49 protein-coding genes and 1 tRNA gene (2 of these 50 only partly in view) are annotated in these 57,671 nt (G+C 41.8%); 15 read left to right on the top strand and 35 right to left on the bottom strand.

Features of this window, described 5'->3' with window-relative positions; genetic code table 11:
* Positions 1-1,148 carry the start of an FtsK/SpoIIIE family DNA translocase gene (locus HDC92_RS16100; protein WP_183875956.1) on the bottom strand. The gene continues 1,399 nt to the left of window position 1, outside the view, so 1,148 of the gene's 2,547 nt are visible here — the first part of the coding sequence; its start codon is at positions 1,146-1,148; its stop codon lies beyond the left edge, outside the window.
* Between the two features lie 204 nt (positions 1,149-1,352).
* On the opposite strand from HDC92_RS16100, the gene HDC92_RS16095 reads away from it, so the two are divergent.
* Positions 1,353-1,997, top strand: a complete 645-nt coding sequence (locus HDC92_RS16095; protein ID WP_183875954.1) for an ankyrin repeat domain-containing protein — start codon at positions 1,353-1,355, stop codon at positions 1,995-1,997.
* Here the strand turns inward: HDC92_RS16095 and HDC92_RS16090 are convergent, their stop codons facing one another.
* Genes HDC92_RS16090 through pyrF form a run of 3 tightly spaced genes read right to left on the bottom strand, consistent with a single transcriptional unit; the run spans position 1,998 to position 4,385 of the window.
* Complete coding sequence (locus HDC92_RS16090) at positions 1,998-2,219, bottom strand: PspC domain-containing protein (protein ID WP_015808873.1); 222 nt, start codon at positions 2,217-2,219, stop codon at positions 1,998-2,000.
* A gap of 1 nt (position 2,220) precedes the next feature.
* A complete protein-coding gene (locus HDC92_RS16085; protein WP_015808874.1) occupies positions 2,221-3,501 on the bottom strand; it encodes a DUF2851 family protein in 1,281 nt (426 codons plus the stop codon).
* A gap of 53 nt (positions 3,502-3,554) precedes the next feature.
* The gene (gene pyrF / locus HDC92_RS16080) at positions 3,555-4,385 is read right to left on the bottom strand and encodes an orotidine-5'-phosphate decarboxylase (protein WP_015808875.1); all 831 of its coding nucleotides are present in this window, start codon (positions 4,383-4,385) and stop codon (positions 3,555-3,557) included.
* Between the two features lie 303 nt (positions 4,386-4,688).
* On the opposite strand from pyrF, the gene rho reads away from it, so the two are divergent.
* A complete protein-coding gene (gene rho, locus HDC92_RS16075) occupies positions 4,689-6,536 on the top strand; it encodes a transcription termination factor Rho (protein ID WP_183875952.1) in 1,848 nt (615 codons plus the stop codon).
* A 19-nt stretch (positions 6,537-6,555) separates the two neighbouring features.
* Positions 6,556-7,239: a CDP-diacylglycerol--serine O-phosphatidyltransferase gene (pssA, locus tag HDC92_RS16070; RefSeq protein ID WP_015808877.1), complete on the top strand. Its 684-nt coding sequence runs from the start codon at positions 6,556-6,558 to the stop codon at positions 7,237-7,239.
* 26 nt (positions 7,240-7,265) lie between these two features.
* Here pssA and HDC92_RS16065 read toward each other — a convergent pair whose 3' ends face one another.
* Positions 7,266-7,646, bottom strand: coding sequence for an Hpt domain-containing protein (locus tag HDC92_RS16065; RefSeq protein WP_015808878.1), 381 nt, complete (start codon positions 7,644-7,646; stop codon positions 7,266-7,268).
* A gap of 17 nt (positions 7,647-7,663) precedes the next feature.
* Positions 7,664-8,158, bottom strand: coding sequence for a 2-amino-4-hydroxy-6-hydroxymethyldihydropteridine diphosphokinase (gene folK / locus HDC92_RS16060; RefSeq protein ID WP_183875950.1), 495 nt, complete (start codon positions 8,156-8,158; stop codon positions 7,664-7,666).
* 57 nt (positions 8,159-8,215) lie between these two features.
* Between folK and sppA the strand changes: the two genes are divergently transcribed.
* The 5 genes from sppA to HDC92_RS16035 are packed head-to-tail and all read left to right on the top strand — an operon-like array spanning position 8,216 to position 13,841.
* Entirely contained in the window at positions 8,216-9,988 is a 1,773-nt protein-coding gene (sppA, locus tag HDC92_RS16055; protein ID WP_183875948.1) for a signal peptide peptidase SppA, read from the top strand.
* Between the two features lie 15 nt (positions 9,989-10,003).
* Positions 10,004-11,680, top strand: coding sequence for a DNA polymerase/3'-5' exonuclease PolX (locus tag HDC92_RS16050; RefSeq protein WP_183875946.1), 1,677 nt, complete (start codon positions 10,004-10,006; stop codon positions 11,678-11,680).
* A 19-nt stretch (positions 11,681-11,699) separates the two neighbouring features.
* On the top strand, positions 11,700-12,308 hold the full coding sequence (locus tag HDC92_RS16045; RefSeq protein ID WP_015808882.1) for a DUF4254 domain-containing protein: 609 nt from the start codon (positions 11,700-11,702) through the stop codon (positions 12,306-12,308).
* Positions 12,305-13,372: a glycosyltransferase family 9 protein gene (locus HDC92_RS16040; RefSeq protein WP_183875944.1), complete on the top strand. Its 1,068-nt coding sequence runs from the start codon at positions 12,305-12,307 to the stop codon at positions 13,370-13,372. The genes HDC92_RS16045 and HDC92_RS16040 overlap by 4 nt, the downstream gene beginning before the upstream one ends.
* On the top strand, positions 13,338-13,841 hold the full coding sequence (locus tag HDC92_RS16035) for a SixA phosphatase family protein (RefSeq protein WP_183875942.1): 504 nt from the start codon (positions 13,338-13,340) through the stop codon (positions 13,839-13,841). Before HDC92_RS16040 ends, HDC92_RS16035 begins: the two co-directional genes overlap by 35 nt.
* On the opposite strand, the gene HDC92_RS16030 is transcribed toward HDC92_RS16035, so the two are convergent.
* The 5 genes from HDC92_RS16030 to HDC92_RS16010 all read right to left on the bottom strand — a co-directional run bounded on the left by HDC92_RS16030 (position 13,838) and on the right by HDC92_RS16010 (position 18,412).
* Entirely contained in the window at positions 13,838-14,701 is an 864-nt protein-coding gene (locus tag HDC92_RS16030; protein ID WP_183875940.1) for an AMP nucleosidase, read from the bottom strand. The two genes, HDC92_RS16035 and HDC92_RS16030, sit on opposite strands and share 4 nt — an antisense overlap.
* A 92-nt stretch (positions 14,702-14,793) precedes the next feature.
* The gene (gene clpX, locus HDC92_RS16025; protein ID WP_015808886.1) at positions 14,794-16,035 is read right to left on the bottom strand and encodes an ATP-dependent Clp protease ATP-binding subunit ClpX; all 1,242 of its coding nucleotides are present in this window, start codon (positions 16,033-16,035) and stop codon (positions 14,794-14,796) included.
* Positions 16,036-16,038: 3 nt separating this feature from the next.
* Positions 16,039-16,731 (bottom strand): ATP-dependent Clp endopeptidase proteolytic subunit ClpP, encoded by a 693-nt coding sequence (clpP, locus tag HDC92_RS16020; RefSeq protein ID WP_015808887.1) that lies wholly within the window; start codon positions 16,729-16,731, stop codon positions 16,039-16,041.
* A gap of 182 nt (positions 16,732-16,913) precedes the next feature.
* Positions 16,914-18,260: a trigger factor gene (tig, locus tag HDC92_RS16015; protein WP_015808888.1), complete on the bottom strand. Its 1,347-nt coding sequence runs from the start codon at positions 18,258-18,260 to the stop codon at positions 16,914-16,916.
* 70 nt (positions 18,261-18,330) lie between these two features.
* Positions 18,331-18,412 (bottom strand) — tRNA-Leu (locus tag HDC92_RS16010).
* A 394-nt stretch (positions 18,413-18,806) separates the two neighbouring features.
* Between HDC92_RS16010 and HDC92_RS16005 the strand changes: the two genes are divergently transcribed.
* Positions 18,807-19,016 (top strand): hypothetical protein, encoded by a 210-nt coding sequence (locus tag HDC92_RS16005; protein ID WP_183875938.1) that lies wholly within the window; start codon positions 18,807-18,809, stop codon positions 19,014-19,016.
* Positions 19,017-19,027: 11 nt separating this feature from the next.
* Here HDC92_RS16005 and HDC92_RS16000 read toward each other — a convergent pair whose 3' ends face one another.
* The 9 genes from HDC92_RS16000 to HDC92_RS15960 form a co-directional block, all read right to left on the bottom strand.
* Positions 19,028-19,858 (bottom strand): ABC transporter substrate-binding protein, encoded by an 831-nt coding sequence (locus tag HDC92_RS16000; RefSeq protein WP_183875936.1) that lies wholly within the window; start codon positions 19,856-19,858, stop codon positions 19,028-19,030.
* Positions 19,859-19,870: 12 nt separating this feature from the next.
* Complete coding sequence (locus HDC92_RS15995) at positions 19,871-21,142, bottom strand: glucose-1-phosphate adenylyltransferase (RefSeq protein WP_143715761.1); 1,272 nt, start codon at positions 21,140-21,142, stop codon at positions 19,871-19,873.
* Between the two features lie 12 nt (positions 21,143-21,154).
* Positions 21,155-22,561: a glycogen synthase gene (locus HDC92_RS15990; RefSeq protein WP_015808892.1), complete on the bottom strand. Its 1,407-nt coding sequence runs from the start codon at positions 22,559-22,561 to the stop codon at positions 21,155-21,157.
* A 95-nt stretch (positions 22,562-22,656) separates the two neighbouring features.
* Positions 22,657-23,907 (bottom strand): sulfate adenylyltransferase subunit 1, encoded by a 1,251-nt coding sequence (locus HDC92_RS15985; RefSeq protein WP_015808893.1) that lies wholly within the window; start codon positions 23,905-23,907, stop codon positions 22,657-22,659.
* Positions 23,907-24,812: a sulfate adenylyltransferase subunit CysD gene (cysD, locus tag HDC92_RS15980; protein WP_183875934.1), complete on the bottom strand. Its 906-nt coding sequence runs from the start codon at positions 24,810-24,812 to the stop codon at positions 23,907-23,909. Before cysD ends, HDC92_RS15985 begins: the two co-directional genes overlap by 1 nt.
* A gap of 12 nt (positions 24,813-24,824) precedes the next feature.
* Complete coding sequence (locus tag HDC92_RS15975; RefSeq protein WP_183875932.1) at positions 24,825-25,529, bottom strand: phosphoadenylyl-sulfate reductase; 705 nt, start codon at positions 25,527-25,529, stop codon at positions 24,825-24,827.
* A 2-nt stretch (positions 25,530-25,531) separates the two neighbouring features.
* Positions 25,532-27,028: a TSUP family transporter gene (locus HDC92_RS15970; RefSeq protein ID WP_183875930.1), complete on the bottom strand. Its 1,497-nt coding sequence runs from the start codon at positions 27,026-27,028 to the stop codon at positions 25,532-25,534.
* A gap of 5 nt (positions 27,029-27,033) precedes the next feature.
* A complete protein-coding gene (gene cobA / locus HDC92_RS15965) occupies positions 27,034-27,825 on the bottom strand; it encodes a uroporphyrinogen-III C-methyltransferase (protein ID WP_015808897.1) in 792 nt (263 codons plus the stop codon).
* Complete coding sequence (locus HDC92_RS15960; RefSeq protein ID WP_183875928.1) at positions 27,822-29,915, bottom strand: HEPN domain-containing protein; 2,094 nt, start codon at positions 29,913-29,915, stop codon at positions 27,822-27,824. The genes cobA and HDC92_RS15960 overlap by 4 nt, the downstream gene beginning before the upstream one ends.
* A gap of 697 nt (positions 29,916-30,612) precedes the next feature.
* On the opposite strand from HDC92_RS15960, the gene HDC92_RS15955 reads away from it, so the two are divergent.
* The 3 genes from HDC92_RS15955 to HDC92_RS15945 all read left to right on the top strand — a co-directional run bounded on the left by HDC92_RS15955 (position 30,613) and on the right by HDC92_RS15945 (position 33,090).
* Positions 30,613-31,803, top strand: a complete 1,191-nt coding sequence (locus HDC92_RS15955) for a metallophosphoesterase (RefSeq protein WP_183875925.1) — start codon at positions 30,613-30,615, stop codon at positions 31,801-31,803.
* 100 nt (positions 31,804-31,903) lie between these two features.
* Positions 31,904-32,629 carry a CDP-alcohol phosphatidyltransferase family protein gene (locus HDC92_RS15950; RefSeq protein ID WP_015808900.1) on the top strand — a complete coding sequence of 242 codons (726 nt, stop codon included), beginning with the start codon at positions 31,904-31,906 and terminating at the stop codon, positions 32,627-32,629.
* A complete protein-coding gene (locus tag HDC92_RS15945; protein WP_015808901.1) occupies positions 32,629-33,090 on the top strand; it encodes a GtrA family protein in 462 nt (153 codons plus the stop codon). The genes HDC92_RS15950 and HDC92_RS15945 overlap by 1 nt, the downstream gene beginning before the upstream one ends.
* Here the strand turns inward: HDC92_RS15945 and HDC92_RS15940 are convergent.
* The 6 genes from HDC92_RS15940 to HDC92_RS15915 all read right to left on the bottom strand — a co-directional run bounded on the left by HDC92_RS15940 (position 33,087) and on the right by HDC92_RS15915 (position 40,209).
* Entirely contained in the window at positions 33,087-35,738 is a 2,652-nt protein-coding gene (locus tag HDC92_RS15940) for an outer membrane beta-barrel family protein (protein ID WP_183875923.1), read from the bottom strand. The two genes, HDC92_RS15945 and HDC92_RS15940, sit on opposite strands and share 4 nt — an antisense overlap.
* Before the next feature lie 6 nt (positions 35,739-35,744).
* A complete protein-coding gene (locus HDC92_RS15935) occupies positions 35,745-36,779 on the bottom strand; it encodes a FecR family protein (RefSeq protein WP_183875921.1) in 1,035 nt (344 codons plus the stop codon).
* Between the two features lie 55 nt (positions 36,780-36,834).
* Entirely contained in the window at positions 36,835-37,461 is a 627-nt protein-coding gene (locus HDC92_RS15930) for an RNA polymerase sigma-70 factor (RefSeq protein ID WP_255484553.1), read from the bottom strand.
* 102 nt (positions 37,462-37,563) lie between these two features.
* On the bottom strand, positions 37,564-38,073 hold the full coding sequence (locus HDC92_RS15925; protein WP_183875919.1) for an ExbD/TolR family protein: 510 nt from the start codon (positions 38,071-38,073) through the stop codon (positions 37,564-37,566).
* An 87-nt stretch (positions 38,074-38,160) separates the two neighbouring features.
* Positions 38,161-39,033: a hypothetical protein gene (locus tag HDC92_RS15920; protein ID WP_183875917.1), complete on the bottom strand. Its 873-nt coding sequence runs from the start codon at positions 39,031-39,033 to the stop codon at positions 38,161-38,163.
* Positions 39,034-39,039: 6 nt separating this feature from the next.
* Entirely contained in the window at positions 39,040-40,209 is a 1,170-nt protein-coding gene (locus HDC92_RS15915) for a helix-turn-helix domain-containing protein (RefSeq protein WP_183875915.1), read from the bottom strand.
* Between the two features lie 97 nt (positions 40,210-40,306).
* On the opposite strand from HDC92_RS15915, the gene HDC92_RS15910 reads away from it, so the two are divergent.
* Positions 40,307-41,059, top strand: coding sequence for a hypothetical protein (locus tag HDC92_RS15910; protein ID WP_015808908.1), 753 nt, complete (start codon positions 40,307-40,309; stop codon positions 41,057-41,059).
* Positions 41,060-41,080: 21 nt separating this feature from the next.
* On the top strand, positions 41,081-41,614 hold the full coding sequence (locus HDC92_RS15905; protein WP_183875913.1) for an outer membrane beta-barrel protein: 534 nt from the start codon (positions 41,081-41,083) through the stop codon (positions 41,612-41,614).
* Between the two features lie 57 nt (positions 41,615-41,671).
* Here HDC92_RS15905 and HDC92_RS15900 read toward each other — a convergent pair whose 3' ends face one another.
* The gene (locus tag HDC92_RS15900) at positions 41,672-42,550 is read right to left on the bottom strand and encodes a serine hydrolase (RefSeq protein WP_015808910.1); all 879 of its coding nucleotides are present in this window, start codon (positions 42,548-42,550) and stop codon (positions 41,672-41,674) included.
* 131 nt (positions 42,551-42,681) lie between these two features.
* Between HDC92_RS15900 and HDC92_RS15895 the strand changes: the two genes are divergently transcribed.
* Positions 42,682-43,329 carry an NAD-dependent epimerase/dehydratase family protein gene (locus tag HDC92_RS15895; RefSeq protein ID WP_183875911.1) on the top strand — a complete coding sequence of 216 codons (648 nt, stop codon included), beginning with the start codon at positions 42,682-42,684 and terminating at the stop codon, positions 43,327-43,329.
* 16 nt (positions 43,330-43,345) lie between these two features.
* Here HDC92_RS15895 and HDC92_RS15890 read toward each other — a convergent pair whose 3' ends face one another.
* The 8 genes in view from HDC92_RS15890 to HDC92_RS15855 are tightly spaced (at most 48 nt apart) and all read right to left on the bottom strand, a layout consistent with a single transcriptional unit that may run on beyond the window.
* Entirely contained in the window at positions 43,346-45,232 is a 1,887-nt protein-coding gene (locus HDC92_RS15890) for a hypothetical protein (RefSeq protein ID WP_183875909.1), read from the bottom strand.
* 3 nt (positions 45,233-45,235) lie between these two features.
* Positions 45,236-48,004: a tetratricopeptide repeat protein gene (locus HDC92_RS15885; protein WP_183875907.1), complete on the bottom strand. Its 2,769-nt coding sequence runs from the start codon at positions 48,002-48,004 to the stop codon at positions 45,236-45,238.
* Positions 48,005-48,006: 2 nt separating this feature from the next.
* Positions 48,007-49,731 (bottom strand): glycoside hydrolase family 105 protein, encoded by a 1,725-nt coding sequence (locus HDC92_RS15880; protein ID WP_183875905.1) that lies wholly within the window; start codon positions 49,729-49,731, stop codon positions 48,007-48,009.
* A gap of 15 nt (positions 49,732-49,746) precedes the next feature.
* Complete coding sequence (locus HDC92_RS15875) at positions 49,747-50,511, bottom strand: 6-phosphogluconolactonase (RefSeq protein ID WP_183875903.1); 765 nt, start codon at positions 50,509-50,511, stop codon at positions 49,747-49,749.
* A gap of 7 nt (positions 50,512-50,518) precedes the next feature.
* Complete coding sequence (locus tag HDC92_RS15870; protein WP_183875901.1) at positions 50,519-53,350, bottom strand: TonB-dependent receptor; 2,832 nt, start codon at positions 53,348-53,350, stop codon at positions 50,519-50,521.
* 48 nt (positions 53,351-53,398) lie between these two features.
* Positions 53,399-54,646 carry a hypothetical protein gene (locus HDC92_RS15865; protein WP_015808917.1) on the bottom strand — a complete coding sequence of 416 codons (1,248 nt, stop codon included), beginning with the start codon at positions 54,644-54,646 and terminating at the stop codon, positions 53,399-53,401.
* Positions 54,633-57,164, bottom strand: a complete 2,532-nt coding sequence (locus tag HDC92_RS15860) for a beta-N-acetylhexosaminidase (protein WP_183875899.1) — start codon at positions 57,162-57,164, stop codon at positions 54,633-54,635. The genes HDC92_RS15865 and HDC92_RS15860 overlap by 14 nt, the downstream gene beginning before the upstream one ends.
* Positions 57,161-57,671, bottom strand: the 3' portion of a protein-coding gene (locus HDC92_RS15855) for a glycoside hydrolase family 28 protein (protein ID WP_183875897.1). It continues 1,064 nt past the right edge of the window; the window shows 511 of its 1,575 coding nt (coding positions 1,065-1,575); the start codon falls outside the window, past its right edge; the stop codon is at positions 57,161-57,163. The genes HDC92_RS15860 and HDC92_RS15855 overlap by 4 nt, the downstream gene beginning before the upstream one ends.

Raw genomic sequence — 57,671 nt, 5'->3', positions numbered from 1 at the left:
TTCTTGTTGGCTTCCAGTTCTTCAGCATTTACAGATATTTTATTAGAGCCGTAGTTCTCCAGCAGGTCCAGGTGCGGATATTTATAACTCGACAGATCAAGTGTAGGATCATAATTACCAAATTGTTCTACCAGTTCTTCTGATTTTTTATCTTCTTCTGTCTTTTCAATAGTCAGCTCCGGTTCCGGCTTGGGAACAGTAGTTTCCAGTGCTGGCGAGAGCACTACCGGTAGGGGTGTCATTACATTTACTGCGGGGGTAAGCACAGGAATATCTTCTTCCTCAATTTCATTCTCTTCAAACCGGGATGGTGTAATTACGATATTCTGTTCTTGTTTACGCTGTTTCCCAAGCTTATCATTTAAGGTAAATTCAACAGGTTCCGATCGCAACTCACTTTCCATCTCAATATTTTCAGGTACATCAGGTACAGCTGCTTCCTCTTTCTTTTTCCTTTCGGGAATTTTAAAATCTATGTTATAAGCAATGATCAGTACGGTTAAACCCAGAAAGGCAATCAGCCCACCTACCCCGGCAATACCTATTTGCGCCACCAGTAGTTTATTCGTCCAGTACCCAAATTCACCTTCTATGTAATGAGGCGTTTTAGAGAAAAATGCATGCGCAAAACCCAGTGTTAATGAAGTGAACAGTAAAAAGAAAAGACTGTAGCCCAATGTTTTTTCGATGGCAAATATTTTAACCTTAAACAGTAGGCGGTAACCAATTACAAAAAATACAAAAACAAACAGGAATGAAGCCAGGCCGAACCATTCGTAAATGAACTGGTGCGACAATAATGCACCTACCTTACCCAGCCAGTTTTGTACAACAGGAGGAATATTTACCTGCTGAAGTTCTTCATAAGTTTTAAACAGATTTTTCCAGCCTCCATTGGCATCTATAACATAACTGTAATCTTCCTGCCAGGTAAATAAATAGGACGTAAAGGCAATCAGAAAGTATAAGGACAGGACGATAAACAACAGCCCTATAATCTTAAATAACCTCCCATCCTGAAAATTAAGCCGGGGCAGGATTTCTGTTCTTTCCTTAAAGGGCCTCGTAGCAGATGATCTTGAGTTTTGCTTATCCCCTAGTTCATTTTTAAATGAATTGGACTTAAATTGGTTTCCCCTTACCGACATCTTTCGTTACTAATATTAATAATTAACAAACTTAGATAAATTTGTTTTATATACAATTTGCATACCGCATATAAAACAAATTAATCGATCTAAGTTATCATAAATTCAGTCCTGAAAAAACTTTTATAACGATTAACTTTCATTGCACTCATTTGCCATTATTAAATAATTTACCCAATTTTAACCGAAATTTAACAATAAAAAATGGCTGATCTTGAGACATTAATCGAAACAGGCAACAAACCGGGGATCTTTGATCTGTTAACCCAAAACCCGGCCCTGGCCAGCAAAGATACCAGTCATGGCATCTCCCCTATTTTACTGGCCTGTTATTATAAAAAGCCGGAAATAGCTGCGCTGATAGCTAACTTCTCTACAAACATTAACATTTTTGAAGCCAGTGCACTGGGAAAAACACAGGAGGCCAGCTTGTTGACAGAAAAAGATCCCGACCTAGTAAACTCTTTTTCTAAGGATGGCTTTACGGCATTGGGCCTGGCTGCTTATTTTGGCAATGAAGAAATAGCCAGACTTTTAATAGCTAAAGGTGCCGATGTCAATATACCTGCAAACAATGGCTATAATGTTTTCCCCATCCATTCGGCTGTTGCTGCAAAAAATCAGAACCTTACAAAAATGCTGATCAATGCCGGTGCCCATGTAAATGTAACACAGCAGGCCGGTTTTACACCATTACATGCTGCTGCACAGCTAGGTGACGTTGAACTCATTATAATATTACTGGAACATGGGGCAGAGGTAGATATACGCATGGAAGGTGGTAAACTGCCTGCAGATTTGGCCCGGGAAAAAGGTTTTGTGGAAATAGCTGAGATCCTCAGTATTTAATTAAACATCCCAGATCCGCATCCTTATCTTCTTAATATAATGACGCACATCCAGCACCAATGCAGCAAGCACATAAAATACAATGGGGAAGCCTACAGCCAAAAATGATGAATAAATAAAAAAAAGTCTTATTTTACTGATGGATATATTTAGTCGCTCTGCAAGATAAGTACATACACCAAAACTCTGTTTTTCAAAAAAGGTAATGATCCGCTGGAACATGTTATTTTTTTAAGATTTTAATTCCTATACCACAATTTAAACATTTTTTTTGAGTGCAGTAGCATTTATTTAATTGAAGTAATGCCTGCGACATCAAAGCATCTCCTACTTTCAGGCCGCTGCTTACATACTGGCCAACAATAGCATTACTTTCTGCCGGGAGGTTTTCGAGAAAATTCAGTGCCCTGTCTATGTATTCAGGCTGATCGGTATACTTGCCATATGAGAATAAGAACAAACAAACAGTGTTGATAATGATGCTGTGAACAGATTTTACACCGGGCTGGACAACCACCTTTGTTGCCACTTTATTAAAGTGATAATGTGTTTGCCAGTAAACATCAACCGGTAGCTCAATAAAAAGCTTACACAGGTCCTTTAAATTTTCTGTTTCCAGTATCCTCGAAAAAAGGTGGCTGCTTTTAAGCATCAATGCAGCAAATTGTGCCAGTCTGATGGTTGGAAAATTCTGTGGCCGCATTCTTAAAAACTTCCATAGTTCAATATTTAACGGCATAAGGCGATATTTTTGCTGCAAAAAAGAATATTCTTTCTGCAGTTGCCTGGGATAGGTTTCAGTAAAGCCTGAGGTTAAAAATCCGGCCTGGCCAAACAACAATGCAGCAATCTGCAGGGCATTGTCCTTGTGCTTTAATAAAATAGGATAAGGTAGGGCATCAGCTAGTAACTCAAAAGGAACAGCATTTACCTTAAAACCAAAACTCTTGGCCATAAAATGGTAAAAAGTCAGCTCCCAATCGCCTCTGTTGTGCGCCAGTTTATGAAAAATTTCTTCCGATTTATGTTCAAATCGTTCAATAATTATCCTGGCTAAAAAACTATGGATAACTATCGGATCTATATTTTTAATGTGCTTTTCACAGGGGAACCTGTTCATACCAGCCATTAGTTCACGATAAATATTAAGCAGGTGCCTGGGGAAAAGGTCCTTTAAAACAAGAACAGGTATTAAACTGCCATTTGTCCGGTAAACAGGTTGATCATGCTGATAAACCACATGTAAAATAACTGCATTATATGCAGGATCTTTATCATGTCCATGCACAAACCAGTCAGACGATTTAAGGTGCAGTTCTACCTGACCGGCCCATCTCGTATTACCGATCATCAGTTTGGCCATACTAAAATCAGGCCCTGCATCTTTGTTTATAAGACCGGGCGTCAAAATCTCCAGTCTTTCCCCATCCGTGCAAAAAAGTCCGAAAGTGTTAAATAGCCTGAAACGCCATATAAAATGTAAAAAATGTTCAGAAAAATCCATTAGGTGAACTTAATCGGAAAATGACCAGTTCACCACAAAATAGATGAAGTATTTTAAATTAAACCGGCAGCTAATAATATTTGTTCCATCTCCTGCTGCAGTTTCAATGCTTCTGCTCTTGCCTTTTCAGCAAAATCCTCCCCATTCCCTGCATAGATAATCGACCTGGCCGAATTTACCAGTAAACCACAGCTGTCATTTAACCCGTAGGTGCAAACATCGGCAAGGCTTCCTCCCTGTGCACCAACACCAGGTACCAGTAAAAAATTATCTGGCGCAAGCCTCCTGATATTTTTAAACTCTGCCCCACGGGTAGCACCTACTACATACATCAGCTGCTCACTGTCTGCCCATGCTGAAGAAATGCGGATCACCTCTTCATACAGCTTTCCTTCAGGCGTTTGGTGCAACTGAAAATCACTATGCCCAATATTTGAGGTTAAAGCCAGGAGGATCACCCATTTATCCTTATGGTTTAAAAATGGTCCAACAGAATCTTTGCCCATATAGGGCGCCACAGTAATGGCATCAAAACCCATCCCCGATTTCTCCTTGTTAAAAAATGCATCGGCATACATGGCCGACGTATTGCCAATATCACCTCTTTTTGCATCTGCAATAGTAAAGATATCTTTAGGAATATATTCCCAAGTCCTGATCAGCGTTTCCCAACCCTTCAACCCCATCGATTCAAAAAAAGCAGTATTGGGCTTATAGGCAACACACAGATCTTTTGTCGCATCGATGAGCTGTTTATTAAATTCCAGTACCGGATTGTCATATTTTAGCAGGTGTCTTGGAATTTGTTCCATTACAGGATCAAGGCCAACACACAAAAAAGATTTCTTGGTTTTAATTTGCTCAAATAGTTGCTTCTTATTCATCTGGGGGTAAATTTTGGACACAAAGATGTTAATTTTCAAACTGATTTAAACCCCTTCACCGTACTTTTAATGTAAATTATTATAAACAATTTTAACTTTTTCTTGGAGATTAGATTTCAAATACATACAATTGCACCATAATTCTCTAAAGTTTATCTGACCATTCCAGAAAATCTCATAAAATTTTGTTTTATAACGCCTTTTATAATTGCATTTTTTGCGCTGTTCAGTTGATATCATACTTTGCTATCAATCATAAAAATTTAGAAAACAACACATTTAAAATTTCTCTACATCCATATAATGTTTAATAAAACAGAATTAAATGAAAAACTCACTGCTGAATTGCGTGAGATAGCAAAAAATCAGGGCATTCTAAATGCCGATGAATTGCGCAAGGCTGAACTGGTCGAAATCATTGCTCAAATAACCGAGCAGCAAGCCGAAGCAGAAGCTACTCCCAAAGAAGCTCCGGTAAAAGCTGTAAAAACAAAAGCTGTAAAGGAAAATGCAGCAAAAAACAGCCCTGTTAAGAACAGTGGGAACAAAGCGCCCGTTCAAAAAGAATTGCCTAATGATGAAAATACTTTGACAGCAGATTCTGCTAAAGCAGCTCCGTTAAAAGAGCGCCCTGTAAAGGAACATTTAGCAAAAACTAGCGCAGCCAATAACCCGTCAAAAGATGCCCAGGGTGATAAACCGGCTAGAAAGAGAATCCGCATTGCACCAAAGGAAGCAGCTGAAGAAAATGTACAAAGGCCATTTAACCGGGCTTCTTTGTTTGAGCCCCATCCTGTAGCTGAAGCTTACAAACAGGAGACACTTTTTGAAGCACCTGTTGAAGTTGTAACTGAAGAAGCTCCGGCAGTAACACCAGCGGAAACAACAGTACCTTCTTTTCCAAACGAAACTAAAAACCCTGCACATCCGGCAAACCAGGACAATAAAAAACAGCGGCCACTGGAAAACAAACCTAAAAATCAAAACAGCAACGGCAACCATAAGCAAAACGAAAACAGCTACTCCAATCTTGATTTCGACAATACCATTACCAACGAAGGTGTTTTGGAAATTATGCCTGATGGATATGGCTTTTTAAGATCTGCCGACTACAATTACCTTTCTTCGCCGGATGATATTTATGTATCACAATCGCAGATCAAATTGTTCGGTCTGAAAACAGGTGATACCGTAAAAGGAAGCATCCGGCCACCAAAAGAAGGTGAAAAATACTTTCCGCTGGTAAGGGTTGAAACCATCAATGGCCGTTTGCCCGCTGATGTGCGTGACCGTGTTCCTTTCGATTACCTTACCCCATTGTTCCCTACTGAAAGGTTAAATCTTTTTACAGAAACAAATAACTATTCCACCCGTATTATAGACCTGTTTACACCTATAGGTAAAGGACAACGTGGCTTAATTGTAGCCCAGCCTAAAACTGGTAAAACAAACCTGCTGAAAGAGGTAGCCAATGCCATTGCTAAAAACCATCCTGAAGTTTATCTGATCATTTTATTAATCGATGAGCGTCCGGAAGAGGTAACAGACATGGCCAGAAGTGTAAGGGCTGAAGTAATTGCCTCTACTTTTGATGAACCGGCAGAACGCCACGTTAAAATCGCCAATATTGTACTCGAAAAAGCCAAACGTCTGGTAGAATGTGGCCATGATGTAGTGATCCTGCTCGATTCCATTACCAGATTGGCCAGAGCTTACAATACAACGGCCCCTGCCTCAGGAAAAATCTTGTCAGGTGGTGTTGATGCAAATGCCCTTCACAAACCTAAGCGTTTCTTTGGTGCAGCACGTAACATCGAAAAAGGTGGCTCATTAACCATACTTGCTACTGCTTTAACAGATACAGGATCGAAAATGGATGAAGTGATCTTTGAAGAATTTAAAGGTACTGGTAATATGGAACTTCAGTTAGATCGTAAATTATCTAACAAACGTATTTTCCCTGCTATCGACATTACAGCTTCAAGTACACGCCGCGACGATCTGTTGCACGACAGAGATACTTTGCAGCGGGTATGGATCCTGCGCAACCACCTGGCAGACATGAACGCCCAGGAAGCTATGGAGTTTGTTCAGGCTCAAATAAAAGGCACCAAATCCAATGAAGAATTCTTAATTTCAATGAATAGCTAATTGAAAAGGATTCTTTTTCATGATCAAAAAACATATCCCAAATGCCATTACCTGTGCCAACCTGTTTTCAGGTTGCATAGGTATTGTCTACGCTTTTAACGGGGCTCTTGAAATAGCAGCCTATTTTGTCCTCCTTTCAGGAATATTTGATTTTTTTGATGGTTTTGCAGCAAGGTTGCTGCATGTAAAATCCAACATTGGAAAAGAGCTGGACTCTCTGGCCGATATGGTCAGTTTCGGCTTCCTTCCTGGGGTAGTAATGTTTCAATTGCTAAAAACAAGTGATTGTACTTTCCCATATTTGCCTTATCTTGGTTTTATCATCACCGTATTTTCTGCCCTCAGACTTGCTAAATTTAATATTGACAGCCGCCAGACCGAAGATTTCATTGGCCTGAATACACCAATGAATACCATCTTTATAGTGTCCTTACCCTTTATTCGTAAAGATTATCCTTTAATTGTTGGGTCTGCCCCTTTATTGTTCGGGCTTACCTTAATACTCAGCTGGTTGCTGGTTAGTGAAATAAAAATCTTCTCCCTCAAATTCAGTTCGGCCACCTGGGCAAAGAACAAAATAAAATACATTTTCCTGCTGCTCTCAGCAATACTGGTCATATTTCTTAATTTTTCTGCCGTACCGTTTATACTGCTGCTTTATATCGGACTGTCTTTTCTCCATTTCAGGAATACACCTATATAAAAATACTAAAAATCGGGTATAATGATTTAAAGCTGTTTTTCCAGCTCTGCTTTAGCCTCATCCAGTTGCGTATACAGATGCGCTACAAAAGCACTGATTTCCTCAAATGCCTGTGGCAGCTCCTCTATATTTTTAAGGTCTCTTGCATTGTTTTCCATCATTTGCATGTGTTCTTTGGCGTCTTCACGACCTACATAAGCAAAAGTGGGTTTTATTTTATGGGCACAGTTAGATGCTCTTGGCCAATCTTTATCTGCAATAGCCTGCCCAAGATCAGAGATATACAAAGGTGTTTGAAGCTTAAACATATCTATCATCTCTATGATAAATTCCGCGCTGTCCCCAGACATATCTCTTAAATAAGACAGATCCAGAGGATCATTATTTTTCTGTAAGTTTACCATCATAGACAAAAATAATGAATTTATACTTTTGATACTGACAAATTATCACTTAATCTTTCTAATATTTCCGATACAGTAAGCTTAAACACCGGATGAATGCTGTCAGGCGCGATTTCGGCCAGGGGCACCAAAACAAATTTTCTATGCTGCATCTGCGGATGCGGAATCTGCAATTGACTTCCATTATCCACAATTTTGCTGCCAAAAAGCACAATATCGATGTCTATCAACCGGGAACCCCACTTTTCATGTCTCACCCTACCCAGATCAAGTTCAATCTGCAAAACCATCTCAAGTACCTGAATTGGACTAAGCGCGGTATTAACGCCAACGGCAACATTCAAAAAAGCCGGCTGGTCTTCTTTCCCCCAGGCCGATGTTTCATAAAAGGCAGATGTTAAAAATACTTGCCCAATACGTTTGTCAATTTGCTCAATAGCCTCTTTTATCAATTCACTCCTATCTCCCAGGTTACTTCCAAGTAACAAATAAACATTTTCACTATCCAATTGCATATAAAGATCCGAGGCTTTTTTTTATTTACCTTTACAAATTAAATATTTACCTGGCAGATGAGAGAATTTTTTAAATATGTTTTTGCTACAGTGGTAGGCGTAGTCATTTCACTGGCCTTATTTTTAGTATTTTTTATACTATTGATCATCGGAATTGTTAAAACATCCCTAAAGGAACAGAAAGTAAGTGTAAACAGCAATTCTGTACTTTTGCTTAACCTGGACCAAAGCATAACTGAACGCACCGCTGACGATCCTTTGTCAAGATTGCCCCTGGTTGGCTCAGATGAGGATAAAAGCATTGGTTTTAACGATGTGATCCGTGCGTTGCAAAAAGCCAAAACAGACGACAACATTAAATGTGTTTACATCAATGTAACCTCACCTCAGGCGGGTTTTGCTACCATGCGTGAAATCAGGGATGCACTGATTGATTTTAAAACAAGTAAAAAGAAAATCATAGCCTATAGTGAGGTTTACACACAGGGAGCCTATTACCTGGCTTCTGCAGCCGATAAGATTTATTTAAATCCCGAAGGTGCACTGGAGTTTAAAGGCCTGAAATCTGAGACCATGTTTTTTAAAGGTGCACTGGATAAACTTGGCATCGAAGCCCAGATTGTGAGGGTCGGTAATTATAAAAGTGCTGTAGAGCCTTTCTTTGCAGAAAAAATGAGCGACAAAAACCGCGAACAGGTTACGGCCTACCTGCATGGCCTATATGATACTTTTCTGGAAGGGATAGCCAAAAGCCGTAACATCAGCACCGAAACGCTTTACCAGATTGCAGATGATTATAAGATCAGGCAGCCTCAAGACGCTGTTGCCTATAAAATGGTGGATGAGCTGAAATATAAAGACCAGATTATTGATGAACTCAAAACATTAAGTGGAAAAGAGAAAAAAAATGATCTCACAACCATTTCTATTAATGACTATGCCAGAAATGTTGTTAAAGACCAGCCTACTTCCGCAAGCCAGAAAGTAGCCATAATTTACGCCAATGGCGACATCATGGGTGGCGATGGCTCCGATCACCAGATTGGTTCGGAACGGATCTCCAAAGCCATTCGGAAAGCCCGTCTTGATACCGATATCAAAGCTGTTGTTTTAAGGGTAAATTCACCAGGTGGCAGCGCTTTGGCCTCAGATGTGATCTGGAGAGAAATTGTACTCACCAAAAAGATAAAACCTGTTATCGCTTCATTTGGAGATGTAGCAGCCTCTGGAGGCTATTACATTGCATGCGCGGCCGACTCCATATTTGTACAACCCAACACCATAACCGGATCTATTGGCGTATTTGGTGTTATTCCTAATTTCCAGAAATTATTTAATGATAAACTTGGAATCACCTTTGATGGTGTTAAAACCGGAAAATATGCAGATATCATGAGTGTGGACAGACCCATGACTGCAGGTGAAAGGCTGATTGTACAAAATGATGTAAACCGGGTATACGATAGTTTTATTACCCGTGTGGCAGATGGGCGTAAAAGAACAAAAGCTTACATAGACAGCATAGGTGGTGGCCGTGTTTGGGTTGGGACTGATGCAGTCAGAATTGGACTGGCCGACAGAACAGGTAACTTTAATGATGCCATAATTGCCGCAGCTAAAAAAGCTAAAATAAAAGATTACAGTATTGTGGAATATCCTGAAATGCGGGATCCCTTTAAATCACTGATGGACAACACAACAGATAAGATAAGAACTTATTATGCCAAACAAGAGCTTGGTGCGAGCTATCCTATCTATCAGCAAATAAAATCAGCTGTATCCAGATCAGGAATCCAGACCAGGATGCCTTTTGAAATTAAAATACAATAAAACTTCCTGATTAAAATGGAAAATAAAACCATTGCACGCACACTTCGGCTACTTTCTCAATTGATGGAACTACACAATGAGAACCCTTTTAAAATTAAATCTATTGCTAATGCTGCATTTAAAGTAGATAAATTACCGTACCCCGTTAAAGGGAAAACAATTGAAGAAATCTCCCAGATTGATGGTCTTGGAAAAAGTATCTCGGCAAAAGTCTGGGAATTGCTGGAAACAGGTTCAATGACCGAACTGGAGCAAATATTGGCCCAAACACCTACAGGAATTGTCGAAATGCTGGGCATTAAAGGCATAGGACCAAAAAAGATTGCTGTCATCTGGAAAGACCTGGCCATAGAGAATATTGGCGAGTTATATTATGCCTGTAATGAAAACAGGCTGATCGAAGCCAAAGGCTTCGGATTGAAAACACAGGAAGAGATCAAAAAGATCATAGAATTTAAAATGGCTGCCTCGGGCAAATTTCTATACGCCCAGACTGAAAGCCTGGTAAACAAGCTATACGCCGACCTGGCTATATGGTTAAATACCATTAGCGGTGATCCCTTACTTGGTATAGCCGGAGCCTATCGCCGCTGCCTGGAAATCATAGAAGAAATTGAATTGCTCATCGGTGCCGAAACCCTGGAAGAAATACATACTAAAATAACCACCTTTGAGCCCCTGGTATTTGAACAGCAAACAGATGGAAATTATTTGGCAAACAGTCCTTTTGGCTTAAAAATAAAACTTTATATAGTCCAAAAATCAGATTTTTACCTGAACTGGTTTAAGCTTACCGGTAATGAGCAACACGTAAATGAAGTACTGGCGCTGGCAGGATCAGATGCTTTTACATCGGAACAGGAAATCTACCAAAAAGCTGGTCTTGCTTACGTTGAACCTGAGCTGAGGGAAGGACTGAATGAAATCCAGCTGGCCAAAGAAAATAAACTCCCTATACTCCTTACTGATGCCGATCTGAAAGGCAGCCTGCACAACCACTCTACCTGGAGCGATGGCGTACATACCCTGGAGGAAATGGCTGTTTTTTGTAAGGACAACCTGAGACTGGAATACCTGGGCATCTGTGATCATTCCAGATCCGCCTTTTATGCAAACGGACTAAACGAGCAACGGGTATATGCTCAGCACCAGGAAATCGAAGCTTTAAATGCAAAACTTGCGCCCTTCCGTATTTTTAAGGGTATAGAAAGTGATATCCTGAACGATGGCTCTCTGGATTACAGTGATGAGATCCTCAAAACATTTGATTTTGTAGTAGCCTCTGTACACAGCAATCTCCGCATGGATGAACAGAAAGCCACGGCACGGTTAATTAAAGCCGTAGAAAACCCTTATACTACCATTTTAGGACACCCTACGGGCCGGCTATTGCTTAGCAGAAAGGGTTATCCTATTGATTATGCAAAAGTTATAGACGCCTGCGTGGCCAACAATGTAGTGATTGAGATTAACGCCAATCCATTGCGTCTTGACCTCGATTGGCGTTGGCACCGTTATGCCCTGGAGAAAGGTGTATTGCTTTCCGTAAACCCGGATGCACATAGAAAAGAAGGGTTTCATGATATGCACTATGGTGTCTTGATCGGCAGAAAAGGTGGCTTAACTGCAAAACAGTGTTTAAATGCTTTATCCTTGCAAGATATTGCTCAATACTTCGGTAATAAAAAATAGTTATCCTTACCTTTGAGTTATGATTAGTAAGCTTTGCAACAGAATATTCGGAGAGGCAATCCATGATTATCACATCCATAACCATATAGATCAGCCTATAGAAAATCCATATCGCATCAGCTCTATTGAACACCTGCTTTATTTAAAATGTTGGATAGATACCGCTCAATGGCACATGGAAGACGTAGTCCGTAATCCGGAGATCGATCCGGTTGAAGGACTGCAATGGAAAAGACGCATTGATGCTTCTAATCAGGAAAGGACGGATGTAGTAGAATACATAGACAGCTACTTTTTGGAAGAATACAAAAATATAAAGCCAAATGCAGATGCGAAGATCAATTCTGAAAGTCCGGCATGGGTAATAGACCGCTTATCGATCCTTGCTTTAAAAGTATACCACATGACTGAAGAAACCGTCAGACCTGATGCTACCCAGGAACACCGGGACCTTTGTACACAAAAGCTTAACATTCTGTTAAACCAAAGAGCCGATCTTTCCAATAGCTTAGATGAATTGATACAGGATATTGAAAACGGTACAAAGTATATGAAAGTATACAAACAAATGAAAATGTATAATGACCCCAATCTTAATCCTGTTCTTTACAACACTAACCATGAATGAGGGGCAAAAATAAAATACTGGTCATCCGTTTCTCGGCCATGGGAGATGTAGCCATGACCGCTCCTGTTTTAAAGGAATTTATGCGGGAATATCCGGATACGGAATTGCTGATGCTGAGCCGCAGCTTATTCCAGCCTTTCTTTAATGATATCCCCAATTTAAATTTTTATCCTTTCGAACCCAAACAACAGCACAAAGGCTTTTTGGGGCTCATTAAACTCTTTATAGCACTCCGAAAACAAAAAATAACTGCTGTTGCCGATCTGCACAATAACCTCAGAAGCAGAATAGTAAGCCTGCTCTTTTTTATTACAGGAGTAAAAACAGCCAGGATAGACAAGGGCAGAAAAGAGAAAGCAGAACTTACCCGCAGGGAACAAAAAATACTCAGACCCCTTAAGCTTACAATAATCCGTTATGCAGAAGTATTCAAAACTTTAGGTTTCCCTTTTGGACTGCAAAACAAATTAACTGAAAGAAGGCCTCAAACCTTAACCCCAGCTGACTTTCCCTTTATCTCTTTCCCAAAAACACAAAAATGGATCGGTGTAAGTCCCTTTGCCCAGCACCTGCAAAAAGTGTATCCTCTGCAAAAAACAGAGACCGTACTATTGGCACTGGCCAACTCAGGACACCAGCTTTTCATATTTGGTGGTTCTTCAGAAGAAGAACAGATAGCTATGGAATGGGAATGTAAACATAAAAACGTTACTTCAGTAGTCAGAAAAATCAAACTCGAAGATGAGCTAAAGCTCATTTCAAACCTGGATGTGATGTTGAGTATGGACTCTTCCGGCATGCACCTTGCTGCTTTAAAAAATATCCCGGTTGTATCTGTATGGGGTGCCACCCATCCTTACATAGGGTTTTTAGGCTATGGCCAATCCATAAAGGATGCGGTACAAGCAGATCTCTATTGCAGGCCATGCTCTGTTTATGGAAATGTTCCATGTTACCGCGGCGACTTTGCCTGTATGAACAATTTATCAGAATCGGTTGTTATAAATACTGTACTCAATAAACTCAGCAATGGCGAAAAAACTACTATTGGTCAGACACGGTAAATCAGAATGGGGGAATGCACATCTTGCAGACTTTGACAGACCACTAAACCCCAGGGGGCACAGAAATGCACCGGAAATGGCCGCAAGATTACTGCAAAAAGACCTGGTTCCGCAACTCATCGTAAGCAGTCCGGCTTTAAGGGCCATTACCACTGCCAAACATTTTGCACAAGCCTGGAAAAAATCAGCAGAACAAATAAAAGAAGAGGCTTCAATTTATGAAGCAAATGTCAAAACCCTCTTGAAAGTAATCAATAGGTTCAATAACAGGTATGACTATATTGCTATTTTCGGGCATAATCCAGGATTTACAGACCTCGCCAATTACCTCAGTGATGCCGATATTTACAACATCCCTACCTGCGGTACTGTATTGATAGAATTCCCTTTCGACGAATGGGAACTGGTAAGCCACCATACCGGCAGGCTGCTCCAGTTCGATTATCCTAAAAGTCTTAACGAAGATTAAAAATGCAGGTGCTTAACTGTAAGCCCGTTATTGATCAGCTGCTTCAGGGAATCAATGCCTATCCTTAAATGTGTTTCCACATAAGTGGATGTTACATTACTGTCGCTTTCCGTTGTTTTAACCCCTTCAGGGATCATCGGCTGATCTGAGACCAGTAATAACGCTCCTGTGGGTATCTTATTGGCAAAACCAGTGGTAAATATGGTAGCAGTTTCCATGTCCACAGCCATCGCCCTTAAAGTTTTCAGGTATTTTTTAAAAGCCTTATCGTGCTCCCAAACCCTGCGGTTAGTGGTATAACAGGTTCCAGTCCAGTAATCCCTCGAATGGTCACGTATTGTGGTTGATATTGCCTTTTGTAAAGCAAACGCAGGTAATGCAGGTACTTCAGCAGGTAAATAATCATTGGACGTCCCCTCACCTCTTATCGCCGCAATAGGCAGGATCAGGTCGCCTAGCTGGTTCTTCTTTTTCAATCCGCCACATTTACCCAAAAACAATACTGCCTTCGGGCTGATTGCCGTCAGCAAGTCCATCATGGTTGCAGCCATCGGGCTTCCCATACCAAAATTTATAATGGTAATCCCGTCAGCTGTTACACTTTGCATAGGTTTATCCAGCCCCATAACCGGTGCATTATCGTGCCATTCAGAAAACATCTGTACATACTTACTAAAATTAGTGAGCAGTATGTACTGGCCAAAATCTGCTAATGGCCTTCCTGTATATCTGGGCAGCCAGTTTTGTACAATATCAGCCTTTGATTTCAGGCCAGCCTTTACCGGCGATTCCACTTCTTTTATCTTCTTTACTTTTCCTCCCTTTTGTTCTTCTTTTTTTACATCTTTTTCTTCATTCATATCTATTCTCCTTTTATTATGCTTTGCAGCGAACCAGCTGATCGCCTAAAACAAGTTAAAAAAAAATCCCCGGTAAACCGGGGATTAAATTTCTAAGCAGCTTTTAACTTTTTAAAGTCGGCCTTCTCAAACTTTTCAACCGCATAATCGAGTGTAATGCTCAACTCCTTGACACTGGTATCAGAAGGGATCTCGAACATCGCATCCAGCATAATGGCCTCACAAATAGAGCGCAAGCCCCTTGCACCAAGCTTATATTCCATCGCTTTATCTACTATAAAGTCCAAAACTTCGTTATCAAATGTAAGTTTCACATTTTCCAGTTCAAACAATTTTACATACTGACGGAACAGCGAGTTTTTAGGCTCGGTCAGGATGTTGCGCAATGCCTGCTTATCCAATGGGTTCAGGTGGGTTAAAACCGGTACACGTCCAATCAGTTCCGGAATTAAACCAAACGATTTTAAATCCTGAGGCGTAATATATTTATAAAGGTTTTTAAGATCCAGTTCAGCGTCGTCCTTTTTAACCTTATAACCTACTGCCTGGGTACGCAGCCTGTTGGCAATTTTACGTTCTATGCCATCAAAAGCCCCTCCGCATATAAACAGAATGTTATTTGTATTTACCGGGATCATCTTCTGATCAGGATGTTTACGTCCGCCCTGTGGTGGAACGTTTACTACCGTACCTTCTAATATCTTCAGTAAAGCCTGCTGTACGCCTTCACCAGATACATCCCGGGTAATAGAAGGATTATCACTTTTACGTGCCACCTTATCTACCTCATCAATATATACAATGCCACGTTCTGCCGAAGCCACGTCATAATCAGCAGCCTGTAACAATCGGGTAAGAATGCTCTCCACATCTTCACCAACATACCCAGCCTCTGTAAGTACCGTTGCATCACATATACAGAAAGGTACATGTAATATCTTGGCAATAGTTTTAGCCAGTAAGGTTTTACCTGTACCCGTTTCACCTACCAACATGATATTGGATTTTTCAATCTCAACCTCATCACCCTTGTCTACTTTCTGACTTAACCTTTTATAGTGGTTATATACCGCCACTGCAAGCACCTTTTTAGCATCATCCTGACCAATTACATACTGGTCAATATGAGCTTTAATTTCCAGGGGCTTTAACAGCGTGATCGAAGTATCTAAAGCTTTCGATTTTTTACTCCCCAGCTCCTGTACCAACAGCTGATTGGCCTGGGTTACACACTTATCGCAGATAAATGCATCCAGTCCTTCAATAAGCATTAGTGTATCCTGCTTACCTGAGCCGCAAAAAGAGCAACGGGATTCTTTGTTTTGTTTAGCCATTTTTTAGTCTTTGTTGCTAGCACCTAGCACTTCATCAATCATTCCGAAGCCTTTTGCTTCCTCAGCCTTCATCCAGTAATCACGGTCTGAAGCCTTTTCTACCCACTCATAGCTCTGTCCCGAATGGTTTGAAATAATATCGTATAATTCTTTCTTCAATTTAAGCATTTCCCTCAGGTTGATCTCCATATCAGAAGCTACCCCCTGTGCCCCGCCCGAAGGCTGGTGGATCATCACTCTTGAATGAGGCAATGCCGCACGTTTACCTTTAGCACCGGCAACCAGTAAAACGGCCCCCATTGATGCGGCCATACCTGTACAGATGGTAGCCACATCAGGTGCAATATACTGCATGGTATCATAAATACCCAGGCCTGCATATACTGATCCACCTGGTGAGTTGATGTAGATCTGAATGTCCCTGTTGTTGTCTGTCGACTGTAAAAATAGCAATTGTGCCTGGATGATATTCGCATTTCCATCATAAATGGCATCTCCTAAAAAGATGATACGGTCCATCATCAAACGGGAAAACACATCCATCTGAGCAACATTAAGCTGACGCTCCTCAATAATATAAGGTGTCATGGCTTTGGGTGAATTATTGGTAGCACCAATATAACGGTCTACATTTAAACCATTTATACGGTGATGTTTAACTGCGTATTTTCTAAATTCGTCTTTATCTATCTTCATGATCTCTAATTGTTATTTTAATCACTATCTATTTTCTTCACCAATAGTAATAAAACTAAATTGGTAATTTATTGTGGTATTGTAAAATTTGAATTCGTTTTTATATAAATAAGGCGACCTTTTAAAAGGCCGCCTTATTCATTCATGTTATCCTATTAAAACTCTGCAGTATTAAACTGCGCTTATTTCAATTCTGTAAATTTATTATAAGCTATTTCTTTTTGGTCCAAAGTAGCAACTGATTGAATGTAATCAAAAACTTTGATGGCTTTAACCTCATCAAAAATGCGGTTAGCATTGTCTTTTTCTTTCAGAAAAGTAGCCGTATACTGTGCCAGTTGGTCTTCAGGCATCGGACTTGGGCTATACATTCTGAATTGCGCATCCAACCGTTGTTTAGCCGTTTGAAACACATCTTCATACTTAATCTCGATGTTGTTGTCTTTGATCAGTTTATTCTCAATCAAAGTCCATTTCAGGTTCTTGGCAAAATCGTCATAACCTTCAGTCAGTTCCTCATCCGTTAATTTTTCGTTGGTTGCTTTTAGCCACTTACGTAAAAACTCATCCGGCAATTCCATTTTTACACTTTCAATCAGTTTGGTATAAATGTCGTTCTGCAATTTGCGGTCTGCATCCTGCTTAAACATACTTTCAATTTCCTCAGTGATCTTAGTTTTAAAACCAGCCTCATCTGTTACTACACCTGCACCAAACAATTTATCAAAGAACTCCTGGTTTAAATCAGCTTCCTCTAAACGGTTTACATTTTTAACCGTTACACGGAATTTAGACTGTAAATCTTTCGCATCCTCTTCGCTGATGTTTAACAACTTGGCAATTACCACCTCGTTTTTATCAAAAGCTTTTTGAACATCAAGTTCTACAACATCATCTTTCTTTAAACCAATCAAAGATTTTAATATCTTTTTATCAGTAACCTGATCCAAACGAATAGATCCGGTTGCAGTAATGCCACCTTCAAAAACTGAACCATCTGCCGAAAGTTGTGTTAATTCGGCATAAAGTACATCATCGTCTGCCGAAACTTCCGGATTTGTCATTTTGCCATAGCTTTTGCGGATGTTTTTGATCCTTGCAGCCAGCGTTTCTTCATCGGCCTTAACTACATATTGTGTAAACTTATCCTTTGAAGTAATGGCAACTTCAATAGCCGGGGCAAGCCCCAGTTCGTAATCAAATTCAAATTCGTCTGTATAGTCCCATTTAAACTCTTTGGTATCGTCCATTACAGGTAAAGGCTGACCCAGAATTTCAACTTTATTATCAGTAAGGTGTTTATTTAAAGTCTCGCTTAACAAATTATTGATCTCTTCAACAAGAATACTTCTGCCATACATCTTTTTGATATGGGCGGCAGGAACCATTCCTTTACGGAAACCTGGAAGGTTTGCTTTCTTAGCCTGTTCTTTAATAGATTTATCAACCTTTTCAGTGTAATCCTCAGGCGCAATCTTAATTTTTACAACTGCATTTAAGTCGTTAATTTTTTCCTGTGTAATGTTCATCTTTCTGAATCAATATTTGTATTAATGTCTTTATATAAAAATTCCCCCGTGTTGCGGGGGAATTTTGCTGTGCGGAAGAAGGGACTCGAACCCCCACGCCGTGAAGCGCCAGATCCTAAGTCTGGTGCGGCTACCAATTACGCCACTTCCGCAGTTAGGATTTATTAAGGACTGCAAAGATAGAGATTCTTATCAAAAGTCAAAAGGGTTTTTAATTTATTTTTAGGCACTTTCGTTAATGCGCTGGTTTACAGCAAAAACTTTTTCAATCCTATTATATTGAGTTACAATTCCGTCTGACCGGCGTTTAACACGCCTCTAACAACGCGAGAATTGTCAGCAGATAACCAGATCACACAGTTGTTACCATGCAGAAAATCAAAAAAACCCCGTATATATAGCTAAAAACAGGAAATCAGGTTACATAATTTAATTATAACAATATTATACATATATTTTTGTTAATTATTTATATTTGACGTCATGGATGATGGCAAGTATTTAATAAGTACCAAGGGTATATTTGAAAATTATAACAATGAGGAAATGCGAACCCTGCTATGGGAGATGTATAAAGGCTGGTTTTTACATAATGCAACGGAGGTTGACAGTGACAGGATGATAGACATGCTTTTATTTTATGATGAATTAAGGGACTTAATTGCCCAGATCACCAAAAATGAGACTATCTCGAGTTTGAATCAACTTCAGCAGACTTCAGTTCCCGACCCAGCAAATACTTCTTCGCTGGGCTAAGTAAAACACACTTATAATTCGCTTCCCCTTCCGGGCCTGGCCGGCCCTGTAATTTCGGCCTGAAGCTGGAACAGGTATTGTACCGCTTTCACTAAACGGCTTCCGTACCAGGAAAACATCTCACCATCTACCAGCAATACCCTGGCTGCGGGCATTGCTTTCTTAATCTCTTCGAGATGTTTTTCCTTAAAAGGATAAGGTTCAGAAGAAAGAAACACCAGATCTGGCTTTAACAGCCCCAGGTTTTCCAGGTCAGTTTCAGGATACCTGTTTTGCTTAATCACATTCCGCAAACCATTCAGGGTTAGCAGATGATCTATAAAAGTATCCGGACCAGCCAGCATATAAGGTTCCCTCCAGATCAGGTAAGCTACAGATTTATCAATGCCGTGCTGTAATGCCAGGGTCTGCAGGTCATTGAATCCTGCACTGATCAGATGTACAAGATAAGCAGCTTCCGGCTCCCTGTTTACCAATGCTCCAATATGTGCAATGGCTGCTTTGGCATCTTCCAGCGTATATATATCACTCATCCAAACCGGAAACTCTTCCATTAAAGCCTCAATCTGCAACTGTTCATTTTCCTCTTTATTGCCGATGATAAGGTCTGGCTTCAGGTCCCGGATCAGATCCAGATTTAATTTTTTGGTTCCCCCAACCTTTATCTTTGATGCAAATTGTGCTATCGGATGAATACAAAATTTGGTAATGCCCACAACCTCAGTATCCAGTCCCAGATCAAACAGCAGTTCTGTCTGGGAAGGCACCAGCGAAATGATCCGTTTTGGCGGATAATCTACCTGTATTGTCCGACCTAATTGATCGGTGAAACTACGTTGCATAAAGCAATTACTTTAAATCACCGTTCCATTGGGTATCACTGCGCCTTTTTTTACCACCACAATTCCATCTTTAACTGTATATAAAGGATGGTCGCCATCAGGTAAATGATCACCACCAATGATCTGTACATCATTACCTATCCTGCAGTTCTTATCTACCAGTGCATTAACAATTTTACACCTGTCGCCAATACCGATCAATGGCTTCTGTTTTGCAGTCTCCTCCTCAATCTCTGTAAGGGTCTGGTACCTGTCGCTACCCATTACATAAACATTTTCAATAACCGTACCTATCCCTATTCTGGAACGGATACCAATTACTGCATGTGAAATTTCTGCGGCCTGCAAAATACAACCCTCAGCAATTACAGCCTTATTTAAAGTAGTTCCCAATATTTTAGAGGGGGGCAGCATCCTGGCCCTGGTAAATATACTTTGGTGACTGTCGAACAGATTAAATTTAGGGATATCATCTGTAAGCCCAAGATTGGCTTCAAAAAATGAAGAAATGTTACCGATATCTGTCCAGTAACCTTCATACTGAAAACTCAATACCTTATTGTGTGCCATAGCCCTCGGAATAATCTCCTTACCAAAATCCTTTTCATCAGGATTATCGATCAGTATTTTTACCAGCAAATCCCTGTTAAAGATATAAATACCCATTGAAGCCAGGTAATCCCTACCCTCAGCATGCATCTCTTCACCTGTATCAGACGACCAGTCGGGCAATAAAGCAGCAGCAGGTTTCTCTATAAAAGAAGTAATAAAACTATCTTCGTTCACCTTTAATATACCAAAATCAGTGGCATCCTTGGCTGTTACCGGAATAGTAGCAATACTCACTTCAGCCCCTTTTTCAACATGGGCCTGAACCATTTTATTAAAGTCCATCTGGTACAGCTGGTCTCCTGACAAGATCAGCGCATATTCAAACTCATGATTTAACAAATGGTGCATGGTTTGCCTTACCGCATCAGCCGTTCCCTGAAACCAGGTTGGGTTCTCAGGCGTTTGTTCTGCGGCAAGAATATCTACAAATGCAGCACTGAAATGACTAAAATGGTAAGTATTTTTAATGTGTTTATTTAATGATGCCGAATTGAATTGTGTTAAAACGAACATCCTGTGTATCCCCGAATTCAGGCAGTTAGAAATTGGAATATCTACCAAACGGTATTTCCCTCCTATCGGTACCGCTGGTTTAGAGCGTGTTTGTGTTAATGGCGCCAGCCTTGAGCCCTGGCCACCGCCAAGGATCACTCCCAATACTTTGTCAGTCATGTTCATCCTAGTTTAAATTTGGTATAGATCAATATATTGCTGCGCTGCCCTATCCCATGAGTGGTCCAGCTGCATCATAAACTTACGTATTTCTTTTACTTTTTTTTCATCTGAGTACAACTCATAAGCCCGGCCAATGGCATGCCCTACATCCCAAACACTGGTCTGGTCATGACAGATACCAAAACCACCATCGCCAATATCAATTACGGTATCTTTCAATCCCCCTATTCTTCTTACAATTGGAATGGTGCCGTACCTTAAGGCATACATCTGGTTTAAACCACACGGTTCTACCCTGCTAGGCATCAGCAAAAAGTCTGCCGCAGCATAGATCTGATGCGACAATTGCTCATTATACCCGATATAAACATTATAATTTCCCGGAAAAGCTTCCTTTAAATGTGATAAACGCCCTTCAACCTGTGGATCGCCCGAGCCCAGTACCAATACATTAATTTCTTTGTTATAGGTAAGCAGTGCATTGTAAAATATATCGGGCAACAGATCAGCTCCTTTTTCTCCTACTAACCTGCCGATAAAAGTAAACAGCGGTTTTTCCGGATCAAGGTTAAAAACAGCACAAAGTGCAGCTTTATTAATCTTTTTACCTGCATCAACAGTACGCAAAGTAAATTTCTTTTCCAACATCGGATCCGTCTGTGGATTCCAGACTTCATTGTCAATGCCATTTAAGATCCCGGCAGATTTACCCCTTTCCTGGGCCAGCAGATCTTCCAGCCCATTGGCTTTAAAACTGATCTCATCCAGATAGCTTGGTGAAACAGTAGTTACCCGCCAGGCACATTTTATCGCTGATGCCAAAGGGTTAATACTTCCTTTCCAGTCCAGCTGTCCCGATTTCCACAAATCAAAAGCAGGAATGTAATGTAGTTTATCCCAACCAAATTGTCCCTGGTACTGTGCATTGTGTATGGTTAGAACGGTAGGAATCTGGCTCAGGCTTCTGAACTGCAGACAGTAAGCCATCATAAAAGGTACCAGGCCGGTATGATGGTCATGACAATGCACTACATCAGGGCGATGTTCCCATTGCGCAATCCAGTCCAGCACTGCAATCTGGTAAGCCAGGAAACGTTCCGTATCGTCATGATAACCATATACCTGTGGCCTGTCCAGTAAACCAGCTATATGTACCAGGAACAGATCAAAACCCAGTTTATTTGTCTTCTCCCTAAAAATCCTTACTGTAAAATCACGAAAGCCAAGTTTACCCCAGCCATCATAAACCACCTCAAATTCATTCTCCTGCATAAATTTAGTCTGGTACGCAGGCATTACCACCTTAGCTACATGTCCAAGTTTATTCTGATACTTTGGCAGGGCGCCTACTACGTCGCCCAAACCACCAACTTTAGCAATTGGATAACATTCTGCACTAAGGTGTATGATCTCCATAATCTGAGGGTTTAAAATTACCTCAAAATAGGGATTAAGAAACGTAAAGCAAATATTTGACAGAAAATATTTTGCAAGACACCCAGTAATAAAACCTAATCTGCTATAGCCCTGAACATCAACGCTGCAACCGTCAAATTGGTTCTGCTGTCTATCAATATAGCCGCACCATTGGCTTTGTTGTCACCATAAAAATCAAATGCAAGTTCATCAGCAGTCTTCAAAATCACCCTGCCTATGTCATTTAACCGAAATTCATAAGCCTGCTGTTTTTCCAGTGTATTGATGTCAACTTTGTACACAATTTCGCTGATCTTACACTTGGTAACCTTGCTGTTGTGCTGCAATAAATAGGTGATGTTCTCATCAAGCGGACGTGCATCCATCCAGCAAACATCTGCTTCTATCAGTCTGGAATTTTGCGGCAAATGGTCAGAATTCACCAAAACATCACCCCTGCTAATGTCAATATTGTCTTTCAGGTGAAGCGTTACCGACTGCCCGGCAAAAGCTACCACAGGTTGCTGGTCAAACAGCTCTATTCTTTCGATCACAGAACTGCTACCAGATGGCAATACCGTAACCTTATCATCCACCTTAAATTCGCCACTTAAAATCCTGCCTGCATACCCCCTGTAATCGTGCAGTTCCTCCGTTTGCGGCCTTACTACCCATTGTACCGGCATACGGGCCAGATCAGATTCAGCACCCGTTTCCACATCTACCGTTTCCAGGAAGTGCAATAAGCTACGGCCTTTGTACCAGGCCATGTTTTCAGACTCATTTACTACATTATCACCTTTCAATGCACTTACAGGAATAAAATTCACATCCTTCAGGTTCAGTTCAGCAGCAAGGGCCTTGTATTTATCTGTAATGGCAGTAAATACAGTTTCGCTATAGCCTACCATATCCATCTTGTTTAAACAAACTACCACATGCTCAATACCTAATAACGAAACCAGGTAGGAATGACGGATCGTTTGTTCTACCACACCGTTTCTGGCATCAATTAAAATGATAGCCAGTTTAGCGGTAGAAGCACCGGTAACCATGTTACGGGTATATTGTATATGTCCTGGAGTATCTGCAATAATAAACTTACGCTTATCCGTCTGGAAATATTTATAAGCCACGTCAATGGTAATTCCCTGTTCACGTTCTGCCCTTAAGCCATCCGTTAAAATGGCCAGGTCAATTGTTCCGTCATCATTTTTGCGGTTACTTTGCTGTAAAGCTTCCAGCTGATCGGCAAGAATGGAGTCCGTATCGTATAACAACCGTCCAATAAGTGTGCTCTTACCATCATCAACACTACCCGCTGTAAAAAATTTAAGTATATTCATTAAAAGTATCCTCCCTTTTTGCGGTCTTCCATAGCAGCTTCCGAAACTTTATCGTCCATGCGGGCTCCGCGTTCACTAATTTTTGATGCACTGATCTCCATGATGATGTTGTCTATCTCATCTGCATCCGATTCCACTGCAGCAGTACAACTCATATCACCTACAGTACGGAACCTTACTTTTTTATGTTCCACAATATCCTCTTCATCCATATTTAAAAATGGCGAAGCAGCCATCAGCTGTCCGTTACGGGTAATCACATCCCTGTAATGTGCAAAATAGATAGAAGGCAGACCAATATTTTCCCTTTTGATATAGTTCCATACATCCAGCTCCGTCCAGTTACTGATCGGGAATACCCTTACATTTTCCCCTTTATGGATCTTACCGTTATAGATATTCCACAATTCCGGGCGCTGGCGCTTAGGGTCCCACTGTCCAAATTCATCCCTTACAGAGAAAATACGTTCCTTGGCCCTTGCCTTTTCCTCATCCCTTCTTGCCCCGCCAATACAGGCATCAAAACCATGCCAAGCAATAGTATCCAGCAAAGTAACTGTTTGCAAAGCATTCCTGCTTGCATTTTTGCCAGTCTGTTCCACTACCTTACCCTGGTCAATCGATTCCTGAACACTACCTACAATCAGTTTTTCACCTAAGCGGGCCACCATATTGTCACGGTAAATTATCGTTTCCTCAAAATTATGGCCGGTATCAATATGTACCAGTGGAAAAGGAAATTTACCAGGTCTGAAGGCTTTTTCCGCCAGTCTAACCAACGTAATAGAATCCTTACCACCAGAAAACAACAAGGCAGGCTTCTCAAATTGCCCTGCCACTTCACGTAAGATGTGAATGGCCTCGGCCTCTAATTCATCTAAATAATCTAAATTATATTTACTCATATGCTGTTGCAATTATTGAGTGGCATGCAAACCACATTCCTTTTTCGATTGATCTTCCCACCACCATCTTCCGGCCCTGAAATCCTCACCTTCGCGCACAGCCCTGGTACAAGGCGCACAACCTATGCTTGGAAAACCTTTATCGTGTAAAGTATTATAAACGATATTATTTTTTTTGATATATTCCTTCACTTCCGCTAAAGACCAGAAAAAGATAGGGTGAAATTTGATCAGCTGGTTTTGCTCATCCCATTCCAGGTTGGCCATATCGTGTCTGTTTAGCGATTGTTCGGACCTGATCCCGGTAACCCATAGATCGTTCCCTTTTAAAGCTCTCCTTAAAGGCTCCAATTTACGAATACCGCAGCATTCTTTTCTGTTTTCAACAGATTCGTAGAAACTGCTTGGTCCCTTTTTATCCACCATTTCCTGTAAAGCTTCTGCCTGTGGAAAATAAGCATGAATGGGCTTTTTGTAAATTTCTAAAGTACGGTTCCATACATAATAAGTTTCCGGAAACAGTCGGCCTGTTTCCAGTGTAAAAACCTCAATAGGAAGATCATTGGCAAAGATCATATGTGTAATCACCTGGTCCTCCCATCCAAAACTTGTAGAAAACACAATTTTACCAGGATACTCGGCAGCAAAGAACCTCAAGGCCTCAACCGGATCAAGATCCTTTATTTTTTCTGCTATTTCTATTAATTTTTCCTTCATGACTATACTAATTCGAGAATAAATTTGACGATGCTGCGCAGACTCACCAGAACCACCAGGATACCTACCGATACCATAATTGTTTTAGCAGAGATCCTGTTGGAAACCTTTGCCGCTATGGGCGAGGCCAGGGCACTTCCAATCACCAAACCTGCAACAGCCTCCCAATGTGCACCATTCAGCATGGTGATAAAAGTAAGTGAGCTCATCAGTGCTATAAAAAAGCGGGTGATTTTTACGGTACCTAAAGAGAAACGTGCATTTCTTCCACCCGCGATTAAGCTTGACAATACAATTGAACCCCAGCCACCACCACCAACAGCATCAATAAAACCACCAAAAAGCCCCAGCAAACCAATCTTTTTAATCTTATTTTTTCTGACTGCACTTTTACGGTTAGCCTGATAGGCTTTAGACAAAATTACAAAACCCAATATTAAAGTATACAAAGAAACTATTGGTTTGGTATAATGGCTGTAATGTTCCAGTGAAGACAACAGGTAAGCACCCGTTACTGCACCAATAATACCTGGTATCAGCAAGAGCTTAAACAGTTTCCAGTTCACATTTCCAAAACGGTAATGCATCCAGCCGGCAATGCCATTGCTTAAAATTTCTGACAAATGTACTCCCATACTTGCTGATGCAGGTGGCACACCCATCGCCAGCGAAAAGGAAGTAGAGGTTACACCATACGACATCCCTATGGCGCCATCTATCATTGCAAAGATGAAACCACCCAGCAAAAACCAGTAAAACATCGGGTTAATATTGGCTACAAAAGCCTGAAATTCGGGTTCCTTATGCCAAAAAGCTGCCACCACTATAGCAAAAGCAAATACGATGGCCAGCCATATCAGCCATTTCATTTTACCCAATTTAGGCTTTCCATCACTTACAACCACTCCTTCAACCGAAGCTTTTCCTTCAACCAGGGCCGATGTCACTTCATTTAGTTTTTTTACTTTTGCAGCAAAATCGCCATTCAATGTATTTCTAAGTGCCTGCATGTTTTGCAGGGTATCGTTCAATTCGCCTGGCAAGCCATTGTTTAGTACTTCTTTTAAACGTTTGGCTATAGTGGGCGATTTACCGTTTGTAGAAATGGCTATTTTTAAATCCCCTTTTTTAACAACCGAGCCAAGATAAAAATCGCAGAGTTCCGGCTTATCGGCAAAGTTGACCAGCAAATTGCGCTGACTGGCCTGTATCCTGATCTCCTGGTTCAGCAGTTCATTATTCGTAGCTGCAATTACCAGGTCTGCCCCGTTTAAATCTGCAGGTTCAAATGGTTTTTGCAATACATTTACTCCTTCATAACCATCAGCAAGTGTTTGCAATTGCGGTAAAACATCAATTCCAATAACAGTAACCTTTGCCTCCGGACTGTTATCCAGCAATGCAGAAAGTTTTTCTAAACCGATAGGACCAGCGCCTACCAATACGGTATGAATGGTATTCAGTTTGATGAAGACAGGAAATAACTGGTTGCCTTCCATCTGACTTATATCTCTTCTTTTAATGCCTGATAAAAATCCCTGATGGGCTGAAATGAAGGATGTAAAGAAACCACCTCACCAAAAACAAGTAAAGCTGGTGCTTTAATCCCCTTTTCTTCAACCAGTTCAACAATGGTATCCACTATGCCAACTGCAAGTTTTTCATTTTCAGTAGAACCACTTTGGATAGCAGCCACCGGCAGTTTATTTTTACCTTCATTCTGAAACAGTTTAACAATCTCTTTCAGTTTACCAAGTCCCATCAATACCACCACCGTAGCTTTAGACCTTGCGGCCTCATACAAGTCGTTAGAAATATGTCCGGAAGCTGTCGTACCTGTAACCACCCAAAAGCTTTCGCTCAGGCCTCTGTGTGTAACAGGAATCTGCTGCAATCCAGGCACAGAAATAGAACTGGATAAACCAGGGATCACCGAAACCGGGATACTATAGCCGGCAGCATAATCCAATTCTTCATAGCCTCTGCCAAAAACAAAAGGGTCACCACCTTTAAGCCTGACCACATGGCCATAGTTCAGTGCATAATCTATCATCAATTTATTGATCGCATCCTGACCATAAGAATGTTCACCAGATCTTTTGCCCACATATACCTTAATGGCATCTGCATTGGCATAATCCAGCACCCCCTCATTCACCAGTGCATCATACAATACCACATCAGCAGATTTAAGTGCATTGGCACCCTTTATAGTTAACAGTTCCGGATCACCGGGACCAGCGCCAACAAGGGTTATCCGCGGTTCTCTTTTATTTATCTTTTTTTCGATGATCATGACACTTTTTCCTCTCTTTGCGATTTAATACCTGTATAAAAATCTTCCAGCGACTTCAAATAGGCAGTTGCAAAAGCTTCCGTAGGTTCATTTTTGTTAATTTGTAATACCAGGTCATTAAATGATCCTTCCAGTTTTACTTCTCCTGTTTGTACGTAATGGTTATCAAACTCCCTGATCACGCCAATTTGGGTACTGCTGTTTACACCCTTATCCAGCAATAAAGCTTTAGCTGCACTTACATAAACCGCATAAGTATGGTAAATGGCATCAGCCCAGGCACCAGCCGAATAAGAAGCCTTTGCCCATTCCAGTTTCTCATCCGATTCCAGCAGCAAAGTGGCTACCAGGTCAATTACCACACCAGCACATTCACCCACACCAATGGCGGTTACAAAAGTTTCTTCGTGCCCCCAGTCTACAAATTCCTCATCTTTCAAATTGCTCAGGTCGGCCAGCGGTTTCAGCAGCTGGTAAAAATAATCTTTAGTCTGCCTGTCATAATAAGCGTGGAAACTTTCATTGTCCAGGCTATTGGCAGCAAAATCGTTCAATAAGTACCTCAATACATCGGTAGCGCGTTTAGAAGGGGCCTTAATTACCCTTTCAGCTACACGTCCTTCACCATCACCTACTGTACCACCACCCAGCATTACCTGCACTGCAGGCACCACTTTACCATTGGCTTTTACAGAACTTCCGTGGAAACCAATGTGCGCCAGTCCGTGCTGCCCGCATGAATTCATGCAACCACTTATTTTAATTTTAAGGTCTTTATCATAGATCAGTTCCGGATATTCTTCATAGATCACCTCCTCCAGGGCTACCGACAGCGACATGGAATTGGAAATACCCAGGTTACAGGTATCCGTTCCTGGGCAGGTGGTTACATCAGCAACACTATCAAAACCCGGCTTTGCAAAACCAAGTTCTTTTAACGCAACGTATAATCCTGGTAAAGCGGCTTCGCGGGCAAACTTTAACATTAGTCCCTGATTTTGTGTAACCCTGATCTCATCAGCCACATAAGGGCGGATAGCCTCAATTAATTTACGGGCATCTTCGGTAGGGATATCACCCTTTGTCACTTTAATATATACAGCGTAAAAACCTTCCTGTTTTTGTGGGGTTACGTTGGTGGCCCGCCAGTGCTTATAGTCGAGGCTCTCTTTTACCTCATCCAGAACCGGATAATCGATCAGTTCCGGCACAGTGGGCTGTGGCACCGCATCGCGATCTATTTTGAAAGACTTAACTTTATTCGCAGTACGTTCTTCTTCAATTAACCTTAATACTTCTTCCAGTCCCAGTTTTTGCACCAGATATTTTAAACGGGCCTTATTGCGGTTGGTACGTTCTCCATAACGGTCAAACACCCTTAGCATCGCTTCAGCATAAGGAATAATCTGGTCTTCATGTAAAAAATCGTGTACCAGCTCGGCCAGAAAGGGCTGCGCTCCTAAACCACCACCTAACAATACCTTAAAGCCACGCTCTCCTTTTTCGTTTATTTTAGGAATGAATCCAAGATCGTGGATATAACTAAAAGCAGTATCCCGCTCATCAGATGAAAAAGAAAATTTAATTTTCCTGCCCATTTCCTGACAAATCGGGTTGCGCAAAAAGTAGCTGAAAAATGCATGCGCATAAGGCGAGACATCAAAAGGTTCATTCAAACTGATTCCGGCATCCGGCGAAGACGTTACGTTCCGTACCGTATTGCCACAGGCTTCACGGATCGTTACATCATCCTGTTCCAGTTCTTCCCAAAGCTCAGGTGTTCTGTCCAGGCTCACATAGTGGATCTGGATATCCTGACGGGTGGTCAGGTGCAGGTTCCTGCTCGCATATTTATCAGACACATCAGATATCCGCAGGATCTGTTTAAAAGTTACCTTACCAAAAGGCAACTTAATGCGGATCATTTGAACCCCCGGCTGTCTTTGCCCGTAAATTCCACGTGCCAGACGCAGACTTCTGAATTTTTCATCATGGATTTTACCTTCGCGAAATGCCCTGATCTTTTTTTCCAGATCAATAATGTCTTTTTCGACAATAGGATTCTCTAACTCTGTCCTAAAACTTTGCATACTAATTGGTCTTATTTAAAAAAAGCCTCTCTGTCCGGTTAAGACTGGAGAAGCTTCAATATCTTATCTCAACAGTCCATATTCTTACCTCAACATGCAGGGCACATTCAGGCAAATCGGGCTGTTGTTAGTCTTGTTCATAAAGCAAATATATAAAGTATACAGGAATAGTAGTACATACTTTTGTAAAAAACCTGTAATAAACTAATTTACAGCTATTTATTTTATCCTGCAAATATAGTACTTCTTAATTCTATATAAACTTATTCAGTACTGTTAAACTTTCCAGGTTCAATTTTAACCAAGTGTAGAAAAGGTATGTGTTCGGTATGCCTTTTGGATTGGCTAAGGGTTGGTAAACATCCCCTAAAGGGTTGGTTAAGGGTTGGCAGACGCTAAACTGAAGCAATGGTTAAGCATGTGTTTAGCAAATGTTAAGCAAGCCAGAACACAGCCCGAAGGGAGGGTATTAGTACATCAGGCTGTCTGGAATAAGTAAAAGGCACGCCATGCTTAGCCTTCTTAATTTGGAAAAAATATGCCTTCTGCAAGGAGACATAGGAATTTTTGTCTCCTTCAAGACAAAAGGTTCCAGTCTCAGAGCAGAATGGCTTATTTTTATTTTCTTAATGTCATTTAATGTAACAAGCCAAACCCTTTGCCATCCAAGCTGTAATTTTATATTTAACATTGACAAATGAAACGAAAAATCAGTCTGTTACCCATAGCCATTGTAGCCATATTATTTTTCATTTTAAACTGGTATGTATTATCAGGGTTGCTTATATATAGCCTTAACCCCCTTTTAAGCCTTGTTTTCTGGCTAACGGTATCCCTTATTACCCTATCTTTAATTGCGGCCATAAACAGGATCAATACCATGGGCATGGGTTTATTTTTCAAAATTGCCACGCATGCTTTCGTGATCTGGCTTACTGCAGCCCTGCTTTTTGCTATTGTACTTTTAACAGGCGATGTATACCGCCTGTTTTCGGGAACACCTAGAAATTTATACTGGGTTGAATTTGCGACAGCCATTTTTGCACTCACCGTATTGGTATTTTTGTATGGAATGATCAAGGGGAAATATGCTTACCGGGTAATCAAGCATACTTTATTTTTTGACGATCTGCCACAAAGCTTTGACGGCTTTACCATCACCCAAATCTCTGATATACATGCAGGCAGTTTTCAAAACCCTAAAGCGGTACAAAAGGGCATCGATTTAATTAAGGCCCAGAAATCAGATCTTTTTGCTTTTACGGGCGACCTTGTGAACAATAAAGCAGAAGAAATTAAACCATGGATAGGCCATTTTTCGCAGATCAAAGCACCTTATGGCCAGTTTTCTGTATTGGGCAACCACGATTATGGCGATTACATTAAATGGGAAAATGAGCAGACAAAACGTGCCAATTTACAACAATTAAAAGCATACCATGCCGAACTGGGTTTCAGACTGCTACTGGATGAACATGTAGAATTGTATAAGCATGGCGAAAAGATCATTCTGGCCGGTGTAGAAAACTGGGGACTTGGCTTTGGCGAACGTGGTGATCTTAAAAAGGCCCTCACAAATGTTGACCCCTATGATTTTAAGGTGCTGCTTTCCCATGATCCTACCCATTGGGACTCGGAAGTAAAAAAATCACCTTCAAAGGTCCACCTAACTTTATCCGGCCATACCCATGGTATGCAGTTTGGCATTGAGGCCTTTGGCATAAAATGGAGTCCTGTCAAATATAGATATGCCCATTGGGCCGGTATTGCCAGTTACCAGGGCCGGTTCCTGAATATCAACAGGGGTTTCGGTTTTCTTGGTTTTTCGGGGCGCGTGGGCATCTGGCCAGAGATTACGGTCATAGAATTAAAAAAAAGCAGGACATAATTTTATCATAGAAAGGTTGTTTTCCAACAAAAAGGAATTTGAATTGTTTAAATTCTATACTTTTGCAAGGTATACTTAAAAGTATATTGATAAGCCATTAATGGAACAAAACAAATTGAGACAAGAAACTTTGATCGCATCTGCTGATACTGATGATTTAAAAAGAGTATTTCAGGATAGAAAAAGAACCAACATTTTAAATTCAGCAGAACAAAAGACGATCTCTTTTCTCGTTACCAGAGTTCCCAGCTACATTTCTTCAAATATGCTCACTTTTACAGGCACCTTTGGCTCTGTATTGGTTTTAATGGGTTTTATCCTGAGTACTTATCTGACGCGGAATTATCTTTTACTGGGTGTAGCAGGTCTGGCCATCAATTGGTTTGGAGATTCATTGGATGGACGCATAGCTTATTACCGCAATATCCCCCGTAAATGGTATGGCTTTTCGCTGGATATCATTATGGACTGGGTAAGTACCGTGCTGATCGGTTTAGGCTATATGGTATATGCCCGCAACGAATATGAACTGATTGCCTTTATTTTTGTGGTTTTGTATGGCTGGGCAATGATCATTTCTCAGCTAAGGTATAAAATAACAGATATTTACAGTATAGATTCCGGACTGGTTGGCCCAACGGAAATCAGGGTAATTTTAGCTTTAATACTTATCCTGGAAGTGACATTTGGTCATTTGATAGAATATTTTGCAGGTGGGATCTGCATTGTCCTTTTCATCATCAACATTGTAGATACCAGAAAACTTTTAAAACTTGGAGACATCAGGGATAACCTGGAACGAAAGGCTAAAAAGAATGCAGCTTAATGAGTAAAAAGAAATCCGTTTTTGTATTTGCCAAGGCACAGGTTTCAGCATTTACAGGCGGGCTGATTGATTACGCTGTAATGATATTTTGTACAGAGCTGCTGCACATTCATTACACCATTTCTATTGTCATTGGCGGTATCATCGGTGCAGTATGGAACTTTAGCCTGAACAGGTACTGGACCTTTAAGGACAACCAGGCCAGCAACTCCCCGGTTGGTATGCAACTGGTCAAATTCATCTTTGTTGTGGCCGGCAGTATTGCCTTAAAATCATCAGGTACTTATTTATTTACCAGCTGGCTCCATATTGATTATAAGATCAGCCGGATCATGACAGATATCATCGTTTCACTCGGCTTCAATTATGTACTGCAAACCTATTGGGTGTTTAGAAAACATCCTGAGAAAGAACTGAAGGAGCTGGATGGCACAATCGCAGACAAAACCAATGCAGGTTAATTGCCAATCCTGTTTTTCTCCTCCTCGTTACTTTGTTCTATCTTCTTATTTTTGAATTTTTTACCGGAACTAAAACTATAGCTTAAAGACAAGCCGATAGTCCTTGTAGGCCTTTTTTGATAGGAACTGATCCTCGTATCCTTATAATTCGTATACTCCTGCTCTTTAAATGTATCAAAAATATCAGTTAGGGATAAGCGCATCCTCAGCTGGTTATCCAGCAGCTTTTTGGTAAAGCCCAGATCCAAGTAAAAAATATAGCCCATTTTTGAATTGGAAGTTACGTAAGGAGAAGAATAGTTGGCGAACATATCAAAATCAAAAAGATGCTTTAAGGTAATCGTATGCATAGACTTTGCATAAACGCTGTACTGGTCTACTTTAAAATTACTGATCTCGGTGGCCAGGTGAAACAGAACCACTGAATTATTGGTAGTCCACCATTTAAAAAGCTTAACGGGTGCATCCAGGGTGATGCCATAATCAGAACTGTTGTTAAAGTTTCTTGGCTGGTACTCTATCACGTTGTCGGCTATCGGATTTACAAACTGGGCAATGGTATTTTCGGTACGGCTGTAATAAACATCGGCCGAAAAGCCATTCCAGAAATTATAGCCTAACTCTATCTTATGGGTATATTCAGGCAGCAGATCGGGGTTTCCGGTCATCACTTCATAATCGTTAAGTTGCAAACGGTAAGGATTCAGATAATTAAATTGCGGCCGTCTTAACCTTCTCGAATAGTTCAGATAAATTGCACTTCCGGTCTTTTCATTTAGCTTTTGCACCAGGAAGGCAGTTGGAAACCAGCCCAGGTATTTCCTCGAAAAAGTTTGGCCGGAAGTTATAGAATTTCCTTTCATATCAGTTTCTTCAGCCCTTAAACCCAGCTTAATACTTGTTTTATGAATGTTTTTTTCCAATGTAACATAAGCCATCAACAGGTGCTCATCGTAGATGAACTGATTGCTTGTACCTGTATTTTTTACCCATTCATCTGCAATAAAATCTTCGCTCAATATGGTATTGTCCCTTTTTGCTGATACATATTTAAGGCCTGTTTTTAACTCCAGCTTACTGTTCAAAACCTTGGTATAATCTGCCTGCAGCGAATAAATTTTGGTCAGGTTTGGCGTATTGTTCCTGTACCTCGAATTTCTTGAAGGATCGGTATACTGCGAAGTAAAATCGTTCAGCTCCGTTTTGCTGCTCTGCACATAATCGCCAATTACTTTAAACGTAGAGCCGGTACTGTCCAGCCGCAGCAGGTAGTTTAGTGTTGCCCCGGTATTTTTAGGCCTGCGCACCCAATCGGACAGCGCATTGCCGCTAATCAGTTCGGCAGGTTTGTTGAGCAGGATGCTTGTTTTAAAAGTCTGCAGCATTTCGCTCCCTGCACCCATTACCTGCAAACCGATCAACTGGTTTTTAGACAAGTCGTAAGCCAGCCCAAAGCGGTACTGGTCCCTGCTGTTATCGTTATACCTGTCGGTTCTTCCGGCGTAAGTACTTTGATCCGGATAAACAATATCGGCCCTTCCACCAATGTAATTACTTTTATCTTTCACCAATGACACATTACCCTGTGCATATAGATTTTTTACTTTATAATCTGCCGAGGCGCCACCTGCATAAAAAGGTCTGTTCCCATATTTATAAGCTGTGCCGATCTGACCTGCAAAGCCGTCCATTCTGGCCTTTTTTAAAACGATATGAACAATTCCCCCCGCCCCCGCCGCCTCAAACTCTGAAGGCGGATTTGAAATGATCTCTATTTTTTTAATGTCTTCAGACCTTAATGTCCGCAGGTATTGGGCCAGGTCCTCTTCAGACATGCGCTGCACTACGTCGTTGATCATTACCATTACCGACTGATTGCCCTTGATCTTTATGGCCCCTTCACTGTTTACCCAGATACCTGGCGATTTCTGTAAGACCTCTAAACCGGTATTCCCATCTGCCAGTGCACTCCCCTCTACATTTACAATATAGCGGTCGGTTTTTCTTTCAATCAGCGGCCGGGCGGCTGTAATACTTACGGTATTCAGTGTATGCTGTTCTTCTTTTAACAAGAGATTTTTAAGCGCAACAGTATCAGGGTAAACAAAATCCACCGATAGTGGCTGATAACCTATAGAAGATATCTTAATTGTATATTTTACCTGTGTCTTAAAAGGATAACTTAGCTGAAAAACCCCATTATCATTGCTGATGCTGCCCCCAACATAGCTAAGCCCCTGCAACAATCCAACGGATGCAAAAGCCAGGACATTTTTTTTCTGATCGGTAATCCTTCCGGATAAGGTTATTTTATTTTCTGCCTCTTCAACTGGCAATCTCACTGTACGGTTACTGCCAATCACCAGCATACGTTCAGACATCATTTTATAAAAAAGCTGTTTTTCAGGTAAAATCTTATCTAACAGTTCTGCAACAGAAATTCTTTTTACATTCACTGTAACCAGCACGGTATCCGGTATCACCTCATTGCTGTACACAATGCTGTAAGTACATTCTTTTTCTATCTGCTCCAAAATTCTGGTCAGTGGCAGCTTATTTGATGATATAGATATTTTACGGCTCTGTGCCTGCCCGCTAAAGTAACTGAACACCATCAGCATCATCGTCATTTGAATAAATCTCTTCATCTTCACTTATTTGAGAATGACCAGTTTATCACTGATGATGTAGGTAAAGGGATAGGAAAGTTTCAGGGCTTCAAGTGCTTCTTTCAGGCCTTCGGCAGCAAAAGCACCACTAAACCTTTTGTCCTTTAATTCTTCTTTCCTGATTTCTATTTTAACATCATATTTCTTTTCAAGACGAAGCACCAGGTCTTTTAATTTTTCCTTTTTAAACATCAGCGAGTCCTGTGTCCATTTAATTTCCTGCAGCTGTTTCTCTGCAGCCATGCTGATGACCTTAAATCCTGTACCAGCAGGGCTAAGCTGTGCTGCCGCTATCAGTTTTTCATTTGGCTTCAGCAAAACCCTGCTGTCTTTATCCAGGATACTGGTAATTTCTATAAGTCCCCTAAGCAGGGAAATCTCTACACTATGTTTTTTCTGATCAGCATTTACATTAAAAGCAGTCCCTTTTACTTCAATATTGAGGTTACGGACATGTATAAAAAGAGGTATGGCCTTATTTTTAGCGACGTCAAAAAAAGCCTCCCCATCCAAAAATATTTCCCTTTTTTCCTTTCCAAAACCCTGGTTGTACCTGATAGATGAGCCCCGGTTTAAATATACTTTGGTACCATCGTCGAGCGTTTTAAATACCTTATCAGCCGTAGTATTTAAAGTATCGAACTTTAAAGGCTGTGTCCTGTTCAAAAAATGATAAGTTATAAAAGTACTACCCAGCAATACCAGAAAGATGGCAGCAATTTTTAGCAGGGATAAACCTGAAAAACCTCTCTTTATCACTTCCGAATGATTGTACTTTGGCACAAAACCCTGATTTTCTGCAAGGACAATCCTATCCCGGGTCTTTATTAATTTATCTACTGTATACACACTGTTTCTAGCGCTGACATTTTTGTTTTCAAAATATCGGGTCAATGCTGTAGCGGTCTGCTTAAAATCGGGTTCCTGTTCAATTGCCTCCTGTAATTTTACATCTTCTTCAGGAGATATTTCTCCGCTAAGTCTTTTACTTAACAGCTTCAGAAAGTATTGTTTCATCATGATTCAATGGTCTTATGCCTTAAAGACACACTGGTTAAACAAACTACTTACTGCTTTATAAAAAAAATAAAAGTGGCAGGTTGGAGAATGCTTGTTTTTTGCTGATCTTTTTTTGAGGATGATAGCCCAGGTAAGGGCTTATCGCATCTGCCAGGTTTTTTACGGCCTTGTACATTTGGTTTTCAACCGTCCGTACAGAAATATTTAATATCCGGGCCACCTCCCTGCACTTCAGTCCATCTTCTTTGATCAGCCGGAAAATCATCCTGCGCTGCTCAGGTAAAGCAGCGATGGCCTCATCCAGTTTACGGGTCAGCTCTTTTGTTTCCAGTTCCGGACTATGGTAATCACCAAACGGCAATATATCCGCTTTTTCTATCCCGTCAAACAAAGCCCTATTATTCTTTTTATCTCCACGAAGGTAGTTTAGTGAAGCATTTTTGACAGCGACATACAGGTAAACTTCCGGGTTTAAAATATCGGACAGGGCGTTTCGTCTGAGCCAGAGCTTCACAAATAGTTCTGAAGTGATTTCTTCCGCACATTCCTGCTGCTTTACGTATTGAACAGAAAAAGCAACCAGCCGATCATAATAAGCTAAAAAAAGTTCGTTAAAGGCTGTTTCCATTCCTTCGTGGATTTCTTTAAACAGCATCAATATTGATCGCTCCGGCTTCTGCATCGGTAATTTTGTCTCCTTTATAAAAACTTTGGTATCCTTGTTAAGGACACCAAAGTTTGAAGATATACTTATTCGGAGATAAATTTATACAGAATAAATATTTTAAAGGATCCGGTGTTCTTTCATAAATCTTTGCTCCTCGTCGGTAATATGATCATCATCTATGGCAGGGGCCGCTGTGATCTTTGCAATCTTCAGCTCGTCCATTATATCTACAAAATTTTTATAATTGGCTCCTGCAGTTGGCTTTACAATAATGAAAAGCGTTTTTTTTGCATCGTTATTGTTGTTTAAAGCAACCAGATCCCTGTTCCTAACAATCGATTTTCTGATTTGTGCAATCTCTTCAATATTGGGCCTGCTTTTACCAGCCTCACCCATATACCAGGCCACTTTATTGTCTTTTCCGAGCAAAATGGTCATAGTCCTGGAGGCCGGTACAGGCTGCTGGTAACCATCTTCTGGTTCATCTGGCTTGGCAATGTCCATCGCTATAGGCTTAGAAAGCGAGGTGGTCAGCATAAAAAAAGTAATGAGCAGGAAAGCAAGATCTACCATTGCGGTCAGATCTACTTTAGGAGCTGCTTTTCTGGAGGTGGTCAATTCTGCCATAATCTGTTTTTTAACATCGCCAAAGGCAAATAGGGTTTAATAATTGATGATTTAAACAGATGATGCGGCTTGCATTAAATTTCCATATCATTTTAAAAGCTTATTTTTATTATTCAATAGAATCCGTAAAAAGCTCTGGTCAATGACACCCTCGTCAGACAACAATCCATGAAATTTGTCTGACTTCAATATTTTTTTAAGAGTAGTTTGGCTACCATTCAGGTATACCTTATTTTGTATCAGCCTGATACCATGACTATAATCAACCCAATCGTATTTATGCCCATTGTAGAGGGGCTGAATTGCTTTCCCATCTGGTTTATGCCAGCCGTAAATCACTACTCTTGGCGTTCCGTTACGGGCTATGATCTGATTGGACAGCACTACATCCTTTTTGTTTCCTGCAATAAGTTTACCTGGCTTTGCTCCCATCCTTTCCAGTTGCTGATGCAGCAGCCTGTTGTGCTCTTCAAATACCGGAACAGTGATCATCTGCATAGAAGGTGGGATGGGTTCCGGACTTAGTTTAACATCAGCCGATTGATAAATGCGGTCAGACATTTTTCGGGTAGGAAGTGAACATTTAAGTTTATCTGCTATCCTTTGTGCTGCCGATACCGTTAAAGGGCAATAGAAATAATCGCTGTCCGAACCCACAACCAGGTAGTCTGGGGCTACAAAATATTTGATCAGGAATAATTTATCTTCAATGACAAGGCTGTCCGTAACTGGTAAAAAATTACGGTAAAATACTGGCACATTACCGCTTTCTACTTCTGCTAATATCCGCTGTTCACGGGCGGCGGGAGAAAGTGAAGCGTCGCGGATAGCAGTGGCAAATGCAGATCCGGATAAGGCATTTACAGGACGTTTTGGCAGTTTTAAATACTGGGCGTTACCCGAAAAACCACTCAGCATCAGGAAAAAGAAAAGTACAGGGATCAGTTGTTTTATATTCATTTGTAATCAGGTTATGCTATTTTGGGTCACATAGCCTGTAGGTGTATGTCCGGTATGCTTTTTAAAAGCCCTGTAAAATGTAGTTTTTGACCCGAAACCACAGTTATAACCAATGCCTTCAATGGTGATGTTCAGTTCGTTGATATTCCTTAACTGCTTTTTGGCTTCTTCAATCCTGAATGAATTGATCAGATCAAAAAAGCTTTTATTGTAATAACGGTTAATAACTTCCGACAATACATGTGGCGATAGTTTTAATACATCGGCCATCTGTCTGAGCGACAGGTCTTCATCAAAAAGCAGCTTATTAGATACCAGGAATATCTCTATCGTATGCCCATACTCTTCTACCTGTGCAGGAGATAAGGCCGATTTCTGGTAGCGCTCTGTAACCGGCAGTGGCAGCTCCGGTTCGGAGGCTAGGGGCAGGTCTTCCGACAGGGCCAACGGGGCAAATACCACAGAATAATTTAATGACTTGTATACAATGATAAAGTAAATGAAGGTACTGAAATAGGCTATGCTCAACTGGCTCACCTTGGTATCTGCAATGAGGATAGTTACCGGTGCAATGATACAGCTAAACACCATTAATATGACAATCAAATCTTTAAGCCAGCCCAGCTGCAGGCGTTTTACATTGGAATAAGAAGCTTTAATGCCAGCGGTATGCCGGTTTAGTACACGTATGGATGCAATAAGGTAAAAGAGCAGGTAAGCCGTCATCCCCATTAGCAGCAAAAGGTTAACAAGTGTATATTTTGTTTCGCCCCTGGTATCTGCATAATAATAATTATGCAATTCCCCTGCTTTTTTAGTAAGCATCAGAAAAATCAGGTTTATCACAGATGGAATTAAAATAAGCCAGTGTGGTCTTGATTTTTTTAACAGTTCCCGTTCCCCCGTCATGGCCCTCACATAAAAATAAAATAAAGGGCCCAGTGCCGACAGGACAATCCCCATAACCGGATCCAGGTATGGAATTTCATTTAAGTACCCTTTTTGAAGTACAAGGTGCTGCACATGGATAAAAGAAAAACCCAGCAGGAACAAGGCAAGGATCTGATCGGCAATGCTTCGGTTCTTTTTAAAGAACAGAAATAAACACAGCAACCAAAGGTGCAGGCAGCAAAATAATGACAGATAATAGGAATAGTCAAGGTTCTGGATTGCCATACTACAATACTATAGATAAAAAATAGGTTTCACCTTATAAAGTGGAACTTTTTGTCAACGGATTATCCGGTTGTTTGCTCAAACAAAAAAAAAAAACATGAAACACTATTACAAAAAACTACCGGCAATTTTATTCCTGTTCGTACTGTCGACGAACTTTTACGGATGTAAAAAAAGTAAAAAAGAAACACCTGGCTTTACCTGTACCAGCTGTAAAACAATACCTGATGCTAAGGTCGAGAACAACAGCCTCAGCAAAGGGGTATACAAAGGGGTTGTTATGGGGTCGACAGGTGTAATCAGTATCGACATCATGAACAACGGGACTGGTATGCAGGCCACCATGGTGCTTGACGGGCTGACCATTAATTTTACCTCGACTGCGGTGTGGACTAACGGACAACCTTTGGTAGCTGATTTTACTGCTGTCAGCAACAGTAAGACCTACAGTTTCAGGTTCACAGTAGCGGCCAATGGCGGCTCACCTGCAGCAGGCTCCTTTAACATTCCCGACCATCCGTCCATCTTTTTCCAGTTGGTCAAAGAAACTTCAGACAATCTGATCAAATGTTACGAAGGCAGTACCGAAGGCGTTAAAAACTCAGGGGCAAAACAATCCGGCAGCTTAAATGTGATCGTTTCCAGCAAAACAAATACCTGGATTGGCCTGTCGAGAGATGCGGCTTCCAACAGCTCGACAGTTGTTTCCGGAACCATAACCGGCACAGTGATCAACTGCGATTGCGGTCCGGAAACTACCGTTAAGGGCACTTTTAGCAACGATGAGATCAAAGGAACCTATAAGGGATCGGACAATAGTGGCACCTGGAGTGCAAAAAGAACATTATAAACAATTAACCAAACAACCAAGATGATGAAACGACTTACATTAATGATCGTAATGGCCTTTACAGGCATTTTAAGTAGCAACGCACAAAACACCAGCACCGGAAGCTTCAGAAAATTCAGGATAGGCCTTGGCCTGGAAGGTGCTTTACCAGGTAAGGGCTTAAAAGATGGCTATAGCATTGGTGCCGGCTTAACCTTAAGAGCCCAATACAATGTTACACCAGAAATTGGCATCACCCTGGCTTCGGGTGCCATTGCCTTTATTCCTAAAGACATCAAAAATTCTGATGCCAAAGCTGCGCTGGACATTCCTGTAAAACTGGGTGGAAAATACATGATAACCCCTGTTTTTTATGCCATGGGCGAAATTGGCTTAAGCTCCCTCCGTGTGTTTTATACGGATGCTGAAGACAAGATACAAAGCACCAAAGGTTCCAGTTCTTTTACTTATGCACCTGGGGTTGGGTTGCAGCTGGGTGGTTTCGACATCGGCATCAGGTATGAAGCTTTTGAGAACGCCGGTTTTTTCGGAACCAGGATAGGATTTAATTTTTAAAGCTGAACTGATTCACTCCTTTTTAACACTTAAGTGTTAAAAAGGAGTATCAAAGGCTTATCGAAGCCCCGCAGGCTCATAATATTTCCATAATAGTGCCGATACCTTACGGATCAGCTGTTCGGCTTCATTATCGGGTGTCCAGCTCTGGTCTTTTATGTTTTTTGTACCTACATAAAACACATAATCACCATGCGGTGCATTTACCAGTACCACTTCAGAGCGGGATTCATTTACCGCACCACTTTTAGCCGCGGCCTGTACATAAGGTGGTATTTGTGCCAGGGCGTTTTCATCGTAATAGCCCTTGGTCATCAATCTGTACATTCTCTCACTGGCAGCTTTACTGATGATTTCACCTTTGCGGATCTTTACCAGCAAAGTGGCCATCTCACGTGGTGTGGTTTGCCCCCATCCGTATATTTTCCAGATCGCTTCCCGGCCCTTTGTACGGGAGTTTACACGTGTATCTTTAAAACCATATTGTTCCAGGACTTCGTTAATGCGCGCGCCCCCGCCAGCCAAACGCTGGTTCCATAAAGAGGTGGTATTGTCGCTATAGGTCATCATTAAATTGGCCAGCACACTCAGTTCAGTTGCCGAGCTGTCCTTAAAGAACTGCATAATCCCTGAGCCCCCATACTTGATAGAATCCCGGTACATTAAAGGCTGATGGTAACTGAGCTCCCCTTTTTCGATTTTATCGAACAATCCAATCAGGATGGGCACTTTAACAATACTGGCTGTAGGAAAAATACTGTCAGTATAGATACCGGCCTGTTTACCTGTTTTAAGGTTCATGGTATAAATACCTACCGTACCTTTAAAACCACTGATCAGGGTATTGAGTTCTTTTTCTAGTTTATGGTCTGTTTTGATTTGCTGGGCGAAAGCAAGCACCGGGAATAACAGTAAAGCAATAAGTATTTGTTTCATTTGGGCTAAAGCAGGGTTTAGGTTTTAAAATATTGATGGAAATATACGGTTAATAATAATTTTGTATCATCATTTATCGTATAAATAATGACACTTTAGTATACGGAATACCACATTAAAATCAATAGAAAATGAAAGTAATCTTAACCGGCGCAACTGGTATGGTAGGTGAAGGTGTTTTACTCGAATGCCTGGAAAACCCTGCAGTCAGCAAAGTCCTGATGGTAAACCGGAAGGCATCGCCGGTAGCACACCCTAAACTGGAAGAATTGATTGTGCCCGATTTTACTAAACCGGAACCATATGCCAGCAGCCTGAGCGGTTATGACGCCTGCTTTTACTGTGCAGGGATCAGTTCAATCGGGATGAACGAGGAACAGTATACCCATATCACTTACGATACTACACTGGCTTTTGCAAATAAACTGGCAGCCCTGAACCCTGGTATGGTATTCACTTTTGTTTCAGGAAGCAGTACCGACAGTTCTGAAAACGGTAAAGTTATGTGGGCCCGGGTAAAAGGAAAAACAGAAAATGCATTAATGAAACTCCCTTTTAAAGGAGCATATAATTTCAGACCCGGGTTGATGAAACCTTTTAAGGGCCAGAAAAACGTAAAGGCCATTTTAAAACCCATCATTTTAATATTCCCCCTTCTGTTCCCTAAGCAATGCTTAACCCTTAAACAGGTTGGCCAGGCGATGATCAATGCAGTACTGAAAGGGTATACAAAACAGATACTGGAAATAGCAGACATCAGGGAATTGGCGGGAAACTAAGCGCTGAAATCATTTTTTACTTCACTATTGAAATCTCATACCTGATCTCCTGTTTAAAACTACCTGCAACAGGCTTCAGTTCCAGTTCCAAAGGATAAGCCTTTAAAGCCGGATAGGGTGCCCAGTAGTGTGCCGCGTCTCCTCCCATCTGGAGCACCGCATGCTCAGAAAGTAGCTTAAACCTGAACTTTCTGCTCCCTGCGTCAATTAAAACCGTACGGTCATCAACTTTTGTAAATACTGTGCCCTTATAATTGACAATCGGCTCAATGATCTTTATAACCGGCCGGGCATCATGATAAACCAGGTTTATGGTTTTTACCAGGGCCGTATCTGAAAACAGATAATTGATGGTATATCCAACCCCGGCAGCCAGCCAGTTTTTATCCTTTAGCTCACCTGCAACATTAACTTCAAATTCATTGCTGCCAACCTGCCCCGCTTCCATCCTGCAGTCAAACTCAAAGAGGTTGGTAAAATACCCCAGGCTATCTGTAAATTCTATTCTTGGCGTTAAGGATTTGACACCTGGCGCTTCAGGAAAACTCATGGGCTCTGGCCTGGAATATGCTGTCACACTGGAAGCCGTTAAATAGCCATGGTCCTTTACCCATAAATTAGAAATGGTTCCGCCTGCCGGACGGTACATATATTTACTTTTTGCCCCGGCTTTATAATCCTTATAGCCGTAAGCTGTAATGGTTGCCATAAAATTTGCAGTGCGGACCTGGGTTATATTTACGGTTTTAAACTGTTTTAACCAGCCCGTCGCCTCGGTCGGCAAGCTTGCCAGCACCCGGTTCTGTTGTGTTTCCAGCTCGTAAGCCATGGCCAGGTTTTTGGCCTTTGTAAAGCTCGGATAAATGCATGGAGGATGGGCCATTACTTCCTCGTGTTGCGGGCCATAAGCAATAAGGCCATTGGGAAGGATATTTTTGCGCAGATATTGCAGGTTCTTTAAAGAAGCCATGCCATACCTGGGATCTTCATCGGCATACAAAGAGAACAAAACCTGACAGCCATCAGAAGTAGCACCACCATAAGTAGTCCACTTATTGGAACGGATGCCCCAGGAATTGTCAAGCGAGCCATCCGGATAAATAAAATAAAGATGACTTTTGAGGGCATGTTTAACCGTATTATTTACTAAAGTATCACCGGTCAGCTTTGCATAAAAGCCCAGGCCCCATAAAGACATTTCCATGCTGTAACCCAGGTCGGCCCCCAGTTTACTGGTATAGTTACGCCCCCCCTCCCCATTTAAAAAGCCATCTTCATCCATTTTTGAAATGGTACGGTGTGCAAGCTCAGTTGCCTTTTTTATATACTTTTCATCCTTTAAAAAAAGACCTGCTTTAGCCAGTGTGGAACAGGTAGTGGCTACATAATTGATGCTGGCAAACTCAGGTGTCATTACCCTGTATAAATAACCGGCAGCTTTTTGTATGGCCAGATGCCAGCTGGCCTTTTCCTTGGTGCTCAATTTTGCAGCGATATGATCATAAGCCAGCATCAGCATTAAAACCTGATCGGTAGTGGTGCCCGTCCATTCCTCGGGTGTTTCTTTCCAGCTGCCGTTTTGCTCCTGCTGTCTGATCAGCCAGTTGCCGGTACGTATTGCAGCTTCCAGATACTTAGTTTCGCCCGTAATTTTATAACTAAGGGCAAAGGGATATATCGCTTCCGAAGCACGGGTATGCAATACCCCATCATAATCACATTTCAGTGCCCCAAAACCAGGATCCTTTTTATCTTTCAACTGATGGTCCAGCAACACATCAGCCAGCTTAATCAATGTAGAGGCATATTCCTGCTTAAGATTTACAGTCTGCGCATGGCTTACTGATGAAGTAAAACCTGCCAGCAGTAACACTAGAAACGCCCGTAGCTTATACACTTTCATGTTTTACCTGTTTAAATGATAAGATGCCGTATTGTTTAAGGTAGTGATTTCGGGCTGGTCTGTAAATATTTTAACAGAGAGTTCCGACACTGTTTTACCCGCAGGAAGCTTAAAGCTGACGGTTTTAAAGCGTGGGTTAAGATCGTTCGGTGCTTCAATATCAGCTATGGTATGCATGCCGATCTTCTCTCTTGCGTTCCAGAGCTCAACCCTGATGTTTCTGGCCTTCACATTTCCTACGTTATGGACTTTAACGGTAACTGTATCCTGGCTAACCGAAATATCGCGACTGGAAAGTGCGGGATCCGCAGCCTGATCTGTTTTCGGGCCTGCTTTCAGCTGCTCAATAAACACTGCCTGAAGTATTTTAGAAGGCACCTGTAATTGTACCTGGTTCACCCTTTCTTTTAGGACAAGCGTACGCTCGGTTCTATCCGCATCTATTTCTCCGTCGTCATTGCTATCAGTACCTGTTGTCAATCTGTATACACCGGGTTCCAGCAGCCAGGTTTGCATGGTTACAGTACGGGCAACCCCAAAGTTGTACAGAGAAATCCTGGCCGATACAGCATTACCGCCACGCACAAATATCCCCATATCCGGTCCGGTATTCTTCCAGGTAGCCACTGTCGAAGGGTACTCATAGCCCGAACCGAAATGTCCTGTATACATACCAAACAGCAGGTCGCTACCCGGCACATAGACCCGGTCAGTATATTTAACCTCACTGGTTAAAAGGGGAAAGTTGTACTTCAACGAACCCAATACTTCCTCAAATCCACGATGGATATTTTTCATATCCTTACTGATGAGGTATTTGTTGTAAGGATTTCCATGCTCGGCAATAAGCTGGTCATATTTATTGCTGTGTCTTACCTGGCCGGCCATAGCAAATACATCGGCCATGGGGTTATCGGAGTCGCCTTTATCTACCCCTCCTTTCAGCAATACCTGTTTTACCCAGTCCAGCGAACCCTGTTCAGGTTTTTTTGGCAGCTTTTCTTGTTTTGCTGCCAGCATCAGGTCATAACAGAAATCAACAGGTTTCAGAAAAGCTGTATTTTTGGTGAGCCCATACATACCGATCAGTTGGGCATGCATTTCATTAATGTGGCCCAGGCTTTCCCATTTATAGTAATCGTAAGCCAGCCCTGGATCGTACCATTTGCCGGTATATGTCCCTATTCCATCATTAGCAAAAGCAATTGCTGCAGGCATAATTCCTGCAGGCTTGCCATTTGTGGCCCTTGCGGCATCCGCTACCCAGGCATTCCCCCATTCGCTGAACAATTTGATCAGGGTAGGGTTCCGGTTATACCAGGCTGCCCATAAACCCGGCAAAACTGCCCTGGCATTTAAAGGCACGTCTACGTTCATGGGGGCCTGTTCCAATACTGCTGTTGCAGAAAGGTAACATGACTTAAAATGACGGTGACCGGATGGTGTAAGACCTGTCCACACCTTTCCAAAATTCTGCATACTGATCAGGCAGCGCTCTATGTATTCCGGATCGCCATAACGGATCATAAACATGGAAGGATGAGTATCCCTGAACAGTTCGGCGGAATGTTCAACATCGTCTATCTTTTTGGCAAAGCCCCGTTCCAGGATACCGCTGTTCCAAACCCCATCTGCCAGGCGCATATAACCTTTTTTTGCAATGGCATCATCGGCGCCCAAAATTGCGGGCAGCCACCAGCGCAAAATTTCTACATCGTCCCCATATTTTCCGCCCAGTTCCCCATTGGCTTCCTGTTTTTCATTTACCCACCAGTAAATCACTTTTAGCATCCGCTGCATGGCCTCGTGCTGGTTAACAGCCCATTGCGGTGCAGCTTTCAGGTCCACGTTATTTGCAACTTCAAAAGGGATCTTTTCACCCAGGTACATTTTGATCAGGTCTGCATCCGGATATTTCGTTTTAAGTATGGTAAAATATTTTTTAGCCTCGGCGTCGTGGTAAGGGTCATAATCTTCCCGGTTCAGCCAGTAATGGATTTTTGCCAGCAGGTAAATGGCTTTATCGTAAAGGGGATCATTTTCTGAGGCTGCAATCTGTTCCAGCATATCTGCAGCAAGGTACATGCGAAAAGTAAAATTGATACCGGAAGTTTTAGCAGACCTTGACCATGCACCCAGGTCGTAATAATAAGCAGCCTTTAAGTATTTGGCTGCAAAATCCCCCCCTGTTTGCTTCGCTGCTGTAGTATCTTGCTCAAAGCCGGTAGCTGTGCTGATATTTTGCCGGCCTATAGGCCTGAATTCAATATTCTGCACCGCAATTAAAGTATTTGAACTGATTTTAACCACAGCTTTTCCGTTGCTGATGGTGATTTGCTTGTTTACACTTTTAATGGGGATGCGGTACCAGGGTGTAATCACACTATCAGCAATCAAACCTCCGTTAAAATAAACCGACTGATTTAAAGGATTTTCTTTATTGTTGCCCAGGGTAAGTGTTAAAAGATAAGTTCCATTGGGAACGTCTGCCATGAAAATCAGACTGTCCTTACCCAAAACTCCATCCCGGTTAAGGTCGTTGTTCCATTTACCGGCAAGGGTATCAAAAGCACCAGTTGGCTTGTTTACCCAGCCATAACCGGCTTTTTCAGTGTACATGGCACCCGGATGAACGGCAATATAGCCCGGGGCTACGGCAGAGCTGTCGGTTCCCATATCGTACAGATAACTGGTGTTACCGGAATCTGCAGTACAGGCAGCAAAAGCAAGTGCAATTCCCGAAAAAAACACTATTATTCTTTTTAACTTCATCGTCATTGCAGCTTTGAAATTTCTATTCCCGCAGTGATGACAGCACCCATGCCGCGCGGATCATTGTCTATCGTTTTTCTTTTCATATAAAACTCCTGATCGTAACCAATGTCGGTTCCCTGGCAAATGCCCTGCACCACACCGTTTTCATCAATCTTGGTTTTAACGGCTTGCCAACCTGCAAGCGCATTCTTTTTATAGGCAGGGCTTAACCAACCTTGTCTTACCCCCCTGGCCAATGCCAGGGTAAATAAGGCCGTACAGGAGGTTTCCTCATACGAATCGGCCCTGTCAAGTACCTGGTGCCAGAAACCGTTTTTATTCTGGTAGCTTATCAGCACTTTCATCTGCTGTCTGAAATTCTGAAGTACCTGTTGATAAGCAGGATGGTTTTTGGGTAATTTTTCAAGCAGTTCAGCCGTTGCCCATACCACCCAGCCATTGGCCCGTCCCCAGTAAGCGGCCGAGCGTTGCTTGCTATGGTTAAACCAGGCATGTTTATACAGACCCGTTGCAGGGTCGAGCAGGTATTTCCTGAAGTTCAATACCTGTTTGGCAGCATCGTCGTAGTATTTAGTATCAGCTGTAATCTTTGCCATCTGCAGCAGGAAAGGTACGCTCATAAACAAATCGTCGGCCCAGACGGTTGATTCAACAGGTTCAGGGCGACAAAAAGTGCCATCCTTTAACCTGAGCTGTTCTTTAGCTACATAAGCTCCTATGGGCATTACCAATTCTCTTACCTTTTCATCCTTTTCCCTTAAATATTGTTCTGCAAACGGCAAAACGGGTGCCCCGGTATCGTCCAGCATGGTGCGCCTGAATATGCGGTGGTAACTGCCGCGCCAGGCAAACAGATTGTTGTACTGATAATCGGAATAAGGCAGTTGCCGTAGGGTAAAATTAATATACTGCCTGGCAAAGGCACTGTATTTACCATTGTTCTCAAGCGCCATGATACTCCATACCATTGTACCATGCGAATAATGCCAGTCGGTATAAGGGTCGCGCTGGTAGGCCGCCGTGGCCGGCGTTTCCAGTTCAGGAATAAAGCGCTGCGAACTTTTAGCCCAGGTCAGCACCCTCCCCTTTTCCATTGTATAATCCGGCATGCCCTTTTCGGGCAGCAGGGTATTGCTAACTGGACCTAAAAGCATCCAGGCTGTATTTTGATTGTCCTCTTTAATTCCTGAGCTGAATTTTGCAGCAGCATCCAGGTCGCCCTCTTTTGTAGCCGGCATCAGAAATACGACAGGCAATGCATTTGTCCCGGGTGTATAACAGATCACTACTTCGTTATCACCCTTTTTTAAGCATGCAGAAAAACTTTTATTGAAGGTAAAACGATTATAAGAAATCTCCTTGGGGATTTGAATAACCTGGTTCTCTTCATGGTATACCTGTTTTCTGTTTAACCAGATGCTGAGCTTGCCGGCATAACTTAAGCCAAAACTTACAGTGGTATCGCTGATGGCTGTAAGCTGGCTTTTCGCATATACCTGTTGTGCTGATGCAGGCTGTAAATTTCTGAAATCAATCACCTGCAGGCCCAGTACATCTTTCTGGGGAACCAGTGTAAAAGCAAAACGTGTATCAGCAATAACCTTATCTGCTACTTTTTTAGCTACAGACAGTGCATCATTGGACTGGGCGGATACAGCTAAAGAGGCGCCCGTTAAAATTAAAGTACCTGCTATAACAAAAAATAACCTGCTAAATAAGTTCATTGCTTTATTTAAATTTTAAAGGATTAATGATGCACTGTCCTGATCTAAAAATAGCGTTGCGTCGGAATGGGTCCTTAAGGATGTAGAAGGATATTTTGCAGTAATGGACTCATTGAGTGTATATTTTACCGCCTGTGCTTTATTTTTACCTGGCACCATACAAAAGATGTACTTCGACTGCAGCAAGGCCGGAATGGTCAAGGTATAAGCCAGGGAAGGCACCTCAGCTACCGTAGGGAAACAACCGTCATGTACCTGCTGTACTTTGCAGGGTTCGTCCAGATCGATGATCTTGACCAGTACCGGATCGTTAAAATCGGCCACATGTGGATCATTAAATGCCAGGTGTGTGTTTTCGCCTATGCCCATAAAGGTAATATCCGGTGGCATCTTTTCCAGTAAAGCTGCATAATGCCTGCTTTCTGCTTCAGTATCGTTACCATCTTCATTCAGATAATACACCTTTTTAAGGGGCAGTTTTGAAAAGATCTTCTTGTTCAGAAAATTGCCGAAGCGCTGGGGATGTGTTACAGGCAAACCGGTATATTCATCCATGTGAAAAGCATTTACGCGGTTCCAGGCAATGTCCTTTTCAACTGCAATGGCCTCAAGAAACTCATTTTGAGAAGCTGCAGCAGCAAAGATGATGTTTACCTCATCTTTGTGCTGCAACAATTCCCTGAGGCATTGCGCTGCCAAATCAGCAGCGCTTGTCCCCATTTCTCCCCTCGTATTGTAAACCTTAACTTTTAACTTGTCTTTTAAAAATTCTTTAATCATATCTTAATTAATAACGGTATTTTAATCCGGCACGGGCCGAAAAATCATAAAATGTATTGGTAAAAATTCTTGAACGCTCGCCAAAGTATTCTACCTGAGGCTGGTTGGTTAAGTTCACCCCCTCAGCATAAATGGTCAGCTTTTTGGTGATGCGGTAAGAAGCATTTACATCTAACTGGTAACGCGCAGCCCTGATTACATCAGTAGCATCATCTGTACCTAATGTTGAAGTATAAGCACCATTATAGTTCAGATTTCCCTGCAGTGTAAAACCTTTTAAAGTATAAGAAACCGAACCATTGGCGGTATGATCTGCCTGTCCTGGTAAGCGAAGCTTAGTTCTGCCCAAAGCATCAGCTCTGGAATGGGTATAGGTATAGTTTGCATACAGGGAAATACCTTTCAGAACGCCAGGAAGAAAGGTAAGATTGGTTTGTGCGTTAACTTCTACACCAAATACTTTAGCCAGATCTCCATTGTAAGCTTTGAAATATTGGTAACCTTTATATGCAGCTGCATCAGGAAACTCAGTACCGGTTAAATTAATCACGCTATTGTACTGAAACTTATCAATGTGTTTATAAAATGCACCAACAGAAAGGATGCCCAGGTTACTTAAATATTGCTCAATAGACAGATCGTAATTGGTAGCAAATGCAGGTTTCAGATCCGGGTTACCATCAGTTAATGTTTGGGCCAGGATACTTACTACACGACTGGGTACCAGATCATTAAAATTAGGCCTGGAATAACCAAAAGATACAGCGCCACGTGCTACTGTATTTTTAGCCAGGTCATATTTACCCTGCAGGTTTGGTAAATATTTGGTATAGTTGTATTTAGAATTAACAGGCACAGAAGAAGTGAGAAACCCATCTTTATCCTGATTAACCAGTTTGGCGTCATAATCTACATCTGTTCTTTCTACCCTCAAACCACCTAACAGCATTAACCGCTTAAATTGAATACGATTCATCAGGTATCCGGCTACTACATTCTCCTGTGCATCATAGAAGTAAGCATCAATTGATATTTTCTTCTGGTCTGCATTCTGTGTAAAATAAGAAGGATTGTTGTAAAAAAAGTCTATAGTAGCATCCTTATCCACGTTCAAACCGAAATTGATGTTGTTATCCAGAAAATCTGCATCGAGTTCTGAATTTCCTTTAAAATTATTGAGGCTACCTACGCCAGCAGGCCCGCTATAGTTGGCAACAAATGTACTTGAGGGTCTGAAACGCTTGTTGCTCATCCTTTTTACTTTTGCACCCATTTTAAAATAAGCATCATTATCTCCTATTTTGTAGGGATAAGTAAGGTTTAAGCGTGCGACAACATTGCGGCCTTGTGTTTTAAAATCGTTCGCTTCAATGGTATTATAATTATATAAAGCTGCGTTATTTTTGGCATCTGTAGAACCTGTTGCCTGGATATAATCACCAGATATATCGGTAATCGTTAAAGGAACATTACCGGTAATATAATTAAAAGCCGCAGCACGCTGATCAAAATTAGAAGCCGTTAAAAATATTCCTCCATCTAGTTTAACTTTACTTAACATGGTTTCACCTTCCAAACTGAAATTGATATTGCTGTTTCGCATTTGTCTGTCCAGCACCTCATTGTAGCCCCTGCCTCTTGTGGTGGTATAAACACCATTGGCAAAAGTGGTATTGGCGGTTTGCATACGTGTACGTTTGCGGTAGCGGGTAGCATCGTTGTCCAGACTGTTAAAGGTTAAATTCGCCACAATGGAAGTAGTTGGGCTAAAGCTATAATCGATGGTGGTGGTTGCCCCCATACGGGTACGTTCATTTTCCAGATAAACGAGACGGATATCTGTAGGGAAATAGATGGAGTCCTTGTTACCAATAAAATCTTTTTTCTGCCAGGCCTGTGCATTGATCTCATCATAGCCATTGTTTGTTTTGTAATAACTACCAGATACCGTAACCCCCAGTTTACCGTTGGGCATATCATCCGTTGCACCATAACGACGGCCAAAGCTGATGTTGCCAATGCCGTTTGAATTGTTGCGCAGCTTGTTATAACCACCACCTAAGTCGACCGACAACTGTGGTTTTAAACTGATGGCAGTAGGTGTTTTTAAGTTAATTGCACCCGCAATGGCATCCCCATCCAGGTCAGGGGTCAGGGTTTTGATAACCTCCATAGAGGCCAGCACATTTGCCGGGATCAGGTCCAGCTGTGCATTACGCTGGCCAAGCTCCTGCGTACCCATAATCTGTTCGCCATTGATATTGATATTGGTATAGCCACCGGGTGTACCACGCAGCTGTACCGTTGAGCCTTCACCCTGCTCACGGCCGATTGTTACACCCGGAAGCCTTTGCAGCGATTCAGCTACGTTGAGATCAGGGAAACGTCCCATCAGATCGGCCGAGATCACCTGCTTGATGTTGTCGGCATTTCTTTGCTGGTTCAGGGCTTTCTGCTGTCCTTCAATTACCCCGGATACTGTAACACCCTTTAAAGCAACACTGCTGGCTACCAGCCGGATGTTTTGTACCAGTGTTTGTCCGGCTTTCAGTTCAACATTGGTTTCAACAGGGCTATATCCCATATAAAATACGGTAACTACATAATTGCCTGGCTGCAGATCGTTCAGTTGAAAATCACCAGTGGTACTACTGGAAACACCTTTATTTGTACCCTTGATCTTTACAGATGCTCCGGGCAATGCGCCTCCTTGCTCATCGATCACTTTACCCCTGATGTTGCCCACGGTTTGGGCATGTGCAGGAACACTTATCCCTGCGACGGAAATGATAACCGCTAATATCCACATGAGATATGATTTAAGAATAGATTTTTTCATGACAAGTTTTGTTTTGGGTTTGGTTATTGGTTGATATATTGGTTAGTTCTAGAATGATTTGAATTTATAGTAATCGCTCAAAAAGCGAAGTGCGAAACTGGTACCGATATCCCGGTTGACCAGCCATACCTTGCCCTTGGACCTGGTACGGGTCTCTATTACCTGGCCCCTCAGGTTTTTATCGGGGTGGTCTTCAGCAAAACGGTTGTGTACCAGCCAATAGGCGGATTTTTCGATATTGGCATCAAACTCCTTATAACCCTGCTTAGCAAGTTCCATCCATACAATACCGGAAAGGGCGACTTCAGAACCAGTTACTGAGCCCTTATCCGGTGCTTTACCATCTGTATAATTGTCGTAATACATGGTGCCATCCTTTTGCTGCGCTTTAGCATGTGTACGGGCAGTTTTTGCCGCAGCTTCCAGGTATTTTTTATCCTTGGTCAGCTTAAAAGCCTCGATGAGTGATTCGGCATACCAAAGGTTAAAGCGGGGATGAAAGGAATGTACATCTTTAAAATTGGGCATAAAGTCAGACCAGATCCCGTTTTCGTCCTGCAATTTCAGCAGACTGTTGCAAAGGTTGATAAAGGCCTCTTTAAAGGCTTTGTTCCCGGAAAATTCGTATGCATCTTTAAATAAAGAGCCCTCTGTGTTAGGACGGGAAACATCAAACAAAGTTTGTTCACCCACCTTTTTATCTTTCCAGAAGGGACTGTATTCCTTCTGTACTTCACCTGTTTTCAGGTCTACATTGTCATAACATATCCCCTTCTCCGCATCGTACATATGCTTTAACATCCATCCCGCAGCTTCTGTAGCCACTTTTGCATACTGTTTATCTTTGGTTACCCGGCTCAGTTCATAAATCCCTGGGGTACCGTCAGATATGGTAGCAAACACAATCACATCATCGCCGATAAAATCGCCATGGGTAGCACCAAGCATGCCCTTTAACTTAGGGTGGTCTTTAATCTGCAGGCTTATCCAGTAATTACCTGCTTTTTTGGCAGCATTTAACCAGGCTTCATTGCCCCTGATCTTGTAGCCCGCCAGCAAGGCATTGATGGCCTGACCAGTATGCCATGGCACTTCATAGGGGTACCATTTGCCTTCTGTGAGGTTATAGTCGCAACGTGATTTACCCTGCTCATCCAGGATCACGTTTACAATGCAACTGGCCGTTTGATCGATTGCAGTTACAATTTCTTCCTTTTTAACCTGGGAAAAGGAAAGGTTGGGAGCGCTAACACAAGTGACCAGGATTATACTGGCCAGGATCCTAATCTGCTTCATGACTGTTCTGGTTAGCATTGATGGTATATTTATGTTTATGATTGGTTACCGGTTCTGTAGTGTCTAATCTGAAAGTAAATGCTGCATTGGCATTGCTGCTTTTTACTTTTAACAGGATATAATTGCTGCCCGCTTTTAAAGGCAGGCTGTAAGCTTTTTCTTTAGGCAGGGCCGGGTTGTTTTTTGCTGCCGCATTGCCTTCAGCAATCGGACTATTGTTACAAAAAAGTTCTACAGCTGAATCATTTCCGATCCATGCCTGTACCTGTCCGGCTGTTTCCGTGCTAATGGTACAAAAGGCGTAGACATAGGCATCGCTGCCCAGGTCTTTAAATTTATTGATGATACCGCCATTGTCGGTATTGTATTTCATCCAGCGAAACTGTTTACTGTTGTACTGTGCAAAATCACCAGGTTTGGGTGGATGGTTTGCTGATTGTTCTTCCGAATATAAAAATGGCGGGAATCCGCTCGACTTGCTTTTAAAAGGTCCGCTTAACAACCAGAAATTAAAATAATACTGATCACTTTCTACCACATTTAGTCCGACAGCAGCAGCCGCTGGCAAGGAATTAACTTTGCCAGGTTTTTCCAGGGAGAGCAGTTTATTTTCAAGGTCTGTTAATGCAGCAATACGTGTTTTATAGGGTTTTAAAGCATAATCAAGTGTATAAGGCTGATTTTCAGCGTTCCATTTATTACGGAAATCTATTTCCATAGCCTCGTACCTGTTTTTAAGCAATTTTAAGGACACAATACGTTCGTTCATACCATCAACCCGTTTTCCCTGCTGCTGCTGGTACCATTTTGCAAGTTCCGCAATCTGTATCCTGGTATCAAAAAGCAGTTTGTACCGGTCAACAATATATTTCAGCGTGGCCAGATCGGAAAGGTGGCGCTTAGGTTTTGCGTTCTGCAGCAGCTGTGCTGCTTCATTTACCAGTCTTAAACCTTCGGCTACGTCTTTGTTGTTCAGGATAAGTGTTTCGCCGTTTTGCGGTAAAATGTGCTGCCACCAGATTTCATGGGTCATGTTATAGGTAAGCGGCAGATCCCTCAGCTCCATAAGTTTGCCAATGGCTTTTACATAAGCCCCGTTTGCAGTTCCATAGGCTGTCTTCTCATAACGCAGATCGAAGCCATCATTTAAAACTGATTTTACGTTCCAGCTCTTCTCTGCCGCCATATAAACGCCATACCAGTCTTCCGAAAACAGCTGGTCGCCACCCTCATCCCAAATGGTAGTATAAGCACCAATGGTTCCTTTTTCATAACCTTCTTTAATAAACCCATTGATATTGGCTTTGGCAATGGCCAGATCTGGGAACAGCCTGTTGGTATTTAAAATACCCGGACAAACCATAAAACTAAGGTTACGTTTTACAAAAGGATCTATCCATTTGCTGTAAGATTGTGGATCGCCATATTCCCAGGTCATGTAAACAATGTCTTTGGGCAGCATATCCAGGATTTCCTCATGCTGAAGGGCAATATCACCCCACATCATTAATTTTTTCCCATTCTTTTTTACTATATCATACAAAAACTTAAGATGATCTGCATAAAATTTGGTTACCCCCACACTATCTGTATATTTTTTAGATTTGCCCTTGCCCAGGTCGAAAGTCTCGTCGCAGTTCACATTGAAATAAGGAGAGCTGAAGGCGCCGCACATCTCGGTGATCACACTTTCCAGGAATTGTCTGGCTTTGGGATCGAGGGGCGAGATCATGGTAGACGTTTCACCCATCGACTGGTACTGTGGCAGGGATAAAATATTGTTAAAATGCCCGAAGGACTGGAAACTGCCAATCAGCTGCATATGGTATTTTGCAGCGTAGGCATCCAGCTCTTTCACATCGGCAATGGTCAGCTTACCATCTGCCGGTGCAAAATCGGGATATGATTTTGTCTGGATAACATGCTCGATATAAAACGACAGACCATTTACTTTTAAAGCCGCCATCCTTTCAATCTGCTCTTTGATATAAGTAACTTTTGAAATGGGGCCGCGGCTGATGTCGTCAAACATCACCCTTTGCGATAAAGATGGCCAGTCGGTAATCACCAGCTCTTTATTCCAGCCTGCATCCAGCAATTGTTTTAACGTTTGCAATCCGTAAAACAATCCTGTTTCGGTATTGGCCACCAGCAACTGGTCCTTATTGTTCAGGATCAGCACATACCCCTCTTTCCCAATCTGTGTTTTCCAGTCGGCCTTTAATTTAGTGGCATAGGGCCTAATCCTTGCATCCGTCTCTTTGTCGCGTCCGGTTAAACTTAACGTTACAGCATCTGCAGTTTTTTTACCTGTCAGCATATATTTTGTCACATCCGCCAAACGGTTCAGCATGGCCTGATCAATACCCCCTGCTTTAAGGGATATATTTTTGATCGCTTTTATCGGAGCAGTTCCCTGCAGCACCTGTTGCGGATAGGGCACAACAGGGATATCGGCTGCAAACAGTTTAGTGTTCAGCAATAAGAGCAAGATCAATATATGAGTTCGCCTTATCATTTTTTTGTAGTTTGGTTGCTTACTGATTTAATTTTCGGGTGCTGGTTATTGCTTACCGAGACATTGCCTGCAGCGCCTTCTTTCCAGATAAAATACTTTGCAGGTGTATATACAGAATTTGCGGTAACAAAGCCATTCGCTACATTTTTCAGATAAACTGCAGCATTTGTATTGGCGGTACTGGCCATATTGAGCCCCCTAAGCTCAAAATCGCTTGTATTTTCAAGGGCTATGGCCGGACGTTCGTCATCACCGGTAAAAGAAAGCCTGATGTCATTTAAGCGGATTCCTTTTACATGTTTTACGTACAATCCGTAAGCCGGCAGTGGACCAAACATAGTGGCTTCTGGATAATGATCGGCCAGGGTTTCCAGTTTACGGAACATGGCATCGGCCTTTGCCCCGCCAGAGCTGGAAATAGAGATGTTGCTTAAAGAAACATTTTCTATGATGGCATTTTCAAGTCCAATGACTGAGCTGCCGGTAATATCGGCCCCTGTAGCTGTT

Source organism: Pedobacter sp. AK017 (assembly GCF_014200825.1).
GTDB classification, from domain to species: Bacteria; Bacteroidota; Bacteroidia; order Sphingobacteriales; family Sphingobacteriaceae; genus Pedobacter; species Pedobacter heparinus.
This window is presented reverse-complemented; position numbering and strand designations above follow the sequence as displayed.

Bases quoted from the DNA above. Each gene is read 5' to 3' on its own strand.
- pssA (WP_015808877.1), top strand. From the start codon at position 6,556: ATGATCAAAAAACATATCCCAAATGCCATTACCTGTGCCAACCTGTTT.
- HDC92_RS16035 (WP_183875942.1), top strand. From the start codon at position 13,338: ATGGCGAAAAAACTACTATTGGTCAGACACGGTAAATCAGAATGGGGG.
- sppA (WP_183875948.1), top strand. From the start codon at position 8,216: ATGAGAGAATTTTTTAAATATGTTTTTGCTACAGTGGTAGGCGTAGTC.
- HDC92_RS15930 (WP_255484553.1), bottom strand. From the start codon at position 37,461: ATGCAGAAGCCGGAGCGATCAATATTGATGCTGTTTAAAGAAATCCAC.
- cysD (WP_183875934.1), bottom strand. From the start codon at position 24,812: ATGAGTAAATATAATTTAGATTATTTAGATGAATTAGAGGCCGAGGCC.
- HDC92_RS15940 (WP_183875923.1), bottom strand. From the start codon at position 35,738: ATGAAGAGATTTATTCAAATGACGATGATGCTGATGGTGTTCAGTTAC.
- HDC92_RS16090 (WP_015808873.1), bottom strand. From the start codon at position 2,219: ATGTTCCAGCGGATCATTACCTTTTTTGAAAAACAGAGTTTTGGTGTA.
- HDC92_RS15935 (WP_183875921.1), bottom strand. From the start codon at position 36,779: ATGATGAAACAATACTTTCTGAAGCTGTTAAGTAAAAGACTTAGCGGA.
- HDC92_RS15995 (WP_143715761.1), bottom strand. From the start codon at position 21,142: ATGACTGACAAAGTATTGGGAGTGATCCTTGGCGGTGGCCAGGGCTCA.
- HDC92_RS15870 (WP_183875901.1), bottom strand. From the start codon at position 53,350: ATGAAAAAATCTATTCTTAAATCATATCTCATGTGGATATTAGCGGTT.
- HDC92_RS15900 (WP_015808910.1), bottom strand. From the start codon at position 42,550: ATGAAACAAATACTTATTGCTTTACTGTTATTCCCGGTGCTTGCTTTC.
- HDC92_RS15920 (WP_183875917.1), bottom strand. From the start codon at position 39,033: ATGAATATAAAACAACTGATCCCTGTACTTTTCTTTTTCCTGATGCTG.
- HDC92_RS16040 (WP_183875944.1), top strand. From the start codon at position 12,305: ATGAGGGGCAAAAATAAAATACTGGTCATCCGTTTCTCGGCCATGGGA.
- HDC92_RS15890 (WP_183875909.1), bottom strand. From the start codon at position 45,232: ATGAAAGTGTATAAGCTACGGGCGTTTCTAGTGTTACTGCTGGCAGGT.
- HDC92_RS15885 (WP_183875907.1), bottom strand. From the start codon at position 48,004: ATGAAGTTAAAAAGAATAATAGTGTTTTTTTCGGGAATTGCACTTGCT.
- HDC92_RS15875 (WP_183875903.1), bottom strand. From the start codon at position 50,511: ATGATTAAAGAATTTTTAAAAGACAAGTTAAAAGTTAAGGTTTACAAT.
- HDC92_RS15955 (WP_183875925.1), top strand. From the start codon at position 30,613: ATGAAACGAAAAATCAGTCTGTTACCCATAGCCATTGTAGCCATATTA.
- HDC92_RS16005 (WP_183875938.1), top strand. From the start codon at position 18,807: ATGCGAACCCTGCTATGGGAGATGTATAAAGGCTGGTTTTTACATAAT.
- HDC92_RS15990 (WP_015808892.1), bottom strand. From the start codon at position 22,561: ATGGAGATCATACACCTTAGTGCAGAATGTTATCCAATTGCTAAAGTT.
- HDC92_RS16030 (WP_183875940.1), bottom strand. From the start codon at position 14,701: ATGAATGAAGAAAAAGATGTAAAAAAAGAAGAACAAAAGGGAGGAAAA.
- HDC92_RS15915 (WP_183875915.1), bottom strand. From the start codon at position 40,209: ATGGCAATCCAGAACCTTGACTATTCCTATTATCTGTCATTATTTTGC.
- HDC92_RS15880 (WP_183875905.1), bottom strand. From the start codon at position 49,731: ATGAACTTATTTAGCAGGTTATTTTTTGTTATAGCAGGTACTTTAATT.
- HDC92_RS15865 (WP_015808917.1), bottom strand. From the start codon at position 54,646: ATGAAGCAGATTAGGATCCTGGCCAGTATAATCCTGGTCACTTGTGTT.
- pyrF (WP_015808875.1), bottom strand. From the start codon at position 4,385: ATGAATAAGAAGCAACTATTTGAGCAAATTAAAACCAAGAAATCTTTT.
- HDC92_RS15970 (WP_183875930.1), bottom strand. From the start codon at position 27,028: ATGGAAGGCAACCAGTTATTTCCTGTCTTCATCAAACTGAATACCATT.
- clpX (WP_015808886.1), bottom strand. From the start codon at position 16,035: ATGGCTAAACAAAACAAAGAATCCCGTTGCTCTTTTTGCGGCTCAGGT.
- HDC92_RS15985 (WP_015808893.1), bottom strand. From the start codon at position 23,907: ATGAATATACTTAAATTTTTTACAGCGGGTAGTGTTGATGATGGTAAG.
- HDC92_RS15910 (WP_015808908.1), top strand. From the start codon at position 40,307: ATGAAACACTATTACAAAAAACTACCGGCAATTTTATTCCTGTTCGTA.
- HDC92_RS16050 (WP_183875946.1), top strand. From the start codon at position 10,004: ATGGAAAATAAAACCATTGCACGCACACTTCGGCTACTTTCTCAATTG.
- HDC92_RS16085 (WP_015808874.1), bottom strand. From the start codon at position 3,501: ATGGATTTTTCTGAACATTTTTTACATTTTATATGGCGTTTCAGGCTA.
- HDC92_RS15905 (WP_183875913.1), top strand. From the start codon at position 41,081: ATGATGAAACGACTTACATTAATGATCGTAATGGCCTTTACAGGCATT.
- cobA (WP_015808897.1), bottom strand. From the start codon at position 27,825: ATGATCATCGAAAAAAAGATAAATAAAAGAGAACCGCGGATAACCCTT.
- HDC92_RS16045 (WP_015808882.1), top strand. From the start codon at position 11,700: ATGATTAGTAAGCTTTGCAACAGAATATTCGGAGAGGCAATCCATGAT.
- folK (WP_183875950.1), bottom strand. From the start codon at position 8,158: ATGCAATTGGATAGTGAAAATGTTTATTTGTTACTTGGAAGTAACCTG.
- clpP (WP_015808887.1), bottom strand. From the start codon at position 16,731: ATGAAGATAGATAAAGACGAATTTAGAAAATACGCAGTTAAACATCAC.
- HDC92_RS15925 (WP_183875919.1), bottom strand. From the start codon at position 38,073: ATGGCAGAATTGACCACCTCCAGAAAAGCAGCTCCTAAAGTAGATCTG.
- HDC92_RS16095 (WP_183875954.1), top strand. From the start codon at position 1,353: ATGGCTGATCTTGAGACATTAATCGAAACAGGCAACAAACCGGGGATC.
- rho (WP_183875952.1), top strand. From the start codon at position 4,689: ATGTTTAATAAAACAGAATTAAATGAAAAACTCACTGCTGAATTGCGT.
- HDC92_RS16065 (WP_015808878.1), bottom strand. From the start codon at position 7,646: ATGATGGTAAACTTACAGAAAAATAATGATCCTCTGGATCTGTCTTAT.
- HDC92_RS15895 (WP_183875911.1), top strand. From the start codon at position 42,682: ATGAAAGTAATCTTAACCGGCGCAACTGGTATGGTAGGTGAAGGTGTT.
- tig (WP_015808888.1), bottom strand. From the start codon at position 18,260: ATGAACATTACACAGGAAAAAATTAACGACTTAAATGCAGTTGTAAAA.
- HDC92_RS15860 (WP_183875899.1), bottom strand. From the start codon at position 57,164: ATGATAAGGCGAACTCATATATTGATCTTGCTCTTATTGCTGAACACT.
- HDC92_RS15945 (WP_015808901.1), top strand. From the start codon at position 32,629: ATGAGTAAAAAGAAATCCGTTTTTGTATTTGCCAAGGCACAGGTTTCA.
- HDC92_RS15950 (WP_015808900.1), top strand. From the start codon at position 31,904: ATGGAACAAAACAAATTGAGACAAGAAACTTTGATCGCATCTGCTGAT.
- HDC92_RS15960 (WP_183875928.1), bottom strand. From the start codon at position 29,915: ATGCAAAGTTTTAGGACAGAGTTAGAGAATCCTATTGTCGAAAAAGAC.
- HDC92_RS15975 (WP_183875932.1), bottom strand. From the start codon at position 25,529: ATGAAGGAAAAATTAATAGAAATAGCAGAAAAAATAAAGGATCTTGAT.
- HDC92_RS16000 (WP_183875936.1), bottom strand. From the start codon at position 19,858: ATGCAACGTAGTTTCACCGATCAATTAGGTCGGACAATACAGGTAGAT.